This window comes from Helcococcus sp. SA-HE-C1 (assembly GCF_985670335.1).
Genome location: NZ_OZ484652.1, coordinates 402,331 through 460,001, shown reverse-complemented (window position 1 = coordinate 460,001; position 57,671 = coordinate 402,331). Strand labels below are relative to the sequence as shown.

General features: G+C 27.8%; 59 protein-coding genes and 2 pseudogenes (2 of these 61 only partly in view). 16 read left to right on the top strand and 45 right to left on the bottom strand.

Going from position 1 to position 57,671, the window contains the following annotated elements:
* The 13 genes and pseudogenes from AC4KN9_RS02520 to AC4KN9_RS02460 all read right to left on the bottom strand — a co-directional run.
* Nucleotides 1–430 carry the 5' portion of an amidase family protein gene (locus tag AC4KN9_RS02520; RefSeq protein ID WP_491017092.1) on the bottom strand. 965 nt of this gene lie to the left of the window's left edge, so 430 of the gene's 1,395 nt are visible here — the first part of the coding sequence; it begins with the start codon at nucleotides 428–430; the stop codon falls past the left edge of the window.
* 7 nt (nucleotides 431–437) lie between these two features.
* Complete coding sequence (gene gatC, locus AC4KN9_RS02515) at nucleotides 438–719, bottom strand: Asp-tRNA(Asn)/Glu-tRNA(Gln) amidotransferase subunit GatC (protein ID WP_491017091.1); 282 nt, start codon at nucleotides 717–719, stop codon at nucleotides 438–440.
* A gap of 1 nt (nucleotide 720) precedes the next feature.
* The gene (gene ligA / locus AC4KN9_RS02510; protein ID WP_491017090.1) at nucleotides 721–2,718 is read right to left on the bottom strand and encodes an NAD-dependent DNA ligase LigA; all 1,998 of its coding nucleotides are present in this window, start codon (nucleotides 2,716–2,718) and stop codon (nucleotides 721–723) included.
* Between the two features lie 113 nt (nucleotides 2,719–2,831).
* Entirely contained in the window at nucleotides 2,832–5,024 is a 2,193-nt protein-coding gene (locus AC4KN9_RS02505) for an ATP-dependent helicase (RefSeq protein WP_491017089.1), read from the bottom strand.
* Nucleotide 5,025: 1 nt separating this feature from the next.
* Entirely contained in the window at nucleotides 5,026–6,036 is a 1,011-nt protein-coding gene (gene tsaD, locus AC4KN9_RS02500; protein ID WP_491017088.1) for a tRNA (adenosine(37)-N6)-threonylcarbamoyltransferase complex transferase subunit TsaD, read from the bottom strand.
* Between the two features lie 8 nt (nucleotides 6,037–6,044).
* A complete protein-coding gene (locus AC4KN9_RS02495; protein ID WP_491017087.1) occupies nucleotides 6,045–6,473 on the bottom strand; it encodes a GNAT family N-acetyltransferase in 429 nt (142 codons plus the stop codon).
* Complete coding sequence (gene tsaB / locus AC4KN9_RS02490; RefSeq protein WP_491017086.1) at nucleotides 6,470–7,156, bottom strand: tRNA (adenosine(37)-N6)-threonylcarbamoyltransferase complex dimerization subunit type 1 TsaB; 687 nt, start codon at nucleotides 7,154–7,156, stop codon at nucleotides 6,470–6,472. Before tsaB ends, AC4KN9_RS02495 begins: the two co-directional genes overlap by 4 nt.
* A 21-nt stretch (nucleotides 7,157–7,177) precedes the next feature.
* The gene (tsaE, locus tag AC4KN9_RS02485; RefSeq protein WP_491017085.1) at nucleotides 7,178–7,612 is read right to left on the bottom strand and encodes a tRNA (adenosine(37)-N6)-threonylcarbamoyltransferase complex ATPase subunit type 1 TsaE; all 435 of its coding nucleotides are present in this window, start codon (nucleotides 7,610–7,612) and stop codon (nucleotides 7,178–7,180) included.
* Nucleotides 7,613–7,619: 7 nt separating this feature from the next.
* A pseudogene (locus tag AC4KN9_RS02480) lies at nucleotides 7,620–8,126 on the bottom strand (hypothetical protein); the annotation flags it as partial.
* Nucleotides 8,127–8,141: 15 nt separating this feature from the next.
* Nucleotides 8,142–8,612 (bottom strand): aromatic acid exporter family protein, encoded by a 471-nt coding sequence (locus AC4KN9_RS02475; protein WP_491017084.1) that lies wholly within the window; start codon nucleotides 8,610–8,612, stop codon nucleotides 8,142–8,144.
* A 15-nt stretch (nucleotides 8,613–8,627) separates the two neighbouring features.
* Nucleotides 8,628–9,308, bottom strand: a complete 681-nt coding sequence (locus tag AC4KN9_RS02470) for a YczE/YyaS/YitT family protein (RefSeq protein WP_491017083.1) — start codon at nucleotides 9,306–9,308, stop codon at nucleotides 8,628–8,630.
* Nucleotides 9,309–9,418: 110 nt separating this feature from the next.
* Entirely contained in the window at nucleotides 9,419–9,919 is a 501-nt protein-coding gene (tpx, locus tag AC4KN9_RS02465) for a thiol peroxidase (protein ID WP_491017082.1), read from the bottom strand.
* Nucleotides 9,920–10,283: 364 nt separating this feature from the next.
* On the bottom strand, nucleotides 10,284–10,595 hold the full coding sequence (locus tag AC4KN9_RS02460; RefSeq protein ID WP_491017081.1) for an NUDIX hydrolase N-terminal domain-containing protein: 312 nt from the start codon (nucleotides 10,593–10,595) through the stop codon (nucleotides 10,284–10,286).
* Nucleotides 10,596–10,673: 78 nt separating this feature from the next.
* On the opposite strand from AC4KN9_RS02460, the gene AC4KN9_RS02455 reads away from it, so the two are divergent.
* From AC4KN9_RS02455 to AC4KN9_RS02445, 3 genes are read left to right on the top strand one after another with little or no spacing between them, the layout of a single operon-like run.
* A complete protein-coding gene (locus tag AC4KN9_RS02455; protein ID WP_491017080.1) occupies nucleotides 10,674–11,120 on the top strand; it encodes a nucleoside 2-deoxyribosyltransferase in 447 nt (148 codons plus the stop codon).
* Nucleotide 11,121: 1 nt separating this feature from the next.
* Entirely contained in the window at nucleotides 11,122–11,490 is a 369-nt protein-coding gene (locus AC4KN9_RS02450) for a YccF domain-containing protein (RefSeq protein ID WP_491017079.1), read from the top strand.
* A 27-nt stretch (nucleotides 11,491–11,517) separates the two neighbouring features.
* Nucleotides 11,518–11,886 carry a DUF1622 domain-containing protein gene (locus AC4KN9_RS02445; protein WP_491017078.1) on the top strand — a complete coding sequence of 123 codons (369 nt, stop codon included), beginning with the start codon at nucleotides 11,518–11,520 and terminating at the stop codon, nucleotides 11,884–11,886.
* A gap of 54 nt (nucleotides 11,887–11,940) precedes the next feature.
* Here the strand turns inward: AC4KN9_RS02445 and AC4KN9_RS02440 are convergent, their stop codons facing one another.
* Nucleotides 11,941–13,161 (bottom strand): diphosphate--fructose-6-phosphate 1-phosphotransferase, encoded by a 1,221-nt coding sequence (locus AC4KN9_RS02440; protein ID WP_491017077.1) that lies wholly within the window; start codon nucleotides 13,159–13,161, stop codon nucleotides 11,941–11,943.
* Between the two features lie 126 nt (nucleotides 13,162–13,287).
* Between AC4KN9_RS02440 and AC4KN9_RS02435 the strand changes: the two genes are divergently transcribed.
* Nucleotides 13,288–13,611: an FMN-binding protein gene (locus AC4KN9_RS02435; RefSeq protein ID WP_491017076.1), complete on the top strand. Its 324-nt coding sequence runs from the start codon at nucleotides 13,288–13,290 to the stop codon at nucleotides 13,609–13,611.
* 138 nt (nucleotides 13,612–13,749) lie between these two features.
* Here AC4KN9_RS02435 and AC4KN9_RS02430 read toward each other — a convergent pair whose 3' ends face one another.
* The 3 genes from AC4KN9_RS02430 to AC4KN9_RS02420 all read right to left on the bottom strand — a co-directional run bounded on the left by AC4KN9_RS02430 (nucleotide 13,750) and on the right by AC4KN9_RS02420 (nucleotide 16,383).
* Nucleotides 13,750–15,096 (bottom strand): FAD-dependent oxidoreductase, encoded by a 1,347-nt coding sequence (locus tag AC4KN9_RS02430; protein WP_491017075.1) that lies wholly within the window; start codon nucleotides 15,094–15,096, stop codon nucleotides 13,750–13,752.
* Between the two features lie 199 nt (nucleotides 15,097–15,295).
* Complete coding sequence (locus tag AC4KN9_RS02425; RefSeq protein ID WP_491017074.1) at nucleotides 15,296–15,769, bottom strand: S66 peptidase family protein; 474 nt, start codon at nucleotides 15,767–15,769, stop codon at nucleotides 15,296–15,298.
* On the bottom strand, nucleotides 15,763–16,383 hold the full coding sequence (locus tag AC4KN9_RS02420) for an LD-carboxypeptidase (RefSeq protein WP_491017073.1): 621 nt from the start codon (nucleotides 16,381–16,383) through the stop codon (nucleotides 15,763–15,765). The genes AC4KN9_RS02425 and AC4KN9_RS02420 overlap by 7 nt, the downstream gene beginning before the upstream one ends.
* 274 nt (nucleotides 16,384–16,657) lie before the next feature.
* Here AC4KN9_RS02420 and AC4KN9_RS02415 point away from each other — a divergent pair, with 274 nt between their 5' ends.
* The 4 genes from AC4KN9_RS02415 to AC4KN9_RS02400 all read left to right on the top strand — a co-directional run bounded on the left by AC4KN9_RS02415 (nucleotide 16,658) and on the right by AC4KN9_RS02400 (nucleotide 21,149).
* Nucleotides 16,658–17,035: a class Ib ribonucleoside-diphosphate reductase assembly flavoprotein NrdI gene (locus tag AC4KN9_RS02415; protein ID WP_491017072.1), complete on the top strand. Its 378-nt coding sequence runs from the start codon at nucleotides 16,658–16,660 to the stop codon at nucleotides 17,033–17,035.
* Nucleotides 17,028–19,130, top strand: a complete 2,103-nt coding sequence (nrdE, locus tag AC4KN9_RS02410) for a class 1b ribonucleoside-diphosphate reductase subunit alpha (RefSeq protein ID WP_491017071.1) — start codon at nucleotides 17,028–17,030, stop codon at nucleotides 19,128–19,130. Before AC4KN9_RS02415 ends, nrdE begins: the two co-directional genes overlap by 8 nt.
* A 10-nt stretch (nucleotides 19,131–19,140) precedes the next feature.
* Nucleotides 19,141–20,190 carry a class 1b ribonucleoside-diphosphate reductase subunit beta gene (gene nrdF, locus AC4KN9_RS02405; RefSeq protein ID WP_491017070.1) on the top strand — a complete coding sequence of 350 codons (1,050 nt, stop codon included), beginning with the start codon at nucleotides 19,141–19,143 and terminating at the stop codon, nucleotides 20,188–20,190.
* Between the two features lie 104 nt (nucleotides 20,191–20,294).
* Nucleotides 20,295–21,149 carry a DegV family protein gene (locus AC4KN9_RS02400; RefSeq protein WP_491017069.1) on the top strand — a complete coding sequence of 285 codons (855 nt, stop codon included), beginning with the start codon at nucleotides 20,295–20,297 and terminating at the stop codon, nucleotides 21,147–21,149.
* A 90-nt stretch (nucleotides 21,150–21,239) separates the two neighbouring features.
* On the opposite strand, the gene AC4KN9_RS02395 is transcribed toward AC4KN9_RS02400, so the two are convergent.
* Nucleotides 21,240–22,031 (bottom strand): formate/nitrite transporter family protein, encoded by a 792-nt coding sequence (locus tag AC4KN9_RS02395; protein WP_491017068.1) that lies wholly within the window; start codon nucleotides 22,029–22,031, stop codon nucleotides 21,240–21,242.
* 136 nt (nucleotides 22,032–22,167) lie between these two features.
* On the opposite strand from AC4KN9_RS02395, the gene AC4KN9_RS02390 reads away from it, so the two are divergent.
* Both AC4KN9_RS02390 and AC4KN9_RS02385 read left to right on the top strand, forming a co-directional pair.
* Complete coding sequence (locus AC4KN9_RS02390; RefSeq protein WP_491017067.1) at nucleotides 22,168–22,785, top strand: NADPH-dependent FMN reductase; 618 nt, start codon at nucleotides 22,168–22,170, stop codon at nucleotides 22,783–22,785.
* Nucleotides 22,782–23,432: an NADPH-dependent FMN reductase gene (locus tag AC4KN9_RS02385; RefSeq protein ID WP_491017066.1), complete on the top strand. Its 651-nt coding sequence runs from the start codon at nucleotides 22,782–22,784 to the stop codon at nucleotides 23,430–23,432. The genes AC4KN9_RS02390 and AC4KN9_RS02385 overlap by 4 nt, the downstream gene beginning before the upstream one ends.
* Before the next feature lie 75 nt (nucleotides 23,433–23,507).
* Here AC4KN9_RS02385 and AC4KN9_RS02380 read toward each other — a convergent pair whose 3' ends face one another.
* Nucleotides 23,508–24,770 carry a hemolysin family protein gene (locus AC4KN9_RS02380; RefSeq protein WP_491017065.1) on the bottom strand — a complete coding sequence of 421 codons (1,263 nt, stop codon included), beginning with the start codon at nucleotides 24,768–24,770 and terminating at the stop codon, nucleotides 23,508–23,510.
* Nucleotides 24,771–24,879: 109 nt separating this feature from the next.
* Between AC4KN9_RS02380 and AC4KN9_RS02375 the strand changes: the two genes are divergently transcribed.
* A complete protein-coding gene (locus tag AC4KN9_RS02375; protein ID WP_491017064.1) occupies nucleotides 24,880–25,392 on the top strand; it encodes a dihydrofolate reductase in 513 nt (170 codons plus the stop codon).
* Between the two features lie 249 nt (nucleotides 25,393–25,641).
* Here the strand turns inward: AC4KN9_RS02375 and AC4KN9_RS02370 are convergent, their stop codons facing one another.
* The 3 genes from AC4KN9_RS02370 to rlmD form a co-directional block, all read right to left on the bottom strand.
* The gene (locus tag AC4KN9_RS02370; protein ID WP_491017063.1) at nucleotides 25,642–26,631 is read right to left on the bottom strand and encodes an alpha/beta hydrolase; all 990 of its coding nucleotides are present in this window, start codon (nucleotides 26,629–26,631) and stop codon (nucleotides 25,642–25,644) included.
* A gap of 71 nt (nucleotides 26,632–26,702) precedes the next feature.
* Nucleotides 26,703–27,428, bottom strand: coding sequence for a glucosamine-6-phosphate deaminase (gene nagB, locus AC4KN9_RS02365; RefSeq protein WP_491017062.1), 726 nt, complete (start codon nucleotides 27,426–27,428; stop codon nucleotides 26,703–26,705).
* A gap of 64 nt (nucleotides 27,429–27,492) precedes the next feature.
* Entirely contained in the window at nucleotides 27,493–28,779 is a 1,287-nt protein-coding gene (gene rlmD, locus AC4KN9_RS02360) for a 23S rRNA (uracil(1939)-C(5))-methyltransferase RlmD (protein WP_491017061.1), read from the bottom strand.
* A 222-nt stretch (nucleotides 28,780–29,001) separates the two neighbouring features.
* On the opposite strand from rlmD, the gene AC4KN9_RS02355 reads away from it, so the two are divergent.
* From AC4KN9_RS02355 to AC4KN9_RS02335, 5 genes are all read left to right on the top strand, one after another.
* A complete protein-coding gene (locus AC4KN9_RS02355; protein ID WP_491017060.1) occupies nucleotides 29,002–29,361 on the top strand; it encodes a DUF2089 domain-containing protein in 360 nt (119 codons plus the stop codon).
* A gap of 9 nt (nucleotides 29,362–29,370) precedes the next feature.
* Nucleotides 29,371–30,447: a DUF4097 family beta strand repeat-containing protein gene (locus AC4KN9_RS02350; RefSeq protein ID WP_491017059.1), complete on the top strand. Its 1,077-nt coding sequence runs from the start codon at nucleotides 29,371–29,373 to the stop codon at nucleotides 30,445–30,447.
* 137 nt (nucleotides 30,448–30,584) lie between these two features.
* The gene (locus AC4KN9_RS02345) at nucleotides 30,585–31,766 is read left to right on the top strand and encodes a G5 domain-containing protein (protein ID WP_491017058.1); all 1,182 of its coding nucleotides are present in this window, start codon (nucleotides 30,585–30,587) and stop codon (nucleotides 31,764–31,766) included.
* A 150-nt stretch (nucleotides 31,767–31,916) separates the two neighbouring features.
* Nucleotides 31,917–32,357, top strand: coding sequence for a LytTR family DNA-binding domain-containing protein (locus tag AC4KN9_RS02340; RefSeq protein WP_491017057.1), 441 nt, complete (start codon nucleotides 31,917–31,919; stop codon nucleotides 32,355–32,357).
* An 8-nt stretch (nucleotides 32,358–32,365) separates the two neighbouring features.
* A complete protein-coding gene (locus tag AC4KN9_RS02335) occupies nucleotides 32,366–32,797 on the top strand; it encodes a DUF3021 domain-containing protein (protein WP_491017056.1) in 432 nt (143 codons plus the stop codon).
* A 127-nt stretch (nucleotides 32,798–32,924) separates the two neighbouring features.
* On the opposite strand, the gene fni is transcribed toward AC4KN9_RS02335, so the two are convergent.
* From fni to AC4KN9_RS02220, 23 genes and pseudogenes are all read right to left on the bottom strand, one after another.
* On the bottom strand, nucleotides 32,925–33,995 hold the full coding sequence (gene fni / locus AC4KN9_RS02330) for a type 2 isopentenyl-diphosphate Delta-isomerase (RefSeq protein WP_491017055.1): 1,071 nt from the start codon (nucleotides 33,993–33,995) through the stop codon (nucleotides 32,925–32,927).
* Between the two features lies 1 nt (nucleotide 33,996).
* Nucleotides 33,997–35,058, bottom strand: a complete 1,062-nt coding sequence (locus AC4KN9_RS02325) for a phosphomevalonate kinase (RefSeq protein WP_491017054.1) — start codon at nucleotides 35,056–35,058, stop codon at nucleotides 33,997–33,999.
* Nucleotides 35,055–36,023 (bottom strand): diphosphomevalonate decarboxylase, encoded by a 969-nt coding sequence (mvaD, locus tag AC4KN9_RS02320; RefSeq protein WP_491017053.1) that lies wholly within the window; start codon nucleotides 36,021–36,023, stop codon nucleotides 35,055–35,057. The genes AC4KN9_RS02325 and mvaD overlap by 4 nt, the downstream gene beginning before the upstream one ends.
* A complete protein-coding gene (gene mvk / locus AC4KN9_RS02315; RefSeq protein ID WP_491017052.1) occupies nucleotides 36,020–36,949 on the bottom strand; it encodes a mevalonate kinase in 930 nt (309 codons plus the stop codon). The genes mvaD and mvk overlap by 4 nt, the downstream gene beginning before the upstream one ends.
* A 137-nt stretch (nucleotides 36,950–37,086) precedes the next feature.
* Nucleotides 37,087–37,425 carry a zinc ribbon domain-containing protein YjdM gene (locus AC4KN9_RS02310; RefSeq protein ID WP_491017051.1) on the bottom strand — a complete coding sequence of 113 codons (339 nt, stop codon included), beginning with the start codon at nucleotides 37,423–37,425 and terminating at the stop codon, nucleotides 37,087–37,089.
* Between the two features lie 8 nt (nucleotides 37,426–37,433).
* Nucleotides 37,434–38,144: a purine-nucleoside phosphorylase gene (gene deoD, locus AC4KN9_RS02305; protein WP_491017050.1), complete on the bottom strand. Its 711-nt coding sequence runs from the start codon at nucleotides 38,142–38,144 to the stop codon at nucleotides 37,434–37,436.
* Between the two features lie 30 nt (nucleotides 38,145–38,174).
* Nucleotides 38,175–39,515: pseudogene (locus AC4KN9_RS02300) on the bottom strand (M18 family aminopeptidase).
* Between the two features lie 16 nt (nucleotides 39,516–39,531).
* A complete protein-coding gene (locus AC4KN9_RS02295; RefSeq protein WP_491017049.1) occupies nucleotides 39,532–40,860 on the bottom strand; it encodes a CoA-disulfide reductase in 1,329 nt (442 codons plus the stop codon).
* 103 nt (nucleotides 40,861–40,963) lie between these two features.
* Nucleotides 40,964–42,304: a hypothetical protein gene (locus AC4KN9_RS02290; protein ID WP_491017048.1), complete on the bottom strand. Its 1,341-nt coding sequence runs from the start codon at nucleotides 42,302–42,304 to the stop codon at nucleotides 40,964–40,966.
* 106 nt (nucleotides 42,305–42,410) lie between these two features.
* Entirely contained in the window at nucleotides 42,411–43,352 is a 942-nt protein-coding gene (locus AC4KN9_RS02285; RefSeq protein ID WP_491017047.1) for a hypothetical protein, read from the bottom strand.
* Nucleotides 43,353–43,462: 110 nt separating this feature from the next.
* A complete protein-coding gene (locus AC4KN9_RS02280; RefSeq protein ID WP_491017046.1) occupies nucleotides 43,463–44,185 on the bottom strand; it encodes a cytochrome c biogenesis CcdA family protein in 723 nt (240 codons plus the stop codon).
* Complete coding sequence (locus AC4KN9_RS02275) at nucleotides 44,175–44,789, bottom strand: thioredoxin domain-containing protein (protein ID WP_491017045.1); 615 nt, start codon at nucleotides 44,787–44,789, stop codon at nucleotides 44,175–44,177. The genes AC4KN9_RS02280 and AC4KN9_RS02275 overlap by 11 nt, the downstream gene beginning before the upstream one ends.
* A gap of 6 nt (nucleotides 44,790–44,795) precedes the next feature.
* Nucleotides 44,796–46,631: a heavy metal translocating P-type ATPase gene (locus AC4KN9_RS02270; RefSeq protein WP_491017044.1), complete on the bottom strand. Its 1,836-nt coding sequence runs from the start codon at nucleotides 46,629–46,631 to the stop codon at nucleotides 44,796–44,798.
* A 457-nt stretch (nucleotides 46,632–47,088) separates the two neighbouring features.
* Nucleotides 47,089–48,018, bottom strand: a complete 930-nt coding sequence (locus AC4KN9_RS02265) for a DDE-type integrase/transposase/recombinase (RefSeq protein ID WP_491016762.1) — start codon at nucleotides 48,016–48,018, stop codon at nucleotides 47,089–47,091.
* A 461-nt stretch (nucleotides 48,019–48,479) separates the two neighbouring features.
* Nucleotides 48,480–51,860 carry an Eco57I restriction-modification methylase domain-containing protein gene (locus tag AC4KN9_RS02260; RefSeq protein WP_491017043.1) on the bottom strand — a complete coding sequence of 1,127 codons (3,381 nt, stop codon included), beginning with the start codon at nucleotides 51,858–51,860 and terminating at the stop codon, nucleotides 48,480–48,482.
* A gap of 170 nt (nucleotides 51,861–52,030) precedes the next feature.
* Entirely contained in the window at nucleotides 52,031–52,789 is a 759-nt protein-coding gene (locus AC4KN9_RS02255; protein WP_491017042.1) for a DEAD/DEAH box helicase family protein, read from the bottom strand.
* The gene (locus AC4KN9_RS02250; RefSeq protein WP_491017041.1) at nucleotides 52,782–53,507 is read right to left on the bottom strand and encodes a hypothetical protein; all 726 of its coding nucleotides are present in this window, start codon (nucleotides 53,505–53,507) and stop codon (nucleotides 52,782–52,784) included. The genes AC4KN9_RS02255 and AC4KN9_RS02250 overlap by 8 nt, the downstream gene beginning before the upstream one ends.
* A gap of 225 nt (nucleotides 53,508–53,732) precedes the next feature.
* Nucleotides 53,733–54,125: a 30S ribosomal protein S9 gene (rpsI, locus tag AC4KN9_RS02245; protein WP_491017924.1), complete on the bottom strand. Its 393-nt coding sequence runs from the start codon at nucleotides 54,123–54,125 to the stop codon at nucleotides 53,733–53,735.
* A 7-nt stretch (nucleotides 54,126–54,132) separates the two neighbouring features.
* Nucleotides 54,133–54,561 (bottom strand): 50S ribosomal protein L13, encoded by a 429-nt coding sequence (gene rplM / locus AC4KN9_RS02240; protein ID WP_491017040.1) that lies wholly within the window; start codon nucleotides 54,559–54,561, stop codon nucleotides 54,133–54,135.
* A gap of 192 nt (nucleotides 54,562–54,753) precedes the next feature.
* On the bottom strand, nucleotides 54,754–55,494 hold the full coding sequence (truA, locus tag AC4KN9_RS02235) for a tRNA pseudouridine(38-40) synthase TruA (protein ID WP_491017039.1): 741 nt from the start codon (nucleotides 55,492–55,494) through the stop codon (nucleotides 54,754–54,756).
* The gene (locus AC4KN9_RS02230; RefSeq protein ID WP_491017038.1) at nucleotides 55,491–56,285 is read right to left on the bottom strand and encodes an energy-coupling factor transporter transmembrane component T family protein; all 795 of its coding nucleotides are present in this window, start codon (nucleotides 56,283–56,285) and stop codon (nucleotides 55,491–55,493) included. The genes truA and AC4KN9_RS02230 overlap by 4 nt, the downstream gene beginning before the upstream one ends.
* Nucleotides 56,278–57,150, bottom strand: a complete 873-nt coding sequence (locus AC4KN9_RS02225; RefSeq protein WP_491017037.1) for an energy-coupling factor transporter ATPase — start codon at nucleotides 57,148–57,150, stop codon at nucleotides 56,278–56,280. Before AC4KN9_RS02225 ends, AC4KN9_RS02230 begins: the two co-directional genes overlap by 8 nt.
* Nucleotides 57,147–57,671, bottom strand: the 3' portion of a protein-coding gene (locus tag AC4KN9_RS02220; protein ID WP_491017036.1) for an energy-coupling factor transporter ATPase. The gene runs 285 nt beyond the window's last position; 525 of the gene's 810 nt are visible here — the last part of the coding sequence; its start codon lies off the right edge, out of view; the stop codon is at nucleotides 57,147–57,149. Before AC4KN9_RS02220 ends, AC4KN9_RS02225 begins: the two co-directional genes overlap by 4 nt.

The window sequence follows — 57,671 nt, the reverse complement described above, 5'->3', positions numbered from 1 at the left end:
GTGTATATTCTGTGTTAAATGGATTTATTGAAGGTCCAAAAAATGATGTCTCTGATGATGATCCCATTGCAAATTCGTCCATATTAGCTTTACCTATATTTATTGCATTAGATTCATTTATTCTTTTAATAATTATCGCATCAAAAAATGGAACATAATTCGAAAGAGCTTTAGATGCTGCGGTTGTCCTTAAATCCTTAGTAAGTATATTGTCTTTAACCGCAATAGGTACACCAAATAATCCACTAACTTCAACACCATTTGCTATCTTAGCATCCAATTCTTTTGCTTTTTTTAGTGCTTCATCTTTATTTAATGTGATGTATGAATTATAATTATTCTTTTCAATATTTTCATAAATTTTTGTGATATAGTCAAATACAGAAATTTCATGATTTCTATATTTATCTTGAAGTGTTTTTATATTCATATTACCTCTAATCTTCTAAAATATTATCTAATTTAAAGTATCCATATTCTCTATGTTTTGTATTAGCAAAAACTAATTCTCTATCTGTAGATTCTTTAATTTCATCTTGTCTTAATGGTGATTTCATTTCTGATGTTATTTCATAACTTTTCATATCAACCGTATTTACTTCCATCATTAAATCTACCATATCTACTACATTATTAAATTTTTTAATTTGTTCTTCTCTCTCTTTCTTATTCTCAGGAAGTCTAAGAAGAGATTTTTCATAATATCTTTCTACATTCATTTTATAATCCCTCTAAAAAGTTTATTAACTCATCGGCTTGATATATTTTAATCCCATTATCCTGAGCTTTTTTTAACTTTGAACCTGCTTTTTCACCAGCAAGTAAAAGATCTGTACTCTTGGATACTGAGCCTGTTACTTTAGCCCCTTTTAATCTTAGTTTTTCTTCTATTTCTTTTCTATTATACCCCTCAATTGTTCCAGTTACAACAATTGTTACTCCTTCTAGTTCTGACGATGCATTTTCTTGTATCTCTTCAAAATTAATTCCCTTATCTAGAAGTATTTCCAACGAATTAACAATATGCTGTTCATGGAAAAATTCTACAATTGCTTCTGCTGTAATATCACCAACATCTGTTACTCGTATTAAATCTTCAAATTTTGCATTTCTTATATTTTCTAAAGTCTTAAATTCTTGAACTAAATCAAATGAAGTTTTTTTACCTACATTTGGTATTCCCAGTGCATAGATAAACGAATCTAATTTTGTTTTCTTCGAACTTTTTATCGCTGATAATATTTTTTCTGTCTTTTTATCCTTAAATCCTTCCAAACTCATTAAATCATCTTTAGTTATATCATAAATTTGATGAATTTTGGTAATATTTAATTCTTCTACCATTTTTTCTATAGTTTTTTCTGATAATCCTTCAATATTCATAGCTTCTCTTGATGTAAAATGTGTCATCCTTGCAACCATCTGCGGCTTACACCCAATCGAATTTTGACAGTAAATATGAACATTATCATAAAATAGCTCCGAATTACAATAAGGACAATTTGTTGGTTTTGATATTTCTAAAATATCTGTTTTTTCTACATCTACTGCTGTTAATATTTCTGGTATAACATCATTAAATCTTCTTATAAGGACTTTTGAACCAATAGAAACTTTTTTTCTTTTTATATCATCATAATTATTTAATGTGGCTCTAGATACTGTAACTCCATCAATATCTACAGGATCAAGTATAGCTACTGGTGTTACTTTTCCTGTTCTACCAACATTCCAAATAACATTTTTTATGTGAGTTGTATATTGTTCAGCTTCAAATTTATAAGCTATTGCCCATCTAGGAAATTTATTTGTAAAACCTAGTATTTCTCTTGTCCTAAAATCATTTATTTTGATGACAACTCCATCCGTTAGGATATCAATATTTTTTCTAAATTCATCAACCTCATTTATAATTTGAACTATTTCCTCGAAATTTTTAGCCTTTTTAACAAAATTATGAACCTTAAAGCCGTTAAATTTTAAAAATTCAAAGACATCTTCCTGACTACTCAATTCATCAGTGTTCATATATCCAATATTATATAAATAGCAATCTAGATTTCTCTTTCTTGTTACTAATGGATTTAAGTTCCTTAAAGCTCCAGCTGCTGCATTTCTTGCATTCTTCAGCTTATCTTCATTTTCTTGATTATATTTAAATAGTGATGATAAAGGCATTACACCCTCTCCCGTTATTTCAATCACACCATCATAATTAATTTTTCTTGGTATAGAAGTTATTGTTTTAACTTGATTAATTATTTCTTCACCAATTTCTCCAGTTCCTCTAGTTGCTGCGTTTTTTAGATTTCCATTTTCATAGGTTAGATTTATTGTTAGTCCATCAAATTTTAACTCTACAATATACTCTATTTCTGGTAAATTTTCATCTCTTGTTTGATTAAATTGATGAATTATTTTTTTAGATTTATTAATCCAATCTTCAATATCTTCAAATGATTTTGCTTTATCTAAAGAGTACAATCTTCCTAAATGTGTATGCTTTTCAAACTTATCCAATATCTTATCACCAACAATCTGTGTAGGAGAATTTTCGAAAATATAGTTAGTTTCTTTTTCTAATCTAACTAAATCATCATAAAGTACGTCATACTCTTTATCACTTACTAATGGATCATCAAGTGTATAATAATGATAGTTTAATTCATTTAATCTTTCTATTAATTCTTTAATCCGTAAAATTTTATTTTCGATCATATTAGCTCCTTGAACTAAATAGTCATTTTTTTATTATGTTAATTATATCATATTATTTTATACCAATATGTAATACAAAAGATTCCTGTTGAAACAGGAATCTTCTTACATCTTTACATTTTTTTTAACATTGCTATTTTTGAATTTAATTTTTTTATTCCCTTATTTTCAAAGCTTATAGTCAACTCATCTCCATTAATAGATACTATCATTCCATTCCCAAATTTTTTATGTGCAACTTTATCACCAATATTAAAATTCATATTTAAGACATCATTAAATTGCTTTTTATTAGATAAAACTTCTTTTTTTATTCTATCTCTTTTAGCTTCAAGACTTTCAAAACTCTTCATAAATTCTAATATATCGTCTTCATTTTCTTTATATGATATTTCTTCTTCAACAATATGATTTTTTATTTCTTCAATAAATGGAGATTTCATATATCTTTTCTTTGTAGCAAATACCATTCTAGAACTTGTAGAAGATATAAAAAGCATTTTTCTAGCCCTAGTTATAGCAACATAGCAAAGTCTTCTCTCTTCTTCCTCACCCTCTGGTGTGTCTGTCATAGTACTAGGAAAAAGATTTTCATTCATTCCCGTTAAAAATACCACATCAAATTCTAGTCCTTTTGCTGCATGTACAGTCATTAAAGATACACCTTTTTCCACTTCTGTTTTATCAACATCAGAAAGTAGATTTACATTTTGTAAGTAATCTTGAAGTGTTGATCCTTGATTATTTTTATCAAATTCAGAAATAGCAGAAACAAGTTGTGAAATATTGTCAATTCTAGTCTTATCTTCTATTTTTTTTGAATTTTCTAACATTTTTTTATATCCAGACACTTCATACACTTCGTTGACTAAATCTAATACAGTGTAATCATCAACAAAATCTATAAATTTAGTCATTTCATTTATAAATGATTGTACTTTTTTTAGCGTAGATCCAGGAATTACCTCATGGATATTTTCGTCATGCACAGCATCATATATTGATTGATTTGTTTTAATAGCATAATTTTCCAATTTATCTACTGTTGTATCTCCTATGCCCCTCTTAGGCATATTAATAATCCTTTTAAGTGATAAATTATCGTCTGGGTTAGCTATAAACGCAAGATATGTAAGCATATCCTTTACTTCTCGTCTGTCATAAAATTTTAATCCACCTACAACTTGATGTGGTATATCATTTCGCATTAATTGCTCTTCAAATTCTCTTGATTGTGAATTTGTTCTATAAAGAATAGCCATCTCTCGAAAATCAAAACCTTCACCATACATTTGTTCAATTTTTTGAACTACATACCTTGCTTCATCTCGATCGGTTTGTAAATTTATATATTTTATTTCTTCTCCATTATCTTTATTCGACCATAAATTTTTTTCTTTTCTATTAGAATTATTTTTTATCAGAGTATTTGCTGCATCCAATATTTTCGTGGTCGACCTGTAGTTTTGCTCTAAAATAATTACTTTTACATTCTTAAAATCTTTTTCAAAATTTTGTATATTTGAAGTATCTGCACCTCTCCAAGAATATATTGATTGATTTGAATCTCCTACCACACATACATTTAAATTGTTTTTTGACAAAAGTTTTATTAACTCATATTGTGATTTATTTGTATCCTGATATTCATCAACAAATACCTGTTTAAAGATGTCTGCGTAATAATCGCAAACATCTTTATTATTTTTAAGAAGTTTTACAGTTTTCAATATTAAATCATCAAAATCTAGAGCGTTGTTTTTCTTTTTTCTCTTTTCATATTCTTTGTAAATTTCACCAATATTTCTATTATAAGTAGACGTGCTGTTATCTATCATATAGTCTGGTGATTCAAATCTATTTTTTGCATTAGAAATTTCTGAAATAATATCTCCAACCCTAAAAGTTGAAGAATCTATTCTCAAATCTTTTGCTATCACTTTTATTAAAGATTTAGTATCTCCAGTATCATAGATTGAAAAATTTGATTTGTATCCTAATCTTTCTATATTTCGTCTTAAGATTCGTGAACAAATAGAATGAAATGTCCCTACCCACATATGACTTATATCTTTGTTTAATAAATTTCCAATTCTTTCTTTCATTTCATTTGCTGCTTTATTGGTAAATGTAAAAGCTAAAATATTATATTCCTTTATATTCTTTTCTTTTATCAAGTACGCTATTTTTCTAGTTAACACTGATGTTTTACCAGAACCAGCACCAGCTAATATTAAAATTGGACCACCAGTATGTAGTACCGCCTCTTTTTGTCTTTCATTCAAACCATTTATTAAATCTATCATATCAATCCTTTTTAAGTCCTAAATTGGGTATAACATTTACTCTTAAATCATCCGCACCATATTCCAAATAATTATAATATCCTGCTGCAGCAATCATTGCGGCATTGTCTGTACATAGCGATATTGATGGATAATAAAAATCAACACCTAAAGTTTCTAAATCTTTTTCAAATCTTTCTCTAAGGTCTTTATTAGCAGCAACTCCCCCTGATAAAACAAAAGCACTATATCCCTTTTCCTTTATAAGTCTTATAGATTTTTCAACCAAAACATCATTTACTGCTGCTTGAAATGATGCAGCTACATCATGTTTATTTATTTCATTACCAACCATTTTTTCTTGATTGATATAATTTAATACAGCTGTTTTTAATCCACTAAAACTAAAATCATATGTATTTTTATCAAGCATTACTCTAGGAAATTTTATTGCTTCTTTATTGCCTTGTTCACTCGCTTTTTGAATGGCTGGACCACCGGGATAACCAAGTTCTAGAGCTCTTGAAACTTTATCAAAACTTTCTCCTGCTGCATCGTCTCTAGTTTGACCAATTACTTTATAATCAGTATAAGACAATACTTCAACAAGATATGTATGTCCTCCTGAAACTACTAACGACACAAATGGAGGTCTTAACTCATTAAATTCAAGATAATTTGCACAGATATGGCCTTCCATATGATTCACACCAATCAATGGTTTTTTAAGCGCTAAAGCAATTCCTTTTGCATAAGAGACTCCAACTAATAATGCTCCTACTAATCCAGGACCTTTAGTAACGGCTATTAAATCAATATCCTCAAAAGTTTTATTCGCCTCTTCTAATGATTCTTTTACAACATAGTTTATTGCTTGAAGATGCTCTCTTGATGCTATTTCAGGTACCACTCCACCATATAACTTATGTGTATTTATTTGGCTAAAAATTGTATTTGATAATATTTTTCTTCCATCTTCAATTAGTGAAACGCTTGTTTCATCACATGAAGATTCAATTCCCATAATTATCATTACTTCTCCTAATCTATATATTTTTGCATAATATACGCATCTTGTCCTTTACCATAATAGTTTTCTCTAATTCTAATTATTTTTAACCCATATTTTTTATATAAATTTATCGCTTTAATATTTAATGTGTTTACTTCAAGGTAAAGTAATTGATTCCTCATTGTTTCAATTAGTCGGTCAAGTATTTTTGAACCATATCCTTTTTGTGTGTAATTTGGATTTGTAGCAAAATGATTAATATTAACTTCGTCTAAATACTCACTATAAAAAATATATGACATTAAAACACCGTCAATATATAGAGCCAAAGTTTTATTAAACTCTCCTTCAAATTCAATTTCAAAAGATCTTTTAGACCATGGATTTGGAAATTTTTCTTCATATTCTAATAGTATATCTATGTCTTCAATACTCAATTCTTTATATATTTCTTTCATTGTTTACTCTTATTTAAGTTGATTTCAGCTTGAGACTTTCTCAAATAATTCGGTGACAAATCAAAACAACTATCCTCTTCACCATTTTCAAATTTTTCTTTTGCTAAAACACAAAGATTCTTTGCAATACCATTATTTAGGCTTGCGGGTGCAAGTTTTACTTTTTTACTGTTTATTATTTCTTCAGGTATTTTTTTTATCGCCTCTCCAACTATCGTCACTTCATCTAGTTCAGATATAATATCTAATAATTGTTCCTCTTGTATCAGGTCTTCAAATAAAGTTTCAAGTCTATTGTCATTCCATTTAAATAATCCAGCAAAATACCTTTTTCCACGAGCATCGATAAGTGCCAATATATTTTCCCCATTTAAAATAGAAAAAGCCATCGCCTCAAGTGTAGATACACCAATAATCTTTTTATCTAATGCTTGTACTATAGCTTTAATCGAAGTCATCCCGATTCTTAACCCAGTGAATGATCCTGGTCCTTTTGCGACAGTAAACAAATCAATGTCTTTTAATTCTAATTTTAAGCCTTTCAATAAATTTTCTACAAGTGTCATTAACATTTCTGAATGTGTCTGTTCTTGATTTATGCTACAATCTCCAATAATTCTATCATCTTCAAGTATAGCAATTGAAGTCATCATAGTAGAGGTATCTACGGATAAAACTCTCATCTGTTACCTACCTTAAGTCTTTCAACTATTTCTTTTGATTCTTTTTGTTTTTTCTTTTATTTCAATATTTCTTTCATCACCATCAACATTAATCAATATCTCAATCATTTCATCAGGGATATATGTTCCCCCTTTATCTGCCCATTCTATAAAACTTATACCATCTGGATAAAAATATGTTTCGTAATCAAATGATTCTATTTCTGAAGGGTCTTCAAGTCTATACAAATCTAAATGATATATTTTAAACTCTCCAAGATATATATTTACTATTGAAAATGTCGGTGAAGTTATATAATCTTCCACTCCTAAATGTTTTCCTATCATTTGTACAAATGTAGTTTTTCCAGCACCTAAATCCCCCTTCAGGGAAAAAACATCTCCATCTATAAGCGTTTTTGAAAGTGAATACGCAAAATTATTTAATTCTACTAAATTTTTTATTGTAAATTGCATATATCTCCTATTTACTAAATTTATATTTTTCTCTTAAAAATGTTATTAAATCTTCCAATATTATAAATAATATTGCCCTATTTTCAAACTCAATTCTAGTTCTTGGAAGATCTCCTCGCTTGAAAAATATTAATAAATTATTTGCCTTTTCAATTAATTCTATTGCAGTATTTTCTTCATCGTAGTTATCATGTATCTCTTCTATAAAGTTTGATATTTTTTGAGTCTGTAAATATGAACTATCTATTTTCTTACTTTGTTCGTATATTTTGGTTAATATAGAGAATTGTCTTTGTCTTAACTCAAGATATTCTAAATCATAAAAATTATTTCCAAATAAATCATTTTCGATATTTTTTATTAGATCTTTTTCGTATTTTTCTATATATTTCTTAATCTTTGAAATTTCACCATTTATATATAGAAAATAAAGTTCTCTATCATTTTGTGTGTCTTCTATTAAATAATTTTCATTTAATAAATTTGAAAGATACACGAGCATATTCTTTATATGATTATCTAATTTAACTCAATCGATTCTGTCACGATTTTTGAAATATGGAATAATTAGATTAACTAATATAGCTATTAAAAGCCCTATCAAAAAAATATAGATTTCATTTTTTAAAAAAGATATTTCAATTTTATTTTCTAAAAATATATGACTTGCCATAACGACATTTGGAGCTAATCCAATTGAAATTTTAAGTGCAGAGCTAATTATCGCAAAAACTAAAACAAATATACCAAAATTAAATAGTGAAAATCCAAATATGTAAAAGATAAATACTGATAAAAATATAGTTATTATAAATCCAAATAATCTTTTTATAGCAATTAGAATCGTCTGTTTTTTAGTAGTTTGTATTGACAAAAGTGTTACAACTCCAGCTGTTATAGGATTTATAAGCCCTAAAGATTGAGAAATAAATACAGATACAAAAAAGGCTACTGCAATTTGAAAATTCAATAGTAAATCAAATTTTTGAATTTTACTCATTTTGCCTCCTCAAAACTAAATAATATCCATTTGTTCTTGTATTCTATCTTTGTTTACTGGTTGGAGTATTCCTAATTTCTTAAATATTGGTTTTTGATATTCAATAAACCATCCCATTATTGGTGAAAAAATCAATGATGATATAATTGTCCCTTCTCTAATAGCCAAAGGTATATTAAATGAATATGCCAAAGCAAGTGTTAGAAATATTGAAAATATATCAAAAGCCATTCTATATATTATAAAATTACCATTTGTAGCTTCTGCCAATGCATTCAAAAATCCTTCAAGTGGTGTATAAACGATATCGATATTCATTATACCTGCTACTCCAAATGATACAATAAATGTTCCTAACAGGAACAAGGCTATTTTTATAAAGTATGAATTAACATTAAATTTCAATACTTCATAAAAAAAGAAATTAACTATAAAACCAAATATAAATATCACAACAAATTGTAATAATTGTACGGTCTTAAATCTTTTTTTCTTAATTGCAATTTGTCCTAAGATAAATAGAAAATTAAGCATTATAATAACTGTTCCTACTTTTAAACTAGTTATTTTTGAAATTGACTGTGAAACAGCATCATATGGGGCTACTCCAATAGATGCTTTTAATATAAATGCTAAACCTATGCCCAAAATCGATATACATGCTAACATCGAAAAAAATCTTTTTATAAAATTCATAAACTCTCCATATCTATAATACATTGATTATATCAAATTAATTTAATTGTTTAAAACAAAATTAAAATAAAAAATAGAATCGAGTAAAACTCAATTCTACCTTTGCATTATTATAATAATTCTCTAACTTTATTTAGTGCAGCTTCAAAATCTACTGAATCTGAAACTTCTTGTACATATTCAACATATTGAATTATACCATTTCTATCTATAATTATAGTACCTCTTGATAATAGTTTTAATTCATCTATAACAAAACCATATTTCATACCGAAATCTCTATCTCTATAATCAGAAACTATATCTACCCTGTCAATTCCATGACCCTCACAAAATCTCGTTTGTGCAAAAGGCAAATCTACTGATACCGTCAACACCTTAACATCATCATGTAATTTTGTTACTTCTTCATTAAAATGAGTTGTTTGATATTCACAAACTGATGTATCTACTGATGGAACAACAGATATTATTAGTACTTTTCCTAAATCTTCTCTCAAATTATAAATTGATAAATCTTGTTTAATTGCAATAAATTCTGGTGCTTTTTCTCCAACTCTAACTTCATTTCCTACTAAATTTATTATATCTCCCTTAAATGTAAATCCCATAAATCCTCCTTTATAATATACACTATATTTGTACCCATAATAAATAGTTTTAATAATTTTAATCTAAGACAACTTTCCAATCATCTGATTCATTAGCATCAAAACACATTTTAAGCTGTCTCATAGAGACTTTTCCAATATTTATATCTTGTAATTCCTCAAAACTAAAATAATTACTATCAATGGTTTCAATATTTTTCTTAAATTCTCCCCCTAGATAGTTACATTTTAAAAATGCAGTGGTTATTTTTAAGGCATCTATCCTTTTGTCTTTTCCACTATAGGTGATACCAATTATATAATCAACTTCAACATCTATTCCAGCCTCTTCCTTAGCCTCTTTAATAGTATTTTCGACCAGTGATTAATTTACATCACACCATCCTCCTGGCAATGTCCAAATCCCTGTATTTTCTTGTACCATAAGAATTTTATTATCCTTAAAAATTACTGCCTTAGTAGCTAATTTGGGTGTTTGATAACCAGTCTCTGATGAAAATATCTCTTTTATTTTATTTAAAGGAATTTCTGATTTATACTCTATCATTTCATTAGCTATTTCTCTGAGTCTTTCAAATCTCTCTATATCAAAATCTATATTTGAATAGTATAATCCGGCTTGAGCAATAGCTTGTATTTCTACTGCCCATTCTAACCATTTTTCATTAACTTTCATGTATTCTCCTCTCATCACAATATTATTTTATCATTTTTTATCATGATATGGTAAAATAAATATAAATTTGGAGGTTATATGAAATTATATTTAGCTGGATCATTATTTAATGAAGCCGAAGTGGCTCAAAGAAAATTAGAAGGAAAGTTATTAAAAGAAAATTTTTCAACACTTAGCATTTTCAACCCTATAGATCAACCATTTAATGAAAATAAACAAAATATTCCTACACCAATAGATATTTTTGAAGGTGATGCGAATGCCGTAAAAGATTGTGATATTTTTATTGCAAATCTTACAAATGAAGACGCAGGTGTAATGGTCGAATTAGGTATCGCATTATGTACAGATACAAAACTTATAATTGGGATCAATTCTGATATTAGATTGCAATCAGCAAATAAGTATGAAATACCATCATATAGCATGAATCATTTTGTATTGGGTGCAATACAAAAAAATGGTTGTCTTGTAAGAAATTTTGAAGAAGCAATTAATAAAATAAAAGAATTTTTAGGAGAATAAAATGAGTTGTATAGGAAATCTTATTTGGATAATTTTAGGTGGTTTTTGGAATTTTATTTTATGGACTTTTATTGGTATTTTATGGTGTATAACCATTATCGGTATTCCAATCGGATTGCAATGTTTTAAGATGGCAAGGATTACTTTCGCCCCCTTTGGAAAAGAAATTTATCGTGAAAGAGATAGTTTTAAGACCATTATAAATATCATATGGATTGTATTAGGTGGTTTTCAATTAGCTATTATGCATTTAATATCTGCTTTTTTATTAGCCATTACTATAGTAGGCATCCCTTTTGCAATTCAACAACTTAAATTTGCAGAATTAGCATTAATGCCGTTTGGTGCAAGGATTGTAAAAAAATATTAATTTTTAGTACCATTAGAAAGGATAATTATGGAACACTTGCTTGAAAATATTGTTTTTATGTTAGCATCAATAGCCATTCCTACATTGGAAATTATTGGGATTATTATAATTCTTTATGGTTCACTTTCTGCATTAATTAATTTTGGAATGCATAGATTTGATTTAAGAGAAAATAGAACTAAAATTATACTTGGAGAGGCTTTAGCTTTAGCTCTAGAATTTAAGCTTGGTTCAGAGATTATAAAAACTGTAATAGTTAGAAATTTAGAAGAATTATTGATTTTAGGGATAATTGTAGCGTTGAGAGTAGTACTAACATTTGTAATTCATTGGGAAGTAGAAAAAGCAGATTTAGCATCTGAATTTAGAACATCCGATGATTTTTCTGGAAAATAGATATAAAAAGATGAATATTATGTGTAAATTCACTTAATATTCATCTTTTTTATATTATTTAATAAAATCTTCCAACTCAATATATTTATGTATACCATTTTCTGATTCTTGTATAATTTCTCCGCATACAAGTGGTTTTACATACTTACAAATCTTTTCTCTTAAAATATTATCTGTTTTCACCCAATCCTTAGGTAGAAACTTCTCTTTATTTGAAATAGTATCACTCTCAACATATGAATATACTATCTCATATGGTTCATCTGAAACTCTATTTATCACAGGAACTATATTAGTCCTAGTTAAGCTACCTAATAACGCTTTATAACCTAATAAATAGGCTTCGTCTGCATCTATTTTAGATATCATATGATTTGTTCTTTGAGTAATATTAAGTTCTATTGCTTTAGTTTTTAACCCCATTTTATTATATACATATTCTGATAACTTGCATGATATTCCCGATATTATAGGGTGATTAAATCCCTCATCATATGATCTGTATTTTGCATGTTCAAAAAAATTTTCTTCATCCATAAACCCTTCAGAAATAACAACAATTAAATTAGGTTCTTTTTTATGTGCTTCTTTTATATCTTCAAGTATTTGTTCTTTTGATACATTTTTTTCACTTATGTACACTAAATTTACAATATCTTTTTTACTTACTTCATTAAGCAAATATGATGAAGCTGCTATCCATCCAGCATTTCTTCCCATTACTTCAACAAAAGTTACTGTTTTTAAGGGATAAATATCCACATCCGTACGTATGTTTTTTATTGTATTCATAACAAATTTTGCTGCTGATGGAAATCCTGGTGAATAATCCATTCCAAATAAATCATTATCTATAGTTTTGGGACAACCTACAATTTTAATCCAATTTATTTCTTTAATTTTCATATATTTATTTAATTTGTCAACTGTATCCATAGAATCATTACCACCAATATATATAAAATTAGTGATTTCTAACTCTTTAAGTTTCTTAAATATTTTTGGATATATATCATCACTTAAATTGTCTGGGAGCTTATATCTGCAAGATCCAAGTATTGAAGATGGTCTTTTTTTAAGTTTTTTATTAGAATTAGTACTCAAATACTTTTTTCTATCAATTTCTACCAAATCATTCTTTAATAAACCTTCTATGCCATGCAATAATCCATAGACTTTCTTAAAGTTATTATCAAAACTACCCATTATAACACCTGCAAGTGACGAATTAATTACACTTGTTGGTCCACCAGACTGTCCTACTAAACAATTCATATTCACCCCTTTATATTTCTATAGCCTATTTTATCATATATATATTTTTTTTAAAATAAAGTGTTTTGAATTATGTTTTAATATGTGTTATTCTATATTTAAAAGTGTATTAGGAGGAAATTACAGATGAAGAAAAAGATAGTATTAACATTTTCTGCACTAGCTTTAACCTTATCTTTAGTAGCTTGTGGAAATAGCAAGGAAAATGTACTAAAAGGTGAAGCTAAAGGCTACGGTGGGAAAATTGTGGTAAATGTTACAAAAAAAGATAATAAAATTAAAAAGATATCAGTACCTGAAAGTAGCGAAACTTCTGAAATTGGTGGAGAAGCTATTAAAAAATTAACTGTAGATATCGTAAAAAAAGGAACAGTAGAAGGCGTTGACGTCGTTTCTGGAGCAACTGTTACTTCTAACGCTCTTTTCAAAGCAATTAAAGAAGCTAAATAATTATAATATTTTAGTAATTAAATTTATATATATCAGCCTAAATCCTTATTAATGGATAATGGTTGATATTTTTTGTAAAAAAACATAATCACCAGCAAAGCTGGTGATAAAGCAAGTTGAGAAAAATGTTTGTTTTATTTATATATCAAATAAATTATTAAATGCCTCAGCCATTGTTGGGTGTGTATACATAAAATCCCTCAATTCAGTATAATCAATATTATTGTCAATCGCAAGTTTTATAATATTAATTATTTCATAAGATTCTGGACATAATAATGCTGCTCCCAATATTTTATTTGTTTTTTTATCAACTAATACCTTCAAAAATCCATCTGTTTGTTTTAATATTTTTGCTTTTGGAATAGAATTCGTGGATATCTTTGACACTGTATAGTCCAATCCTTTTTCTTTAGCTTCTTTTTCAGTGATTCCAACCCTTGAAAGTGCAGGATTGATAAAAGCAGTATATGCAAATTCACCTCTATTTTCTACTGTTCTTTTATTGTCGTTGTTTATATCTGAGAGTATAATTCTACTATCATCAAGTGATATATATGTGAATTGTAATTCTCCTCTAACATCACCTGCAGCCCATATATTTTCAACATTTGTTCTTAAATGTTTGTCAGTTTTTATTGCTTTTCTTGATGTTATTTCAATACCTGCATTTTCTAAATTTAAGGAGCTAATATTTGCTCTTCTACCTGTTGCTACAAGTATAGCTTCTCCTTCTAAGAACTGCTCTTTTCCATCTTTTTCAAAATAAATATTTCCACCATCAAATTTCTTAGTTTCAGCATTTTTTATTAACCTAATGCCTTTGTTTTCCATTATCTTTAATATTTCATTAGACACATCAACATCTTCTCTAGGTAAAAACTCTTCATCATTTTGTATCATAGTTACTTTTGAGCCAAAGTTCGCAAACATAAAAGCAAATTCAAGACCAATATATCCCGTTCCTATTATGATTAATTTTTCTGGCAATTCTTCTAAATTCATTATAGTTTCTGATGTAAATACTTTAGGATTACCTTTTAGATTTTCAATTTCAGGTAAAAATGGATAAGCCCCAGTATTTATTATAATTTTTTCACCTTTTATTTCAGATAAATTTTTATTTTTATCTTTAATTTGAATAGTATTATTATTTATAAATGAACCTTCACCGTCTATAACTTCTACTCCTGCATTTATCAACATATCATAGTTTGCTTTATTAAGTTTTTTTATAAAATCTTTTTTTTCGACTACTGTTTTCTTAAAATACTCTTTTTTAGAATCAAAATTTCTAACTGGTGAATTTTCAGCTTCATTAATTAGCCTTTTACTAGGTATACAACCTACGTTAATACATGTTCCACCATACATCATTGGATTTTTTTCAATTAGAGCTACTCTTTCTCCATTTTTAGATAATTTCGCTGCAAGAGTTTTTCCCGCTTTGCCAAATCCTATAACTATTGTGTCAAATGTTTTCATAATATCTTACTTATTTCCTTTTCTTTATTTTTGGTTATTTTCTTACATATTAATATATACTCTTATTTTACAATTTTAAACTTATAAAATAAATAAAAGTTGTAAATGAACTCTAAGAAAATTCATCTACAACTTTTTATAAATCTAATTATAAATGTTTGTGATTACACTTTTTATTTTACGATTATAGTTATAATTACTAATCTGCAAATATTTTTTCAACTATTTTGAAGGTTTTATTTTCTAAATCTATTTCCGCCTCAATTCCATATGGCATTATACATCTTGGATATGCGTGTCCAAAGTTTACGTTATATAAAAGTGGAGTATCTAAATCATTAAGTGCGTTTTTATACACCTCTTTATATTCTTCATAATATATTTCATCAGCTGGTTTTCCAACAACTATACCTTGAACATATTCTAATGCTTTCCTATCTTTTAATTCACTTAATATTTCTTCTAACTTTTTAGGATGCATGCATTCCCCACTAGTTTCTAAAAATAGAATTTTTTCTTTCCACTCATCTCCTGTTGGTAAAACTTCATATTTATTTACAATATTCTTAACCGCTCTTTCTCCTCTATCTGCAAAATCAATAAGTGCATCTCCAAGAGTATCTAAACAACCACCGTATAATTTTCCTCTTACTTTTCCTGATCCATTTAACACTTCGAAACCATGTTCCTCTTTTTTCTTTCTCTTTTAACACCTAGTTGTTGCTTATCATAATTTTCTCTATCCATATACCATGTATCTGCAATTTCAATATTTATTTCTTCTTCATTATTAAAATATTTCTCAAAATATTTTTTTGTATATGGTAACATTTCATCTTCTAATTCTGCGATATCAACTAAAAAAGCTGGTCCATAAATCGTATTTAATCCTAATTTTTGAAACATAATATGATTCATTGTTGTATCTGAAAATCCTGTAAATAGCTTAGGCTTTTCTTTTACTAATTGCTTAAACTCCTCATTTTCAAATAAGTATTCATAGGTTCTATATGTATCAAGCCCACCTATAGCACACATAATAGCGTCCACTGAATCATCTTTAAAAGCAGTAATCAAATCTTCTGCACGTGCCTCTGGATGCTCATCTAAATATTTAATACCCTTCATTGCATTTGGCATATATACAACTTCTAATCCGAACTCTTCAGTCAATCTTTTTTCAGCTAATTTTCTTTGATGTTCTGTAAATTCTTCACCTAATATCCCTAAAGATAAACTAACTATGGCTATTTTATCACCTTTTTTGAGTTGTTTTGGTTTAATCACTATTCCTCCTAATCGTTTCAGTAAATGTATTTTTCTATATTGATTATGTTAACATATAAATTTGTAAAAATAAATACTATTGTTAAAAGTTAAATTATTACATCAATGTAATCAATTTATAATTCCATAAAAAAATTTTTTGTTTATTATTTGAGCAATAAACACAATTTATCGTATATATTAAATTAAAACACTCTATATGTAGTGTTTCTCAGCTTGAATTATATAAATATATACTATATTATATAAGAGTTATATAAAAAAGGAGAAAATAATGTATATAGTAGTAGACTCATTAACAGGCACATCTTTAAGATTTGCATCTAAATTAGGTCATCCAGTTATAAAAATTAAAGATAGAAAAAATCTCAAAGAAAATGACAAGTTTTTTTTGATTACAAGATGTCAAAATTTTGGAGAGATACCTACAAATACACAGTTACTGCTTGATAAACATGCCGACAAATGTATTGGTGTTGCCGTTTCTGGTAATAAAAATTGGGGTAAACATTATGGGGTTTCTGGTGATGTAATCAACGAAATATATGATATTGAACTAGTACTAAAATTTGAGGGAACTGGGTATCCTCACGAAGTTGAAATAGTAAAAGAATATATAAAAAATTATGAAAGGGAGCATAAAAATGACTGAATCAAATCACATTGCACCTTGGATTTTACTCAATAATCAGATTGTAGATGAAGAAGGTAAAATTAAGGACTTAGACAAAGATATACAAGCTGCACATTCTTATTTTATAAATGATATAAATAAGAGAACTCGATTTTATCACTCACTAAAGGAAAAATTAGAATATTTAACAGAAAATGAATTTATCGAAAAAGAATTTCTAGAAAAATACACACATGACGAAATTAAAAAGGTTTTTGAATATGCCTATGATCAAAAATTTAGATTTCCTACATATATGGGAGCTTTTAAATTTTATAATGATTATGCACTAAAATCTTCCGATCACACTGAAATTTTAGAGCGATATGAGGATAGACTTTCTTTTATTGCCTTATATCATGCAAATGGCGATATTGATAAAGCTATGGAGTTAATTAAAAGATTGATTTCTCAAGACTTCACTCCAGCTACACCAACACTTTTAAATACTGCAAAAGCTAAACGTGGTGAATTTGTTTCATGCTTCTTAATTGAGGTGAACGATTCATTAAATGATATAGCCAGAGCAAGTGAGTTTGCAATGCAATTATCCAAAATTGGTGGTGGAGTTTCACTACACTTATCCAATTTAAGAGCTAAAGGTGAATCTATCAAAGGTCATCCAAATGCAGCCAAAGGTGTTGTCGGTGTAGCAAAGCTGTTAGATAACGCATTTAGATATGCTGATCAAATGGGACAAAGACAAGGAGCTGGTGCTGCATACTTAAACATTTTCCATGCTGATATTGAAGATTTTATTTATACAAAAAAATTAAATGCTGATGATGATATTAGATTAAAAACACTTTCTCTTGGTGTAGTTATACCAGATAAATTTTTACAACTTGCCAAGGATGATAAAGATATGTATCTATTTTATCCAAAAACTGTTTCTGATGTTTATCATAAACCTTTTGGAGATATTGCTATCCACATCGATAAATACTATGACGAAATGATTGAAAATCCAAAAATTAGAAAGAAAAAAATCAATCCTAGAAAACTGCTTGAAATGATTGCACAAGTACAAGGTGAATCTGGATATCCATATATAATGTATTCTGATAATGTAAATAATCATAATCCATTAAATAGAGATATTAAGTTTTCAAATCTATGTACTGAAATTTTACAACCTTCAGTAGTTTCAAATTATGCAGACTATGATAAGAGAGAACAGGACGAAGTTGGAATGGATATCTCTTGTAATCTAGCCAGTGGACACATGACAAATATGATGAATAATAAAACTATTAAAGAAACAGTATTTGCAGCTATGGATATTATGAATTCTGTAAGCGAAAACACAGATTTAACTTATGTACCGGGTGTGGCTAGAGCAAATAAACTTATGAGATCTGTTGGTTTTGGTATAATGGGACATCATGGCTATATTGCTGAAAAGTTTATTTCATATGGTTCAAAAGAAGATATTGAATTAATTGATATATTCTTTAATATTGTTAACTATTGGTCATTAGTTCATTCTATGAATAAGGCAAAAGAAACAGGACAAAAATTCTACGGTTTTGAGCATAGTGACTATGCAGATGGTAAATATTTTGAAGGTAGAGGAGAAATCAAGCCTACTCTAGAAAAAGTGATACCACTTTTTGAAGGCATCTATATTCCCACTGATGAAGATTGGGAACAGTTAAAATCTGATGTGATTGAGTTTGGATTATATAACTCAAATAGACTTGCAGTTGCTCCAAATGGGTCTAGTGGATATGTTATGAGTGCAACACCTTCTATAACACCTGTAAAACAATTAATAGAAGAAAGAACTTATGGTAATTCTAAGTCTTACTTCCCTGCTCCAGCATTAGATAAGGCAGACTTTATGTACACAACTGCATATGAGATGAATAAATATAAAATTATCGATGTTATTGCTACAGCTCAAAAACATGTTGATCAAGGAATTTCATTTGAACTATGTGTCACATCTGATTTAACAACTAGAGATTTACAAAAATTCTACTTATATGCTCATCATCAAGGAATTAAAACACTTTATTACACTAGAACTCAAAAGCTAAAGATTACTGAATGTGAATCTTGTGCAATTTAAGGAGAATAAAATGGCTAAAAATAAACATGTATATACCGGTGCTAACTGGAATAATAACGACGACGAATATACCCAATTATTCTATCAGCAAAATTTATCTCAATTTTGGAGACCTGAAGATATATCCATGCAAGGTGACTTAAATGTATGGAGTTCTTTGCCAGAAAATATTAAAACTGCATATGTTAGAAATCTTCAAGTTTTAACTTTTTTAGATACTTATCAAGGTGATATCGGAATGCCTGTTGTTGCAAAATCTTTGGACGAGGATCAACATCAAAGAAAAGCAATATTAAATTTTGTTGCTGCAATGGAAAATGCAGTTCATGCAAAATCATATTCAAATATTTTTATGACATATTTGAATGGTTCAGAAATTGATGATTTGTTTAAGTGGGGCGAAGAAAATAAAGAACTTCAATCTTTATTAGATTTAGTAGTTGGAGAATACAAAAGACTTGATAAATTAACATATGAAAAAAATTACGGACTTAAAAAAGTTGATGAACAAGCATTTAGGATTGCTCAATATAAGGCTTGTGTAGCAAGTGTATTTTTAGAAACTTACCTTTTCTATTCAGGTTTTTACTATCCTCTATATTTCTATGGACAAGGTAAATTAATGCAAGCTGGTGAAATTATAAATCTAATTTTAAGAGATGAATCTATCCATGGTGTATATATAGGTAAAATTGCAATCGAATTATATGATTCATTTGATACAAAATTACAGGAAAAATTAAAATCTTGGGTAAAAGACTTTTTATCAAAACTTTATGGCCATCAATTAACATTAATAGAAAATATTTATGACGAAGTAGATTTATCACATGATGTTAAAGTATTTGTAAGATACAACGCTAATAAAGCACTTATGAATATAGGTTTTGATCCACATTTTGAATATGAAGAAGTAAATCCAGTTGTATTAAATGGCTTAAATACTGAAACAAAAACAATGGATAATTTTTCAATGAAGGGTAATGGTTATCAAAAAATGGTTACTGAAGCACTTAAAAATGAAGACTTTATATTTACTCAAAATAAAATAAATGGATAATATCCTTAAGGTTGGAAGAAAAAATTCCAACCTTTTTGTTTACATTAGTTTTAGTTTAAAAAAATACTAATATATTGTAAAATATTATCTATAATGGAGGAAAAATGAAAAAAATAATATTAAGTGCAGATACTACTTGTGATTTGCCTAAAGACTTAATCGAAAAATACAATATTCAGATAATTCCTTTATACATACATCTGGATGATAAGGAATACAGAGATAGTATAGATATTAATCCAGATTTTATTTATAATTATTATGAAGAAAATAAAATTTTACCTACTACATCAGCTCCAAATATAGCTGATTATTTAACACATTTTAAGAAATGGGATCCTACAAAATACGATATAATCCATATTACCTTGGGTTCAGGTATATCTTCAACCTATCAAAATGCATTTGTTGCCTCTGAAGAATTTGAAAATGTATATGTTATTGATTCTAAATCATTATCTGCTGCTTCTTCATTACTAATATTAGAAGCTGTAGATATGATTAATGATAAAAAGACTACTGATGAAATTGTGAACAAATTAAAAGATCTTAGAGAAAATATAGAAGTTTCTTTTGTTTTAGATTCTCTAACATATCTTAGAGAGGGTGGTAGATTGAATGCATTACAAGCTTTTGGTTCGAACTTATTAAATATAAAACCTTGTATAGAAGTAAAGCATGAAAAAAATGGACAAATGGAAGTTGGAAATAAATACAGAGGTAAACTATCTAAAGTAATAAAAAAATATCTTTCAGATAGATTAGAAAATCGTGATGATATTGATACTAAACGGATATTTATATTAAATTCCGGAACATCGGAAGAAATAATTGAAACTACAATAAATGGAGTTAAAGAATATCAAAATTTTGATGAAATGATTGTATCTCGTGCTGGTTGCACTATATCTTCTCACTGTGGATATAATAGTGTGGGTGTAATATTTATAAACAAATAGAATTAATATAAAAACAAAAAGGAATGTAGTTTGTAAAATACATATTACATTCCTTTTTAAATAGTATAAAAATTATTTATTTTTTATAAATTAGTCCTTATAATTGATTTTTGTGTTATTCAGCCACGCATATATCAATCCTAAAAGTCCTCCACCAATTATATTTCCAAGAGTAACCAATCCCCACGCTCTAATTATATTCATAAAACTTAATCCTTCTAATGAGCCCGCATATTTTGAAAACATTACAAGTGAAAAAGATCCAAAATTAGCTACTAAATGTTCTAATCCAAGCAATACAAACATAGATATTGCTGATATTATGATAAAAAATTTACTTGGTACATCTTTAATAACTATAAATGAAATAGCTGCTATATTTACGAAAATATTACCTAGTATTCCACCAAATAATGTATCTGTATTCGTCTGTGCTAACTTTGTCCCTACAACCTTAAAAAGATGGCTATCATTTTTCATATGTATCATAGCTACAGTTTGATTCATTAAAATTCCTATAATTAATCCACCTACCAGATTTAATAAAATACAAACCGTTAATATTTTTATAGCCTTTGACCATTTAATTTCTTTAAGATAAATCCCAGCTCCAAAAAACATCATATTGGAAGTAGCTAGTTCTGCACCTAAAAATAATATGTAAAGTAGCCCAAATGAGAATACAAATGAAAAGGCTGCCCTTCCATACATTCCCAAAGCGTTTAATCCATCTGCCATATAAGCACCAGCAATAGTTGATAACGCCAGATAGACACCACCTAAAATCGATCTAACACAATATCTAGGCATATCATTATCAAATAACTCAATTTTTTTATGTACACTTTTATTTAATCCTTTTATAAATTCTGATTCTGCCATAAATTCTCCTTATATTTTAATTATAATAATATTATATCAATATGATAAATTTTATCAAAATAATTTTCATCTTTGACTATATACCTTAATATTTGATATAATTTACGTAATATAACAAGTTTTGAAAGGACATAATATGAAGAAAATAGTAGGTATAGTGGGTACTAATTCACTAGTTTCAACTAATAGAAAATTACTAGAATATATACAAGCTCAATTTTTTTATAAAGTCGATGTTGACATTATTGAAATTAAAGGTGTACCTCTAATGGATTATAGAGAAAATGACGAATTTCCAGAAATTATTACTGATATCACAAAAAGAATTGAAGATGCTGATGCAGTAATAATCGCAACTCCTGAGTATGATCACGCTCCTACTGCTTCTTTACTCAATTTATTAGCTTGGCTGTCATATAAAGTGCATCCTTTTGTGCATAAACCAGTAATGATAGTTAGTGCTTCACATGGACAATTAGGTGCCTCTAGAGCTCAAAACATTCTTCGACAAATAATGATCTGTCCGGAAATAAATGCAAGAGTATTTAGTAAACAATATTTATTACCTTATTCTCGTAACGCTTTTGATGAAATTGGAGATTTAAGAGGTCGAGATAAAATTCAAGAGATGGAAAGATATTTTAATGAATTTTTAGAGTTTGTAAATTTAGTAAACGAATCTCAAACTGGACTTTCCGATATACATGAATTTGATGATTTCAAGTGGGATGCAATAAAAGGAGAAGAAAAATGAAGTTTGTAGCAATGGTTGGATCTATTTACGAAAATTCTGTAAATAAGAAATTAATATCGTATATAAAAAGAAAATTTAATGATTTGGCAGAAATTGAAATTTTAGATATCAGAGATGTGCCTATGTTTAATCAAGATGAAGATGTAGATGAATTTCCAAAGATAAAAGAATTAAACGATAAAATAATCGAATCGGATGGTGTTATCATAGTAACACCTGAGCATAACCATACAATTCCTGCAATACTAAAATCTGTAATAGAGTGGTTGTCTTATGACTATCATCCATTTATTGATAAACCCGTGATGATACTTGGTGCTTCTTTTACTGAACAAGGTTCTTCTAGAGCACAATTACATCTAAGAAACATTTTGGATTCTCCAGGTCTTGATGCCTTAGTTATGCCGGGAAGTGAATTTTTACTTTCAAATGCACTTGAAAAATTTGATGAAAATGGCGATATCAATGATGAAAGAACTATTGATTATATTGAACATTGTCTTATTAGATTTGTTAATTATTCAAAAATAATTCAAAAATTAAAATTTGAATCTATTGAAAGTAACTACTCCAGAAAAAAAAGAGAAGGACTCTATGCTAGCTCTGATCCTTACGCTGATGCAACAACAGGTGCTAGTGAATATTAAATAAAATAAAAAAATAGTGATGGGTACATTGAGTTTCCATCACTATTCTATTATCTCTATTCCCTTACCCTTAAATTATTCCATTATACTTATTATTATCTCATCAACTCTATTTCCTTCGATTGATTTTACAATAAATTTATAACCGTTAAAAATAAATTTGTCATTTCTTTCTGGCATTTTACCTAAGTTTTCTGATATGAATCCACCAAGTGTATTTGAATAATAATTTTCTACATCTTCTTTTATCTTTAATATTTCAAAAGCCTTATCTAACGCACATCTTCCCGATGCTATAAAAGTTTTTCCCTTTACAACAGTATGAATATCTAATTCCACGCTATCTGTCTCGTCCCAAATCTCACCTACCAGCTCTTCAAGCAAATCTTCCATGGTAACTATACCTTCCATACCTCCATGTTCGTCAATTATTACAGCCATATGTTTTTTTTCTCTTTGCATCATATTTAATAGTGCTGAAAGTTTCATTGCTCCTGGTATATATAATACTTCTGAAATTATACTTTCAATACTTAAATCTTCTTCATATCGTATTTTTTTTCTCATATACCTATAAAAATCTTTTTGATGAATGATACCTAATACCTTATCAACAGTATCCTCATATACGATAAGCCTTGAAAATGAATATTCATCAAATACTCCTTCAATCTCTTCATCTGTATCTTCAATATCTACCGCTACAACGTCCACTCTTGGTATTAAAACACTATCTACACTTACATCATCAAATTCTATAGCAGCTTTAATTAATCTATGTTCATCATATTCGATACTTCCCTCTATTTTTGCATCATCCACATAAGAAAGTAGCTCATCCTCACTTATTGAAGATTCATCATCTTCAGGTATTAATTTCATAATTAATTTTTGCCATAAATTTGTTAAAAATACTAATGGTCTAAAAAGAACAATCAGAAATCTTAGTGGTGTATTAAATGTAATTGCAACTTTTTCAGGCATCATTTTAGCGACTAACTTTGGTGCTATTTCTGAAAGTAGAAGCAGTAAAATTGTTGTTGTTATAGTTGAAATTAAGGCTCCGTAATTTGGATATAATTTCATGAAAAATATGGTTGAAATAGCTGATGATGCTATATTTACAAGATTATTTCCAATAAGTATTGTAGCTAATAATTCATCGTACTTAGAATGTAATTTTAATGCATGTTCAGCATTTTTATTGCCGTCCTTCACCTTTGTCTTTAATCTGTTCTTTTTCAATGATGTATATGCTGTTTCAGACGATGAAAAAAAAGCTGAACAAACTACACATAAAAAAAATAATAATATACTATATATATCGCTCGAATCCATTGATTCAATAACCTCCCTAACCTTAATGTACTTTAGGTTTCTTTATTATTCATAGTATATCATAAATTTACCATAGTATGATATACTAGTTTTATATTTAGGAGGTTTTATGATTGAAAATATTTATATGATTGCCGCAGTCACAAAGGATTCGTATGCAATTGGAAAAGACGGTGATATGATTTACCATTTAAAAGATGATTTGAAATATTTTAAGGAAACTACACTATATCATACTATAGTTTGTGGTCGAACAACCTATTTTAGTTTCCCTAAAAGACCTCTCCCTCATCGAAAAAATATTATATTAACCAGATCAAGTGATAATTATAAAGGAGCATACACACTTCATTCAAAAAATGAAGTTATTGAATATGCTAAAAATAACCCAAATGAAAAAATATTTATTGTTGGTGGCGACAGTATCTATCATCAATTTTTAGACGTTTCATCAAAGTTATATATCACTGAAATTGATGAAACTTTTGGAGATAAGGCTCATAATGCTGATTCTTTTTTTCCTAAATTTAATAAGGATAATTGGAAAGTAGAATCAACTTCAGACTATGTATGCTCAGATAACGCACCAAAGTACAGATATATAGTTTACAAAAGAAAATAGAAACTTTCTCCTGATTAGTTTTTTCTTTGACTTAATCAGGAGATTTAATTTATGAGATTTTTAAATTCTAGATAATCTTATCCGATTTTTTTATATATTAATTGTCTGCGATACCACGTTTTTCTAGTATTAAATAAATAAAAATTTTCCTTTTAATATTTTTCTTGAAAATTTACATAATACATAACAACATATTAGAAAAATAAAAGTAAATAATTCCTTATAAAAATATCTAATTACGTACATATTTTACGCTTCTAACCATCTTAAATATTCATCTATAAATAGTGATTCATCAAATCCGTGATCTTCATTTGCAATGAAAATTCTATTTATATTCCCACCTTTCGACTTTAATTTTTTAACATATTCTTCTGTTCCCCTATAATCAACAGTTTTATCTTCATTTGAGTATGTCACAAATTGCTTTATATCTACAGAATTTATTTTATTCGAAAGATTTAGTTCATCTAGTAATTTTTTTCTTTTCTTTTCATTTTTGACACTTTTCTCATCTGCTACTGCAAATAACATTGGTACATTGTAATTAAAAGTTAAACAAGGATATACAAATGCTACTGATTTAACTTCATCTGATATAATATCTATTTCATCTTTTTTATAGGAACTGTCAAATTCTTCAAAAAAATCATATCCCATATATTTATTAATAAAACTACCTGCAATATATCCACCTGCTGAATAACCTAAAATGGATATTTCATTTTTATCTATATCAAAATTTGACGCATTATATTTTATATATCTTACAGCTCTCTGAAGATCTAACATGGCTGCTGGAAACTTATAAGGAGCAATTCTATAGTCAAGTAAAAAAACATTTATATCATGTTTATTAAGTATATCTGCAACTTTTTTACCACCATTTATTCCCCCATGGAAAGTCTTGTAACAAAATCCTCCCCCAGATAAAAGTATTATTGATTTTCTTCCCTTATTTACAAGATATGGAATAATATATGGTACATCGTCGTACTTTTCACTTTCATATCCTGTTTCAATTTCATATAGATACGTAAATGTATCTGCCAATTCCTTTATATCTTCATATTCTTTATTAGCTATTTTTTTAGAGTATCTTATAGTTGTATCTAGGCGATTTGCGTCATAGTCTATTTCCATTTTCTCTAATTTACTTTTATTTTTATGATATGGTGGATTTTCCCATATTTCTACCTTTTTTTCAATGTCTTTGATTTTTGGTGCATTCACGCTCATTGTTTTTCTCCATATAATATTAAATTAAAAAGAAGTCGTTGGTGATTTTACACACAAAGACTTCTTGATTTTTATAATTTACTTCCAGCTTTTTCATCCACAATTATTGTAATATCGGGATGTAACTTTAATAATGTTGAAGGGTTTTGTGTAGTAATTTTACCATCTCCTAAGGCTGCGATAGCGTCCGCTTTAGATTCACCGAATGCAATCAAAATAATTTTTTTCGCCTTAAATATTGATCCTATCCCCATAGATATTGCTTCTTTTGGCACATCATTTATAGAATCAAAAAATCTCTTATTTGCTTCAATCGTAGATTCTGTTAGACTTTCGATATGAGTATTCATTTCTAACTCTTCATTTGGCTCATTAAAACCAATATGCCCATTCCTACCAATACCAAGAATTTGTATATCTTGTCCACCTAAATTATCAATTAATTTTTCATACTCTTTTGCTGTTTCTTCAAAATTTTTTGAAACCCCATTTGGTACATAAGTATTCTCTTTGTCTATATCAATATGATTAAAAAGTTTTTCATTCATAAAATGTCTATAACTTTGTGTGTGATTTCCATCAAGTCCAATGTACTCGTCAAGATTTATTGTTTTGATTTTCTTAAATGAGATTTTACCATTTTTATTCATCTCTATTAAATTTTCGTATATTTTAATCGGTGATGAACCTGTTGCCAATCCAAGTACAGCCTCTTCATTATTGGAAATAACATCTTTTATTATTTGAGCAGCTTTTTCACTTACTTCTTTTTCATCTTTTAGTACAATTATATTCATTTTATCCCCTTTCAATTGATTTCTTATTAATATATTAACACAAAACAATAATTTGGGTAAAATATTATCTAACTAAAATTGATAAAGTTTCCACTTCTATAGTATTTACAAATTGATCAAATCCAGTAACTTCTTTCAATTTAAATCCATAGTCCTTAAATCTTTTGATATCTCTTGACATAGTCGCAGGATTGCAAGAAATATAAATCAAAGTATTAATATTAGATTTACCAATTTCATTTATTATATTTTCGTCCAATCCCCTTCTTGGTGGATCTACCAGTGTAACTGTATTATCATCTTCTAAGTTTATTTTTTTAATAGCAACTTCAGCTGCTTCATTTATCCATTCAATATTTTCTATACCATTTAATAACGCATTTTCCTTAGCATCTTTCACTGCATCTTCACTTATTTCAATAGAAATTATCTTTTTAGTAGTATCTGAGAGTATAATTGAAGATGTTGAAATCCCGCTATATAAATCAATTATTTTTTCTGAATTTAATTTTTTAATGTATTCTTTAACACTTAAATATATTTGATATGAAATGTCTTTGTTTACCTGAAAAAATGCTTTTGGAGAAATATTAAAATAGAAATCCCCCATTTTTTCTTTAATTTTCATTTTCCCAAATACATGGGTTAGTTCAAGTATTTTATAGTTTCTTCTTTTAGGATTATAACTAACATAGAAACTGTCGAATATATTTGATTTTTCTAAATCCTTAAAAAATTCCTTAAAATTATATTCTCTATTAAATACAAGTACTGCTTGTACTTCTCCTATACTTGTTGATCTTATTATAATATTTTTTACTAGTCCATTCCCTTTTCTTGTATCGTACCCCTCTATTTTATGATAACTTAATATTTCTTGTAATTTTGGTAGAATATCATTTATTTCTTTAGTAATCATTATACATCTATTGATTGGTATACTATCTTGAGAATTTCGTGAAAAATATGATAATTTACCTTTTTTATCAAGTTTTAACTCTATCTTATTTCTATATCCATAAATTTCATTCGCCTTTACAAAATTAATGTTTAATATATTTTCTCCAGCAATTCTATTTAAATTATTTATTATTAAATTCTTTTTAAATTTAACTTGTTTTTCATATTTTATGTCATAAATATCGTATATTCCACACAAATCACTCTTTTCAATTTTCTTATCAGTCAAATACTTAGATTTTTCAATTGTTTTGATTTTTTTACATATACAAAAACTTTTTTTCTTTTTAGTTACTTGTGCCAAAACTATTTCTCCTAGTTTAGCATCTTTTACAAAAAAAATTAATCCATCTTTTTTTGATATACCATTTGCTTTATCATCAAGAATCAATTATCTCCAATTCTAATTTATCATTTATTTCTGTTTCTTTTTTTTCTATCATCTTTATTCTCCTCGTTATATTATAATATCATATATAAAAATTTATATTTTTATAATTTTAAAATTCAAAATTAAATATTTTAATAAAATAGTTTTCTTTTATAAATATATTTGACATTAATATTAAATTATTGTATTCTTGATTTATAAATATTAATATTGGGAGAGTGTATGAAAAATAGTTTAAATAAATGTCCTGTGTGCGATAACACTTTAACTATCACAAAATATACATGTGATGATTGTCACACAGAGATAACTGGAAGATTTTATAATAGTGGTTTTTCTAAATTAAATGAAGAACAACTAGATTTCATAGAAATTTTTGTACTAAAAAGGGGAAATATTAAGGAAATAGAGAAAGAACTAGGGATTTCATATCCAACTGTTAGAAATAAGCTAGATAATATTATTTCAACCTTGGGCCACAAAGTTGAAACTTCATCCTCTAAAATTGAAATTTTATCAATGCTTGATAATAATGAAATATCACCAAGTGATGCTACTAGATTACTAAAAGAATTAGAATAGGAGATTTATATGAGTGAAGAGAAAAAACTAATCATAAAAATGCTAAAAGAAGGAAAAATAAATGAAGAAGAGGCTCTAAAATTGCTCGATGCAATAAAAGAAGATAAATATGACTCAAAAAATGAAAAAGAAAAAACAGAAAATAAATTTGAATCCTCTATTAATTCATTTTTTTCAAATTTATTTAATACCGTAGAAAAGAGCATAAAGAAAGCTGAAGAAAAAATTAATTTGAGCAATATTGATTTTGATGAAATTAACTTTAATTTTGGCTTTTCAGGAAAAACTACTAATGAGTTTATAATCGATGAAATTACTGAAGATATTGACTTATTAGTAGATTATATTAATGGTAAAGTATTTATCTCATCCTGGGATAACGACTATATAAAATGTTCAAGTAAGATTTCATTTGATGAAAATATGTATTCTGAAGATTATACTTTTATTACAAAATCTCACAATGGTAAAGATATTCATATTTCAACAGATGAAAACTCTAATATAGATAAATTTAACTCTACTATATATATTTATCTTCCTAAAAAATATACTAATAACATTAAATGCAGAAATATAACCGGAAAAATTATTATTAATAATGTGACATCCAATTCTATAGATTTAGACAATACTAATTCAAAAATAATTATTGAACATGTTGTCGCTTCTAAAGATATAAAAATAAATGGTATAAATGGTAAGTTTTCAGTGGAAAATATTTCTACTCCTAACTTAAAAATGAAGAATTTGAATGGAAAAATTAGTGTGCGAGGAATTGACTGTGAACATATTTTTGCTGAAAATATGAATGGGTTTATTTTACTATCTAATATTTCAAAAATTACAAATTCAATAAATTTACATTCCTTTAATGGCGGAGTTTATGTAGAAAATATCAATTATAATAAACCCACACGTGCAAAATTAACTGGTAGATTTGATGAGAAATTAGATTCAATTTTTACTACAATTGTGCGAAATGATATGACCACTGTTGCTCACACGTCAGATTATATTGAAGATTTAGATGATAAATTAGAAATTAACATAAACACTAAAAATGGTAAAATCACGCTTGTATAACGCATAATATAGGGATTTCTTCTACAAGCATAATTAATTTATTAACTTTAAGTAACAAAAAGTTACTATTTGGTTACAATGTATTGACAAAAAGTTACAAAAAGGTTAATATAAGTTATGTGAGATTGGAGAAAACAATGAATTTTATGAAAAAACACAAAAAAATGTTGACAGCAACACTCGCTGCGGCAGTAATAAGCTTTAGTGGATACATAGTAATAGCTAACACTCCTTTCGAAGTAACTTTAACTATTGACGGAGTAACTGAAACTATAAAAACTAACGAGACTACATTAAATCAAATACTATTAAATAAAGGGTATAAAGTATACGATTTGAAGTCTGATGTATCACTAGACACACTGTTAGAAAAAAATCAAAAAATTATAATTAACACAAAAAAAGATGTAACTTTTAATAATAAAGGTAAGACACTAACCGTTTCAACTTATAGCACAACAGTTAGCGATTTCTTAAAAGAATATGGAATCAAACCCGATACAGAAGATTTCATAAGTCCTTCTTTGGACGCAAATATAAAAAATGGTGATATTATATCATATGATGATATTAACATTGAAAATTATACAAAAAATATAGAATTAGAATACAAAACAATAGATGAAAATTCTTTTAATGTTAAATTTGGGGAAACAGAAATAAAAACTTCTGGTGAAAATGGAACAAAAGTAGAGCAATACACAAAGATTACAAAAAATGGAGTTGTTGTTTCTGATAGATTAACAAATTCAAAAGTAATCAAAGAACCTATTGATGAGATTAAATTGGTAGGAACTAAAGAGATTGTAGAAGAAAATATAAAAAAAGAAACAATCGAAAGAAAAAATTCATCTCTATATAAAGGTGAAACTAAAACTATTCAAGAAGGTAAAAATGGTTTAATTGAATACGTTTATGAAAATGATGGAAATGAAAGAAAATTAGTCAATAAAGAAGTTAAAACAGAGGCTGTAACTAAAATTATTGAATACGGTACAAAACCAAGACCTGCATCAACAGGTGGATTAACAGTAAGTAAGTATTCACTAAGTAACTTAAGATATAATGGTATAATCCATTGGAACGGACTAAAGTTTACATACTATTCACAAAGTGTTTTACCTGGTAGAGGGCTAAGGATACCCGGCCGACATGTAAATGGTGGTGGTTTTGTAGCAGATGAAAATGGATATATTGTAGTGTCTCACAGGTCAGCATCTAAAGGAACTGTAATAAATACTCCATTCGGGTATAAAGCCAAAGTATATGATAGATGCGGAAACTGTGCATCAAATCATTATGATGTATATACGAAATAATTAAAAGCTGTTTAGCAGCTTTTTTTTATTTTAAATTTTCGCTCATCAGTGATTATATACCTTTTATCCAAATATTATAGAAATAGAAAAAAAATTATTTTATAATGATATCAAGATATATCTTATATAAATACTTGTAAGGAGGTTGAATTGAAAGTCAAAATAGTTATAGATGATAAAATGGATGAAAATTTAATAAAAATATATACAAAGACTTACAATAAAGATATAGAAAACTTGCAAAACTTCTTAGAAAATAGCAATAAAAATATAATTGTTGGTTTTCAAAATGAACAAGTATATATACTTAACTATAACGATATCATTCGTTTCTATACCGAAGATAAAAAAATCTATATAGAAACTAAAACTGACACTTTTATATCACGATTAAGATTATATGAAATTGAGGAAAGAGTATATGATAAGAATTTTATAAAAATATCGAGATATGAAATCATAAATATTAATTATGTGAAAAAATTAGATTTGTCTTTTAAAGGAACTATCGCCGTAAAAATGGATAATAATAAAGTATCCTATGTTTCTAGGAGATCCTTAAAAGATTTTAAAAATATTTTAGGACTTTAGGAGGTTATATGAAAAAAGTTAATAATTACTTTAAAAATTTTTTAATCGGAATAGCTATTGGTAATTTAGTAGAGTTATTTATATCAATTATGATAGGTAAACTTACAATAGGAGCTCCAAGTTTTGTAAATAACCAAAGTTCTCCACTTGTTGCCAAAATAATTCAAACTGTTTTATATGGTGGTTTTGGTATAATTGGGCTTATGGGAAAAAATATGAAAAGTGAAAATATCTTAAAAAGCACTTTAGCACACATCACGGTATTTACAATATATTTTTTAATAGTTGGTTATTACTTGAAATGGTATCAAAGTTTAACAACTCTTCTAATTGCATTATTTATATGGTTGGCAATATACTTGATCATATGGTTGGCTTTTTACTTACAAGCTAAAAAGGAAGTTGATAAAATAAATCGTGAGTTAAACAAAAAGAAATAAATTAACGGATTGTACGTTTTGTGCAATCCGTATTTTTATGCCTAGCATATTATTTACCACTTTAATTAATTTTTCATATATAATTATATTTTTTAAACAAAAAATTGTAGAATAGTATATAATTTCCTCAAAATTTATTAAATCTATTTCCAAATTTCTTAAAATCAATGCCCCTTATTTCACACCAATCTTTTACTTGATTTCTAATAATTAAGTCTGTTTCAGTTAAATTAGAAAGTTTTGAAGCACCCAATAATGTCATTATTGACTTTATTTCATATTTCCAATTATTAACTATTTCTATCGTTTCTTCAAGCGGAGTATCATTTACTAAATATATAAATCTCCCCGCCATAGCTACCGACTTAGCTCCAAGCGAGAGTGATTTTACTATATCCATTGAATTTCTTATCCCTCCAGAAGCTAGAATATCATAGTCATGTATAAAATCTTGTGCTTCCAACATAGAATTAATTGTTGAATTTCCAAAATTTTCTAAAAAATTATATTCATTATTTTTTCTTCTACTATTTTCTATTTTAGCAAAATTTGTGCCACCTTTTCCTGATATATCAATTGTTTTTGCACCAATATTTATTAAATGTTGTATTGAATTTTTCGACATACCATTTCCTACTTCTTTTATCAAAACAGGCAAACCTAGATTATCGATAATGTTTGAAATATTTTCAGTCCACTTAGTAAAATCCCTTTCCCCTTCTGGCATTACAATTTCTTGACACGCATTTATATGTATTTGAATACCATCTGCATCTATTATTTCACAAGCTCTTTTAGCATCTTCTAAACTTTTATCTGCACCTAAATTCGCAAAAATTATCCCATTAGGATTTTCTTTTCTTGCAACTTTATATGAAGCATGAGTACTCTTATCTCTTAAGGCTACAGATAGTGAGCCAACCGCCATAAATATATCCGTTTCTCTTGCAATTATCGCTAATTTTCTATTGAACACTTTTGTAAAATCTGACCCACCAGTCATTCCATTAATATGAAATGGATTACTAAAATTAAACCCTGCAAATGACGTTGAAATATCGACATCTTCAAAATTTACTTCTGGTAAAACATGATGAATAAAATCAACACTATCAAAATCAGAAATTTCATTTTCTTTATAATATTCCAAGGCCCTATTTACATGATCATCTTTTCTACTTTTATCTAGTTCACTCATATTAATCCTCATAAATTCTTAAATCCAAATTTAATATACAATTCTCTTTCCATTTTTTTACAGTTTCTAAAGCATCCATATCAGAAGTATATAATGCAATCCCACAATCTCCACCACCAGCTCCTGAAGTTTTTGAAGCCATTCCATCTTTTAACGCTATTTCTATCAGATTATTTAGTTCTTTAGTTTCTATTGTAATTGAAAAATATTTTGCATAATCTCTTAAAAGTTCTCTGTTTTTTCTAAATGCCGTCTTAATCTTCTTAAAATTTCTATTTTTATATCCCTCTACAAATTCATCGACAATATTATCACTTTTAATAGGGAATGATTCATAGAAATCGAGTTTTTTATTGATATTTTTTTTTGAATTTTCAACTAAAATATTTGATGATGCTGGTGTTTTTGTCCATCCAATTAAGAAATTAAAATCTTGATTTATATTTATATTAGTAATATCTAAATCTTCCCATTCACTTTGAATAATTTGCGAAATAGATTCATTTTTATATCGATTATGTATTTTGTCTCTGTCAAATGAAGTATATCTTATAATTCCTGTAAAAGCAGATGATGCAATATCCCCGCATGAACTATTCGTATTAATTAAAATACTAGCAAGTGCTGAAAGCTTAAATAATTCAAACTTAGTATAAATAATGTTATAATATCTTAATAAAGCTTTAATTATAGACACCACAACTGCAGCGGAAGATCCTAGTCCATATTTAATTCCATCTGTAGATTCTAATTCGCTCATGACTTCAATATCATAAAAATCTAATTTTATATTTTTCTCTGTTAAATATTCTTCTGTGATTTGTATAGCCTTAACTATATATAAAAATCTATCATCTTCTTTCTCTATAACTATTTTATTATCTTGTCTAGACCATACCATATGTACATTTGAATATGATTTTATAGACCCTTTCTTAGTTGACTTTTTTATATTAACGGTAATAAATCTATTTACAGACATTAAAACTGCACTATGCCCCGGTTGTACTACAGCATATTCTCCTGCAATATATAGTTTTCCAGGAGTTTTTACAGTAATCATTTTATCTCCTTAATCTCAGCATCTTTTCCAACTTCTGAAAAAATTATATTATCAAAATCATTTTTCATTTGATTAATTATATCTTTTGCTTCACTTTTCTTACAAATAATTTTGACATTTGGACCTGCATCCATAGTATAAAAAATATCAAAACCATTTTCTCTTAGTTCTTTAATTTTATTTATAGCTCTTATACTTTTTTCTTCAAAATACATTATAGGTGGATTAGATGAAAGCATCGTAGCATGCATCCTCATAGCATTATGTTCAGCTATTTTTCCTACTTCTATAAAATCTCTATTTTTAATAGCTTTTTTTATCTTTCTAATATCTACATGTGTAGCTTCTACATGTGCATCATACAATGGTGATGTGTCAATCGTTTTTTTCATCGCCTCTCTTGAAGATATTGATTTCTTACCTTCATTTAACACTAAGATAATCATGGCAATATCCCAATCTGCGTCATCTATTTTGACAGCAAAGGATGTTTCATGATTATTTCCTCTCTCCCATTCTACAAAACCACCATATATACTTCTAGCTGCAAATCCTGAGCCTCTCCTAGCTAATTTTGAAATTTCTTTTTTATCAAAATTTAATCCAAATAAACTATTTAATGCCATTGAAAGTGCTGCATAACCTGATGCCGATGAAGCCAACCCTGCAGCAGTTGGTACATGATTATATGATTTTATAAGAACTTTAGAATTATTTCCACTAATTTCTCTAAAAATATCTATAAATAAACTTATTTTTTTATGCTCTTTTTCCCCTTGTAATTCGTCATTTAAATAAAAAATATCATTATTTTTATCGGTAAAACTGACTTCTGTTTCCGTATATAATGAATCTAAAGTTAAAGAAATTGAATTGTTTTTTGGAATAATTAACTCTTCATCTTCTTTACCCCAGTATTTTATTAATGCAATATTTGAATGTGCTTTCGCCCTAAATTTTTTCATACTATCTCACTTTTTAAATTAAATAACCAAACGTTAGTCGCTTTATTTTTTAATGAATCTGCAATTTTTTTTGCTGAATTAAAATCTCTAGCTAAAGAAATCATGCAACCACCTTTGCCACCGCCAGTAAGTTTAGAACCTAATGCTCCATTTTCATTCGAAATTTTTATTAATTCTTCTAATTTTTCATCTGTTACATTTAAAATTCTTAATTTACTTTGAAATGAATTGAATATTTTACCAAGAAGAATTATATCATTATTTAAAATAGAATTTTTGGCTTTTTCAGCTAATTCTCCCATTTCATCAATAGATTTTATTATATTTGGGTCATTGTTTTTGAGCATTTTTTTTATACCATTAACAGCCTCTTTTGTACGTCCCTTTTTGCCCGTATCAGCTATAACAAGGTATCCATCCATATTTATAGGAAAAATTTCTATATCTTTATTTTTTTGAAAATATACGCTTTTTTCATTAAGTACAACGCTTAAATCGATACCACTTGGATCCCCATGTATTATTTTTTCTGATATTTCAGCCCATTTTTTAATATCATCATCATTGTGTTTTATTTGAAAAAAATTATACAACGCCCTAATAACTCCAACTGATGAAGCCGCACTAGAACCCATCCCTCGTTCATTTGGAATAGTTGACCTTATAGTTATTTTAATTTTTTCATTTATTTTATACTCATATAAAAAACTCTTTATTATATATCTTAAACCAGCTAAATCCTCTGATGCTTGATCTAAATTCCCGTAATAAAAGCTGCATTCTAATTCATTTTCTTTATTTTTTTCAATATACACTCTTAAATCTGTAGCTAGAAATGGAACAGCAATTGCCGGTTTATTATAAACAACCGAATGCTCTCCTATTAAAATGATTTTTCCATGTGTTATAGACATTGGTTCTTTCATATTTTCCCTCTTTTTTTATAACATTATGATTTTAGCATATAATTTATTGTAAAACAATAAATGTATATTAATTCATAAATAAAAAAAGTACCAAAATATATATTTTTTAATAAACTATATATTTTGGTATTTTTTAATCACGCTAATCTAACTACACTTCCTTTTAGGTAAATCTGTCCATTCCCATCTATCTTAGCCAGTATTTCATGTCCATTATGTGGCACATCAAGTAAAGTAATATTTTTTACTTTTGTACCTTGTTTTAAGGTATCAGAGCCTAATTTTAAGTTTTCATTAATTATTAAGTCGCATCCATCAACAATTACTTTGCCATATGCATCCTTAACAGCATTTTCCTGTTCTTTGATCTCATCTGTGAGCTTTGTCCATTCATGCGTACACATCGGGCAAATCAAGAGATTCCCTTGTGCATAAGTATATTCTGAATTACATTTAGGACAATTTGGATATTCCATTTTCACTCCTATTCTGGGGCGATTTCTAACGCCATTTCCATCATTTCTGTATAAGCTTGTTCTCTTACTTCTGCTGAATCTTCACCTTCACTATTATCTGAAACTGTACAAATACATAATGCTTGTTTTCCATTCTCTAGGGCAGGCATATAAAGTCCGGCTGCTTCCATTTCAATTGCTAATGTTCCATATTTTTTGAGATTTTCCATAATTGCAGGATCCCATTTTCTATAGAACTCGTCACTTGATAATACTGTTCCAAAATAAGTATTTAAGCCTCTTTCATTAGCATATTTTTTTGCATCCAATAAAAGATCAAATGTCGCTGTTGGTGAAAATCTAATTTCTCCAAATTTTCCATTTACACATGAGGATGGTGTATTTGCTGCCGTAGCCACTACGATATCTCTAACTTTAAGATTTGGTTGTAATCCTCCAGCTGTACCAACCCTAATAATTGTTTGTACATCATAAAATGCAAAAAGTTCATGATAATATATCATCGCTGATGGAATCCCCATACCTGAACCCATTACAGAAACTCTTTTTCCTTTATAATCTCCAGTAAAACCAAGCATCCCTCTTACATCATTAAATTGTTCAACATTTTCTAAGAATTTATCAGCTATAAATTTTGCTCTTTTAGGATCTCCTGGCATTAGTACTGTATTTGCAATTTGGTCTTTATTTGTTGCTCCTATATGTGGTGTTGGAATCATCTAAATCTCCTTTTATATTTTAAATTTTTTCTATTCTGATTCATAAAATCCAAGCATTAAATCTAGCATAAATTTCTGATCTTTTACACCTGCCATTTCTCTTGCAGAGTGCATAGCAAGCATTGCATTTCCTATATCTATATTTCTGATACCAGTATTAGTTTCTATTATTGCTCCAATAGTACTTCCACCTCTTACATCTGATCTATTGTGATAAAACTGAAGTGGTACATCATTTTTTTGGGCTATATCAATCAATACCGCTCTACCAAATCCATCTGTAGCATAAGATTTTCTAGCAGAATCTTTTATTACTGGTCCTTCATTAATTTTAGGTTTATTGGTAATATCATTTTTTTCCTTATAGTTTGGATGTAAGGCATGTGCCTAATCTGCAGAAATCATATATGAATCATATATTTGATTCAAGAATTCTGTTTCACTATTTCCAAGTGTCAATGATATTTTTCTTAAAACATCTCTAAACATTGCACTAGCTGCACCTTGCTGAGTTGATGAACCTATTTCTTCATTGTCAAAGGCAACAAAAACTTGGGTGTTTTTAGCCTCTTTAGAATTAATTAAAGCATTTAATCCTGAATGCACCATCCCTAAATTGTCTATTTTTCCAGATTGAAAAAACTCTGCATTTGCTCCAAAAATATTTGCTCTTTCTCTATTATAAAGGAATAAATCATGTGCTAAAATTTCATCTACATTTACATCCAACTCATCTGCTATAAATTGATCTAAGTCAAAATCTTCTCCCATACCTAAAATTGGCAATGTATGAATTTGAGGATTTAGTTTTTTATCACTATCATCTCCTCTTTTCATATGAATTGCAAGTGAAGGTATAGTTAGAAAATCATAATCAAAATCAAATAACTCAATCCTAGGTTCGTGTGATTTTTCTCCTTTTAAGAAAATTCTTCCAGCTATTGAAAGAGGCCTATCAAGCCATGTTTCAAGTAATGGCCCACCATATACTTCTGTATTTAACTTTAAGTATCCTTCATCTTTAACGATAGGGTTGGTCTTTATCTTAAATCCTGGTGAGTCTGTATGTGCTCCAATAATTCTAAATCCTGATTTTACATTACTTCCTATGACGAAAGCTAAAACCGTTGAATTATTTATTACGATAAAATATTTCCCACCATTTTTTATTTCCCAATTTTGTTTTAAGTCTAGTTGCTTAAATCCAGCTTCTTCTAGTCTAACCACTGATTCTTCTACTGCATGATACATAGATACAGATGCATCTAAAAAGTCTAGTAAGTCATTTATTATAAAATAATCTTCTCTAATATCATCTAAAATTTCTTCTTCTATGTTATCTATTTCTTCTATTTTGTAATCCTCTTTCATTTTACTATGTCCTTTTTTAGTTCGATGCATTTCCTGCTACATTTAATCCATCCCATGTAGGTGCATAAGGTGGTGAATATGAAAAATCAATAAACCCTAATTCATCAACTGTTAGGCCTGAATATACTGCAACAGATATTGCAGTCAATCTTTCTACAGCACCTTTTTTACCAAATACTTGTCCACCCAAGATTTTTTTCGTATCTCTTTCATAAACTAATTTGATGTATAAATCTTCTTGTCCTTTTACATAAGAAGTTTGATTTTTAGTTTTAATTAATTTTGATTTGACATCTATACCTAATTCTTTAGCTCTGCTTTCAGTTAACCCTGTTGCACCAACACCATATTCGCCAACTTGTAGGGATGATGATCCATACGCTCCTAGATATTCTTTTTGTTTATCTGAAACAATATTTTCACCAACTATACGCCCCATTTTATTTGCATATGTAGCCAATGCTGCATAAAAATCTTTTTGTTGAGGATTATAAACTGTTGCACAGTCTCCTGCTGCATAGACATCTTTTATACTTGTTTTACCAGATTTATCTATTACAATGGCTCCATTTTTTAATTTATTAAGTCTTTCATCTGTAAATATTTCCGTATTTGGCTTGAATCCTACTGCCATAATAGCTAAATCACATTCGTACTCACCTTTGTCTGTAATAACTTTTTTAGCTCTATTATTTTCAACTTCAAATTTTTCATAACTATGTTCTTCAAGAAATTCTACGCCATGTTCTACTAGTGCTTCTTTAATTAATTCTGAAATATCTGTATCAAAAACATTATCCATTAAATATTTCGCTCTTTGAACAACTTTAACATTCTTACCTAATGACTTTATTTGCTCCGCTACTTCTAGTCCAATAAATCCACTACCAACAACTACTACATCTTTTGCATTTTTTAGTTCTTCTTTAATTTGATCTGCTTCTCTCAGCTTGGTTACAGTAATTACATTTTCAGCATCTGAACCTTCTCCAAACACTAAGGGTATCGCTCCAGTTGCGATTGCTAATTTATCATATTTTTTTACTAATTCTTCATTATTTTCTAAATTTTTGATTGTAACTTCTTTTTTATCAAAATCTACCGATAATGCTTCATGCTTAACTAAAACTTCTACTCCGGTTTCTCTTGTTTTTTCAACAAATCTCGCAAACATTCTTTCGCTATTGTCAAATTGTCCACCTATATAGTATGGAAGTCCACAAGCTCCAAATGATACATAGTCTTCTTTTTCAATTATTGTCACATTTGCATCTGGATTTGTTCTTTTTGCTTTTGCTGCTATAGATGCTCCTGCAGCAATTCCTCCAACTATTAGTATTTCCATAGTTCCTCCTATATTTTAATTTTTCCATTATTATTTTTATATACCCCTTTAATAAAAAAATAACCAATAAATTTTACTAAATTTATTGATTACTTTGTTTATTTTATCTATTTAATTTTATCCATACTCCAGATTTATCTTTATCATTAGAAATATTTACGAATTTATTTTCTATCTTGTATATATAATACTCTCCTGCTTTTACTTCCTCAAATTGACTGTTTTCTTCAACAGCATCTGTGAATCTATTGTATCCCTTTGTAGGTTCTGATACATTTAGTTTTGAACCAACTTCTAATAGCTCTTCTTTGGTTTCTTCTTTAGTTTCTTCTTTAGTTTCTTCTTTTGTTTCTTCTTTTGTTTCTTCTTTTGTAAAATCTTCTTTTTCAGTTTCGACTTCTTCTTTTATGGATTCTTTTGTGGTTTCTGGTACCTTAACAAATGATTTTGAAATTATATAATCATCTTTATTTTCCATTGTTTCTGTATATGTCTCTTCAACGATTTTTACATCTTTAGTATCAGCATCGTCTTTAACGTCTAATACAGTAATATTAGAGTTTGGGTTTTGTATGAAAAATGATTTTTCTGTCGTAATTTCTTTTTTATCTTTAGAATTAGAAGTCTTTTTCTCTTCTTCTTCTTTTTTTTCTGTTTCTTTTTCTAGTTCTTTTTCTACAGAATTTGGATTAATCCATACACCGGCAGAATCCCTATCTTTAGTAATATTTATCATACCATTTGCTTTAGTATAAATTAAATATTCCCCTCTTTTAACTTCTGTAACAACATTGATATCATTTACTGCATTTCCAGAATTATAATATCCTTTTGTATCTGCTTTTAATACAAATTTTTCAAATTTTTTTTCTTCATTTTCATTTTCATTTTCTTTTTTTACCTCGGAAGTATGATTAATATTTTTGTTTGGATTTATCCATGCTCCTGCAACACCCTTAATTTTAGTAATATTAATCATTCCATCATGCTCATAATATATATAATACTTTCCAGCTTTAACTTCTGTAACAGCATTTTTGTTATTTTTTGCAGAATTTGCATCCATATAACCGTTTAAAGGTCTCAAAACTTCATAACTATCGTTAACTCTATTGTTTCCAACAGAATTCTTTTTTTGTAATGATTTTTTTTCTGATTCTAGGTCTAAATTATCATTAACATTTATCCATTTTCCAGGTTCGCCCTTTATTTTAGAAATATTTATTAAATTGCCCTTTTTGTTGTAAATATAATATTTTCCTTTATCTAATGTAGTATAACTTTTTTTTCTTTTTGATGCATTTTCTTCACTATCATAAGTTTGCACACTATTATTTAATTTAAACTCTCCATTTTCAGCAAAAACATATGATGCAGGAGAGAATAAGATAGCTGTTGATAAAGTAACTAAGCTACCCCTTTTTATAAAATCTTTAACTTTCATATACTTCTCCTATCTGTATATAACTATTCAAATTTAGTATATTATAAAATGTAAATATTTGCAAAATATATTTACAAAAAAAGACTTACTTTCGTAAGTCTTAATACTAGTCTATATAAACATCATATTGATTTAGAGCACAGCCCGAACATCTGTCATAAACTTTAGCTTTATATCCAAATGGTGTATCTATAACTGAACCTTTTGGAGCATTTTTATGAGCTACTACAATATATCCATCTTTATCTGAAACATATCCATCATCATTAACATGTCTTCCTGGTATTTTTAATCCATATCCTGGTAGTACTTTTTGTGAATAATATGAAAATTTATATCCTTCCCACTTAATAATTCCATAGTATCTGAAATATTGTAATGAATATAATTTTTCGGTAGTTATATTTTTTTCTTCAGTCTCTTCTTGTTGATTTTTTACCTTATTTTCTTCTTTTACATTTTTTTCAACTTCTCGTGAAGTTATTTTTTCATCTTCTTTTGTTTCTCTTTCTACATTTACATCAGGATTAATCCATGCCCCTGGTTCTCCTTCTGTCTTTGTAATATTTATCATTCCATCGTATTCTTTATATATGAAATATTTTCCTGCTACATATGTTGCTCTTGCATCTTTTTCATTTCTTGCATCTTTTGCATTGATATAAACTTTTGTATTATATTTTAGTTCAAATTCATTTGTTTTAACATTTTCTTTTACTTTTACAGTTTTATTTTTCTTTTCAATTTTATTTTCTGTAGTTTTCTCAACTGAGGCTATTTCACTCAAATATTTTTCTGATATCCATGCTCCTGGCTGCCCCTCTGTCTTTGTAATATTTACCATTCCATTATATCTTTTGTATACATAGTATTCACCAGCTAAATATACTTTTACTGCATTAGTTTCTTTTTTAGCATCAATCGAATTCATATATACACTAGATTGGTTATTAAGGATTAGTTTTTCCGCAAAAGCAAATGAAATACCGCCTAAAATTAATGAACTTGTTATCGTTAGTAAAGAACCTACTTTTAATATTCTTTTCATATCTCCTCCATTGGTGAGATAATTGTATAATATATTATTTTAAAAAACAACAAAAGTGTAACAAAATCGTTACACTTTTTGAGAAAAAGTTACATTTTCGTAACTATATCTTATACATATAATCCTTCAAATCCAATGTACAAGAAATAAATACCTAATGCGAATATTAACAAACCTAATACAAATGTTGAAATTTTAGTAAACCATTTATATGAGGTTTTACCATTTAATTGTCCAACAAAACCTAATAATGTCCCTGCTAATATTACTATTAAGCTATGACCTATTGCAAATAACAGGAATAGCAATAACCCCCATAATGCATTTACATTTTCTGATCCACCTGTTCCTGAAATCATTGACATAAGAGCAATCATAACTGGTGTTGCACATGGAGATGAAAATAGTCCTCCTAAAAGTCCAGATATTAATGCTCCAATATATCCTTTTTTCTTACTCTTATTTACAAAATTTGTAGGATGAATAAAGTAGTGAATCCCCCAAAATTGTATCGCCATTAAAATCATTAAAATCCCTATAAAGAAATACCACCAAACACCAACTGTGCTTACTACTCTTTGTAAATATGCTGAAGCTATACCAATTGCTGAAAATGTTATTGTCATACCAATAGCAAATGTTAATGAAAGAAAAAATAATCTCTTTGTATCCTTAGCTCCTGTACCACCAACATATCCTATTATTAAAGGTACAGAACTCATTGAACATGGAGTAAGACTTGTGATTATACCTGCAAATAACGCTAAAATTGGAGCGAGTACACTGCCTTGTCTAAGTGTCCATGATATTTCAGTTAAAAAATTATTGAACATTTACCATTTCCTCCGCAATACCAGTTAATATATCTTCTTTAAGTAAACCAAATGACATAACCAACGCTATTTGATCCTTGTTCTTTTCCTTATATGAATAAAATCCATATTTAGCAAATTTTTCACTAGGTGTATAAGGTTTTTTGCCAGGTAAATAATACATGAATCCTGGTGTTCCCTGTATTGGATATTGCTTTCCTATTTCAGGATTATCTTGAATATCTACATACTTAATGTTTATATCTTTTCTTTCTTCTGACATTTTCTTTACATATGGTCTCATTATATTACAATAATGACATACTTTCGTACCAAACATTACAATACTCGGTTTATCACCAGATATTAAACTTTGTAATTTATCATCTGATCTAATGTAAAAATCGTCATTTAAATTCTCAGTTTTATTTCCTGATGCTGAGGATGAAGATTTTTCCATAGTTGTTTCTTTATCTAATCTTGACATTCCTTGCTCAGTTTTAGTTTCCATTTTTGTTTCGGTGATTTTATTTTTCACCTTATTTTTATTTGATAAGTAAAATATACCAAAAGCAATTAAAATTGCGCCTAATATTAATAGTACAAGTTTCGCTGTTTTATTCATATTATTCTATTTCTCTCCCTTAAAATATAGTAATCTTAATCCATTTAATATTACTAGAATGGTTGATCCTTCGTGGAATATTACCCCCTTTGGTAGATCCAAATATCCTAATATATTAAATACAATAAGTATCATTATAACACAAATAGAGAAAATTATATTTTGACGTATTATTTTTTTTAATTTTTTACTTAAAATGTATGAATGGTATAACTTATTTAAATCGTTTTTAACAATTACCATATCTGATGATTCCATGGCTATAGATGAACCACTTCCCATTCCTATACCTATATTTGCATAAGCTAAAGCAGGCGCATCATTGATACCGTCTCCAATCATGGCGATAGTTTCATTTTTTTGTTTCTTATCTTTTACAAATTTTACTTTATCTTCTGGAAAACAATTTGCTGTATAATTAGATAATCCCAATTCTTTAGCAACTCTTTTTGCCGTATTTTGATTATCACCTGTGAGCATCTCAACTTTAATATTTTTTGAATTAAATCTAGATATTGCTTTTTTTACATTTTCTCTAATGCTATCTGAAAGCATAATATATCCTACAATTTTATCTTCTTTAGAAATGAGCGAAATTGTATTGTACTCTTTTTCTTTTGAAAAGTACCCTATTTCATCAATAAAATGCTTAAAAACTGAAGGTTTTCCTATTATAATATCTCCTTTTTTTAGCCCAGAACCTGCAATTTCTTCTATCTTTTCGTTTTTAACCTCACTAACATCTAAATTCTTAAATCTTTTAACAATACTTTTTGCAATTGGATGATTTGAATTTTGTTCTATGTACACTACTTCCTTAAGTATTTCGTCTGAACATTTATAATCTACTACCTCAAATTCACCATATGTTAAAGTTCCCGTTTTATCTGTAGCAATATAAGTTAAATCATTTAATATTTCTAGTGCTTTTGCTTCCTTAAATAAAACACCATTTTTAGCTGCATTGCTTATAGCACTAAGAGTGGCTGGTGTCGCTGATGCTACCAGTGCACAAGGGCTCGAAACTGTAAGCAATACCATACCTCTATAAAACGCTTCATTGAATGTATAATTTAAGAAATAGTATAAAGTAAATATAAATAGTGGCACTACAAGTAAGACTACTATTACAAACTTAGATTCTATTTTATCGATATATTTTTCACGATTAGAAGGATTTTCCTTTGCATGTTTCACCATTCTTATAATATTAGAAAATACTGTATCCTCCTTTAATTTACTTACCGTCAAATTAAAAGAATTTCCTTCATTTATAGTTCCTGCAAAAACTTCATCCCCTTTCTTTTTGTGAATAGGTATTGATTCCCCTGTCAATGATGATTCATTAACTAAAATTTCTCTATCTGTTATTCCATCTATTGGTAATTGATCACCTTTTGAAACTATAATTATGTCATTTATTTTTAGATTTTCTGTATCTACCTCTATAATGGAACCATCTTTTTTTATCAACTTTGCTTTATCTGGTACTTGATTCATAAGTTCTGAAATAGCACTACTAGATTTCTTTGAAACATATTCTTCCAAATACTCTGCTCCCGCAAAAATCAGCAGCAATATTGCACCTTCTGATTCATAATCTATCAAGATTGCCCCCAGTGCAGCTAGTATCATAAGTAAATCTACATTTGGTCTTTTATTCTTAAAAGTATCTATCATTGCTTCCTTAGTACAAAAATATCCTAAAAAATATATCGCTATATAAAAAGCATATCTACTAATATATAAATCTAAATATGTCGTTATATATCCTGTAACAATAAAAACTATTCCGATGAATAAATAAATTCCCTTTTTGCTTGTTAATAAGTTTTTAATCATAATTTCTCCCCCCAGTAGTTTGATTAATAAATTATATTTTTTATATCTAAAAAACTTTGATTAAGCTAATTGTATTTCTTCTATATCATTTATATAATTTAAAAATATATATATTAAATTAGTATAAAAAAACGCACTGAAAGACAACTAATGCTGTCTCACAGTGCGCTTAAAATCACAATCTGCTGCTACGCTATTGTAGCCCGGTAATAAATCTATAATCTATTACTTGAATATTAATATTATATTATGTCTTAATTATAACAGTTAAAATAAAAATTGTAAAGATATAATTCTTTTTTGTTCATTTATTATTCTAGAGTTGTCAAACATATGTGACAAGAAAACCATCTAATAATATTTTTAAAGGGCATATAAATTCTACACAAATAATGCATAGTTCTGTCAAGGGGAAAAGCGAAGCGAATATTGACAGGGATATGCATTATTTGTAGGCTTATGAAGCCCTCTTGAAATAGCTTTCAACCATCTCATTTGGAGTCTTAAAAGCTAATACCTTTCTTGCTATATTATTTGTTCTTACGCTATATCTTTGAAACGATTTATACATTTCTTCTTCACTCTTAAATCTTCTTTTGCTGTAAAATAGATCATTGTCTATCTTATGGCTTCTTTCTACTACTCCATTTTGCCACGGTGAATATGGTCTTGTTCGTATATATTCTATACCTAAATACTCTAGAACCTTTTCGAATGCTGATTGCTTTTGTTCTCTATCATTACAGAATTCTTTACCATTATCTGTCTGTACTGTGTTTATCTTAAATCCAAAGTCTTGTTCTATTGTCTTTAGCATTTTTGAGGTTTCATAAGTGCTATTTTCATTTACTAATTTAAGGATTCTTTTTCTACTATATAGGTCTATTGCTGTTATTTGATAGTATCTTTCGTGATTGCTTTTAAAACCTATGCATTCAATCGGAACATATTTTACATCTATTTCTACAAACTCTCCTGGATATTTTCCTTTCAACGGTTTATATTTGCTTTTTGGATAACTTATTTTCTTAGGTTTTTCATAGTTTTTAAGTTTTTTTATTTGTTTGCACATTGAGCCATAGCTTCTTTTATATCCTGCGTCAAGGCATTTTCTATATACTTGAGCTAATCCTTCATGTTTGTGATATTGATATTTTTTCTTAAGTAATTCTATTTCATCTTGTGTATGTTTATTGGGATGGCTATGTGGACGTCTTGATTTATTTGCTAAGGATTCTACGTTTCCATCATATTTTTTTAGCCATCTTTGCACTTGTTGTCTGCTAGTTTTGTATCTTCTTGCAGCCTCTGCATTGTTTTTGTGTTTTTTCGCATATTCTACAACTTTTTGACGAAATCTCATTTCTTCTGTTATACTAATTTTCATAGGAAGCCTCTCTTTCTGATAATTTGTTTGTAGTTAAACTTATATTACCAGATGGCTTCCTATTTTTTTATTTTTTTGTCACATATCTATTATCACCTAACATAATTCTTTTTTGTTCATTTATTATTTTTTCGTATGATATAAATTTTTTTATACATTCGCTATCTACTTATTCTTTTAATATAGCTATCAATTCATCTAATTTATCGAATTTATATTAAATTTATATATACTGCATACACATTAACTACCTTAAATTTTTTCCAATGCTTATATTTCATTAACTTTCTTCTTACTATCTTACTGAAGCATTACTCTATAACAATTTATATATTAATATGTATAAGATACTTTACGATTAATATAATTAAAAATACTATTTAAAATTAATTAAAAAAATAGTTGTATCGGGATACCTCCCTATACAACTATTTTTTTACCTTGGTTTATTTTTGATTCTATCATTCCATTGGTGCTACTTTTTCTTCAATAAATTCAATGACATTATTATTAAGATTAAATTTTTTGTAAAGTTGTTGATCAATTTCAGAAATAGATAAACTCCAGTTGATATCTGAATTATTTGAAAAATCAAGTAAAGGAACATATTTCCAGACTTCTTTATTTTTATTATCTTGTGTGATTTTTTTTATTCCTAATGTTGCTCTCATAAATTTCGTTTTAATATACTTTAATAAATTTTCAGCTTCTTCTCTATTACTGAAACATCCAAATGATATAAATGTATCAGTGTGCCCGATTAGGGGCTCCCCGATTAGGGGAGTAGATAGTCTTTCACCAATAGCACCACTTCCATTTGCTTTAGGTAAAAAAACTTTCCAAGAATTTAAATTACCATTATCTTCTATATACTTTTTATTTATATAATATAATGTTCTTTTATTATTTTTTCGCCCATAAATTCCAATTCTATTTTTATCATATTCACTGTGAAATATTCTCATAAATTTTTGAAATGTTGCTGTAGTTAATCTTCTCTCTTTACCTTTTGATGTTAAATCATAAAATTCTGGATATTCTTCTAATAATAATTTTATATTAAATTTATTTTGAAGATGAATTAACTGTCCCAAATTATTATTCTTAAAATTTTTTACTGATTTTAGAAGATAATTTAATTCTTCAAAATGAGTAAATACTTCAATTTCATCAAATATCATATTTTTATTCCAATATCCAATGCATACACCACCTTTAATATCTGCTCCATCAAAAACCTTATTTGAGTTTTGTTCGTAATATACAACTTTATAATGTATATCGTTCAACATTTTTTTATTCCAATCTTTTGGTGTTGCCCCCGCATTAAATAAAAATCTCGCTGGTGTAATATAACTCACAACATTGGCTAATTTAAATGACTCTTCATAAAAATAATTATAGATTGGTGTAGCCCATGAATCATTATCTCCTTCAGAAGGCTTCTGATAAGGAGGATTACCAATTATAATATCAAACTTCATTCCTTTACCCCATATTTTTTCTACTTCTTCTTTCAATGTTCCTTCTTGGCTAAAATATGCCATATCAACTTTTACTATATTTTTACAATCTATATATTCAAAATCACTCATGATATAGTTTTTAACTATATTACAAATAATATTTGTAGGCGCACATGCGTATATTTGATTTTCTATTATCCACTTTATTCTATCTTTTTCATTTGGTATTTTATCTTCAATACCTTTATTTAATCTTTTTATTATTTCTACTAAGTATATTCCACTTTTTGCATATAAGTCTGCAAATTTTGTATGTTTTGATTTAAATACGTCAGGTATTTCTTTTTCTAATAAATTTAGCATCAAAGTTACTACTTTTTTAGGTGTGAAAATTTGATTTGTTCTTTGAGGAGGTATATAGTCAAATATATCTTTACTTTGACTTTTCGAATAATAGTTTGACAATTCTTCTTTAACATCAAAAAACTTCTGTATACTTTCATTAAATACAATTTCATTAAATAGACCTTTTACATTTTTTTCTCTTCCACTATCTAAAATAATTGTAAAACCATCCCTCAATTTAATAAATTCTTTTATAGTGATACCTGTCAAATCAAAGAAGCTTTCATTATCTACTACTTTATCAAAGTTTGAAAGATTTGTTTCTCTATTACCATACGCCATTAAAAATGATGGAATTGTTCTCGCAAAACCTCTTAAATAATCTCTAACTTCATTTTCAGTAGATTCTTTTTTTCTAGTTTCTTTTATGTATTCCAACTCTTCAATTGATTCTTTAACTGTTTCTTCAAACTGTTTAGGTATTTCTTCCTTAAATTTTTCTTCAATATTTTTCTTTTTAATATTTAATTTTTGATATAATTTTTCTTTTTCCTCATTTTTTATATTACTTTTATTAATATTTTTAATTTGTCTTTCTATTACACTAATATCAAAGTTGAACGATTTTACTTCTTTAGAAATTTTATTTTCAATATTTTTATTTAAAAATTTATTAAATCTTTCTTCCTCTTTTTTAGTGTTAAAATTATCGTTTAATACATCTAAGTTAAGTTTAGATACTGCGTTAGTAATAAAGTTTTTTATGGATAAATCCGTATTATCATTTAATTGTATTTCTTTGTATTGTTTTTTAGCCAAAACTTTATTTGTATTATTTATCACTATTTCTTTATCAATTTTAATATTACCATCATCGTCAAAATTTATATCATTTACTGTAATATCTTCAGTATTTTTTAGTTTTTTATCTTTAACTGGTGTGATTTTGTTTAATATATCACGCATAGCTTCAGGTGCACTAAATATTCCATTAATATTATCAAATAATAAATTACTCATAAATCCACGTTTCACAACCTCTAAAGATTTTATTTTATTAGGTATAGTTAGTACTTCTTTAGCATCTAACTCTTTCATATACCCATTTTCATCTTCAGCTATTACTGGAAAGAAATTTAGCAATTCTTTTATATTCTCTTCTCTATCTTTTGAAGAGTTGATATTGTCTGATTTTAAGTTGTTAGCAAAATTATCAAATTGTATCAAGGTTCTTTCTGGAGCAAAGTCGAATATGTATGCATTTTCTTTTACATATAAATCTCCTTTTTCATCTACAAATTCATATGGATTTTGTGCTCTAAAAGCTGCTTGAAAATATAGGGATGGTGATTTAATATTTGATAACATCATCACTCCTGTCCATTCTGGTATTGTAACTCCTGTAGTTAATTGTCCAACTGAAAGTGTAATGGTTTTATTATATTTTTTTATTGCATTTCTCACTTTTGTTAAACTCTGTTCATTTAAGTTTTGGTCAGTAGCTTCATTATTAAATTCTTTTTTATTGAGTTCTGATATCTTATTATTACCTGCGGCAATTATTATTTCATAATCCTTAAACACTTCATGTTTATTTAATAATTTTGCTAGAGCTTCTACGGATGAAACTCTATTTAAGAGCCATAATGTGTGATCTAACTTATGCTTATATTTATCTCTTGCAAATGGAAATTTTCCTTGACATATATTATCTAAAAATATTTTTACACTTGATTCATATTCAAATTTTCCATTTTCTTTTGTCTTAAAAAATTCATTTAAGTCAAATGCATAATCAAGATTATTTTCATCTTCTATATTATAATCGCTCATTGAATCTTGAATAATGTTACTCATCTGATATGTAAATAAACTTAAAGTTGGTAAATTTTCATATGGATTGGAATCTTGTGTTGGATTCCAACTTTGCTTAGCCTCTTGCTCATCAGCATAAGACCAATTATAAATTTGTTCGTTACTAAATTTATTGTTATTTAGTGCCTTAAAAGGCGTACCGGATAGATGAAGCATAAATTTAGTTTCAAGTCTTTCAAATAATTTGTCTGTTTTTAGTGTATCTACCCCCTCATGAGCTTCATCAATTACAATAATATCCCATTTAATGTTTTTTATATCTTGATGTTTGTCAAAACTACCTCCAGCCCAGTCAGCCCCCTTTAAGTCTTGTAGAGAATAAAAATTTATAGAACCGAATGGTCTTTTATTTTATCAGAAACAAGAAGAGAATCTAGATACTCTTGTCTAGATATTGCTCCATTATTAGTTATAGATTCTGATTCTGATACAAACGAATATCGAGGTTTTTTATGAGAAATAAATTTCACAAAATCATCGTACCATGAATTAGCTATTGCAGGTCTATTTGTTACTATTAAAATATTTCTTAACTTCATTCTTAGAATTAAATCATATGTTGTCAACGTTTTTCCAAACCTTGGTTTAGCATTCCAAAGAAATTCTTTTCTTTTATCGTCTGAATTTTCAACATATCTAAGAGTTTTTTCAATCGCCTCATTTTGTTCTTTTCTTAGCGTATATGATAACTTCTCATCCAAAATTTGAACATCTGAATAATCATTATTTATAAACTTATCCGTTAGTATTTCAGCTTTTTCAGGACTGCCATTAAAATAAAACCATTCATTAGCAATTCCATTAAAATCGACTCTCTCAACTCCATTTTTCTCTAAAAAATTATGTAAATCATAATCTCTAAAATATGTACCATCTATTTTTTTGGCAACTCTTTCAAATCTTACGTCCTCTGTTAATCCTGATGTTCCTATTTGCTTTCTTATTCTAAGATTTACTGGATATTTTGTTGTATCACCAATTTTAAGATATTTTTCTCTATCTTTAACTTCTGGTAATGTATATGCATAAATCCATCTTTCTTGTTTAATATTTGGAATTATTTTAGTCTTATCGCTGTTAAACATCTAATATCTCCTCAATCTCTTCCTTGTATACATTTTCTATAAATACTGGGACATATCTTCTTATTGTATTTATTGTAGCATCTTCTTTATCATCAAAAAAACTCAATTGATTATTTATTACAATTTTTTTCTGTAAAATTCCATTATCATTTTTATTGTTTGTTCTAATATCATCTAGTGTATATTCTGTTCTTTGAATTTTAATTTTATTAGATTTACTTTTTATTTCTTTCCATTCACTAAAAACAAGCGTGTTTCCATAAGAGTCTATCTCTTTTAAGAAATCTCCTTGTACTATATTTGATGCGATTATTGTTTTGGCACTATTTTTAATTTTATCTCTCATATTTTTATTATATTTATTTGAAGCTATTATATAATATTCTAAAAAAACTTCATAAATATTTGTAACACATTTTTGTGCATTATCTTCTAAAAGTTCAATTCCGTACAGTGAGGAAATCGCTATTAAAGATTCATTTTCATATTCTATAATGTCATATGTATTTGCTAAAATATAATCCAATCTCTTTTTCAAAATTTCACACAAAAATACTCCCTCTCCAACAGAAGGCTCAAGTATAGTTTTTCTTATATCTGTTAAAGACTCTTTAATACCTTCTTGATTTATCATTTTATGAACAATCCTCTTGGGAGTAAATACTTCACCATGATTTTTAACTCTATTTTTACTTTTTATAAGTTTTTCACCTTTCACACTAATCTCCAAATATAAATAATTAACTTTAATACACAATACAATTATAATCTATTATCCTTCATTATATCATGAATCATATCTATATGTAGGTAATTATAATTTTAAGTAAATCTATTGCTTAAATAAAACAATTCTTCAACTTGAATTTCTAATCTAATTTTAAATCACATATAAAAAAACGCTGGAATATAGCCATTCCAACGTTTTGTAATTTGTATAATATTATCTCTTTGAAAATTGTGATGATTTTCTCGCTTTTTTCAAACCTGGTTTCTTTCTTTCTTTCTTTCTTGAATCTCTTGTTAAGAAACCTTCTCTTTTTAATACAGGCTTTAATTTTTCATCAACTTCTAATAAAGCTCTTGAAACACCATGTCTAATAGCCCCAGCTTGACCTGTAAATCCTCCACCTTTAACGTTAACTTTAACGTCAAATTGTCCTAACTTTTCTGTTAAAACTAATGGTGATTTTGCTAATTCTTTTAATGTTTCATAACCAAAGTATTTTTCAATATCTTTACCATTTATAGTGAATGAACCTGTACCAGGTAAAAGTCTAACTCTAGCTACGGCTGATTTTCTTCTTCCTGTACCGTAAAATTGATTACTCATGATACCTCCCTTATATCTCTAACACTTCAGGTTTTTGACCTGCGTGTTTGTGTTCTGGACCAGCGTATACGTTTAATTTCTTAAACATTTTTCTACCTAATGAATTTTTAGGTAACATACCTTTAATTGCATGTTCTAAAATTCTTTCAGGATTTTTTGCTAGTACTTCTTTATAAGGAAGTTCTCTTAAACCACCAGTATAACCTGTGTAGTGTTTATAAACTTTTTGATTTGCCTTATCGCCTGTTACTTTAATCTTCTCTGCATTGATTATAACTACATAATCACCTGTATCGACATGTGGTGTGTAGATTGGTTTGTGCTTACCTCTTAAAATAGAAGCTACTTTAGTTGCAACGTCACCTAAAACTTTATCTGTTGCATCAATCACATACCATTTACGCTCAACGTTTTCGTGTTTTGCTAAAAATGTACTCATTTTTTCCTCCTAATTCTTCTTCAATATCTTCGCCCCATTCTATTTAGACCCCGCCAAATGAGGTGGCGGATTTTGTATCTTCGACGATTTTTTAATCGCACATCGACGCTGCGATCTATGATCGTAGATATTTAAAAAGAAATAAGATTCCTTTTAAATACCTATTAATTATATAGATAATGCTATTTAAAGTCAAATTTTTTTATAATTAATACTTAGTAAATACAATCCCTCTGCACCATATGTTTTAGCTGCTCTGTCTACTTTTCCCGAAAACACATCATGTATATATTCAATTTCTCTAAAACCTCTGCCTATATCGATAAGAAGACCGACCATATTTCTTACTTGATTGTATAAAAAGCTTTTAGCTTCAAACTCAATTATAATATCCTTATCATTACGGTAAACCAACACATCATCTATGGACCTTATCGGATCCTTAAAATCATCATCTAACTTCATAAATGCAGTAAAATCATGAGCTCCTAACAAAAGCTTAGAAGCTTCTACCATTTTATCTACATCTAAATCATACTTAACATGAGTTTTGTATTTTTTCATAAAAGGATAGATTTCTTTATCATTATATATTATATATCTATATCTTTTACTCTTCGCCTTGAATCTAGCATGAAAATTTTCTGTAACTTCTTCAGAAGAAAGTATGGAAATATCTTCAGGTAAATGTTTTAATAATTTATGTTTGTATGCTATACCTACCAATTCATAATCTATCTTAAAATTTGCAACTTGAATAAACGCATGTACGCCTCTGTCTGTTCGACCTGCAAATTTCATGTTGACATCTTTACCTGTTACTTTTTTTATAGCTTTTTCTATTTCACCTTGTACTGTTCTTAATTCTTTTTGTCTTTGAGAACCAAAAAAATTAGAACCGTCATAAGAAAATTCTAATTTTATATTTTTCATATATATTTCACCAAAATAATAAATCCAAAAAATATTAAATTACTTATAAGCATGATATAATCTATCTTATTAAATTTTAATGGATTTAATCTTGTTCTATTTTCTGACCCTCTATATCCCCTGGACTCCATAGCAACAGCTAATTCTCCAGCTCTTCTAAATGCATTTATAAAAAGTGGTACTAAAAGAGGCACCATACTTTTTGCTTTTTTTATTATATTCCCAGAATCGAATTCAGCTCCTCTCGCTAGCTGAGCTTTTCTAATTTTATTTGCTTCATCAAATAATGTAGGAATAAATCTCAATGCTATAGACATCATCATTGCTAACTCATGTGCTGGAAATTTTATTACTTTAAGAGGACTTAAAAGTGATTCTATCCCATCGGTAAGTTTTGTCGTGCTTGTTGTAAGAGTTAAATAAGATGTTCCTATAACCAATAGTGTTAGTCTAACACCTATAAATATTGCATTGAGTATACCTTCTTGCGTAATATTTAATCCCCAAAATGATACTAACACTTGGCCCGGAGTACTAAATATATGGATTATTGTCGTAAATGCTAATATAAATATAATTGATTTTAAGGATTTTAGTATCTTAAAAAAACTTAAACTTGCCATTTTAATAATTAAAAATATATAGATAAACATTAAAAGAAAGTAAAAAATATTTTCTACAAAAAATAAAGTAATCATGTATATAAATACCAATACTATTTTTACTCTCGGATCCATTTTATGAATTATTGAATTTCTAGGAACATATTGTCCTAAAACCATATTATTCATTTAACTCTCCTTTATTCATCTGCTCTATAATAGCTTTAAATGCTTCTTCTACAGTAATTATAGTTTCTGAAAATGTATAACCTTTTTTTTCTAAAGCTTTTGTAGCTTTAGTAATTTGTGGAATATCTAGACCTAGTTTTTTAAGTTCATCTTCCATGCTAAAAACATTTCTAGGTACATCATCAGTAAAAATTTTTCCATTTTCCATTACTATTACTCTATCAACTAGATTTGCTATATCCTCCATGGAGTGTGATACAATTATCACTGTTAGTTCTTCATTCTCATTAAAAATATTTTTAATTTCGTTTAATATTTCATCTCTCCCTCTTGGATTTAGCCCAGCTGTTGGTTCATCTAGGACTAAATATTTGGGCTTCATTGCAAGTATTGACGCAATTGCTACCCTTCTTTTTTGTCCTCCTGATAATTCAAATGGTGATTCATCCTTAAATTCTTCATAGTCAAGTCCAACAAGTTTCATCGCCTCTTTGACTCTTATTTCAATTTCATCATCGTCTAAACCTAAATTTTTAGGTCCAAAAGCTATATCTAACGCTATAGTTTCTTCAAATAATTGATAGTCAGGATATTGAAATACTAATCCAACTTTTTGTCTTATTGATTTTAACTCTTCTTTGGTTTCTTCTGATACTAACTGTCCATCAACTTCTACAATTCCAGAGTTACAATAAAGTAAACCATTAAACATTTGAACAAGAGTTGATTTTCCTGAACCTGTATGCCCTATGATGCCTATAAATTCATTTTTTTTAATTTCTAAGTTTACATTATTAAGAGCTAGCGAATTTTTTGATTCATCTAGCTCATAACTAAAGTTTACATCGGTTAATTTTATACTCATAACACCTTTACCAAATCTTCTATCGTTAACACATCTTTTTCTATTTTAATTCCTGATTTTTTTAATAAATAGGCTAACTCAGTAACTTGTGGAACATCAAGCCCGTATGTTTTTACTTTATCAACCTGTGAAAATACATGCTGAGGAGTACCATCCATTACAATTTTTCCTTTATCTAATATAATCACTCTATCTGATAATACTGCTTCATCCATATAATGGGTTATATTAATTATCGTCTTTTTTTGCTCTTTATTTAAATTTATTGCATGTCGTATAACTTCATCTCTACCATTTGGATTGAGCATTGCTGTTGGTTCATCGAACACGATAATATCTGGATCCATCGCCAATACTCCTGCGATAGCGACTCTTTGCTTTTGCCCTCCTGAAAGTGTGTGAGGTGCACTTTTTGCGTGTTCGGTCATTTCAACTACCTTAAGTGCGTTATCTACTCTATTTCGTAATTCAGGATTTGGAATTCCTAAGTTTTCAGGACCAAAAGCAACATCTTCCTCTAC

Excerpts from the sequence above, each read along its gene's own strand:
- AC4KN9_RS02255 (WP_491017042.1), bottom strand. The coding sequence starts at position 52,789 with ATGTTTAACAGCGATAAGACTAAAATAATTCCAAATATTAAACAAGAA.
- AC4KN9_RS02370 (WP_491017063.1), bottom strand. The coding sequence starts at position 26,631 with ATGAGCGTGAATGCACCAAAAATCAAAGACATTGAAAAAAAGGTAGAA.
- AC4KN9_RS02450 (WP_491017079.1), top strand. The coding sequence starts at position 11,122 with ATGAGTTGTATAGGAAATCTTATTTGGATAATTTTAGGTGGTTTTTGG.
- AC4KN9_RS02430 (WP_491017075.1), bottom strand. The coding sequence starts at position 15,096 with ATGAAAACATTTGACACAATAGTTATAGGATTTGGCAAAGCGGGAAAA.
- AC4KN9_RS02290 (WP_491017048.1), bottom strand. The coding sequence starts at position 42,304 with ATGAAAGTTAAAGATTTTATAAAAAGGGGTAGCTTAGTTACTTTATCA.
- AC4KN9_RS02275 (WP_491017045.1), bottom strand. The coding sequence starts at position 44,789 with ATGAATAAAACAGCGAAACTTGTACTATTAATATTAGGCGCAATTTTA.
- AC4KN9_RS02270 (WP_491017044.1), bottom strand. The coding sequence starts at position 46,631 with ATGATTAAAAACTTATTAACAAGCAAAAAGGGAATTTATTTATTCATC.
- gatC (WP_491017091.1), bottom strand. The coding sequence starts at position 719 with ATGAATGTAGAAAGATATTATGAAAAATCTCTTCTTAGACTTCCTGAG.
- truA (WP_491017039.1), bottom strand. The coding sequence starts at position 55,494 with ATGAAAAATATAAAATTAGAATTTTCTTATGACGGTTCTAATTTTTTT.
- AC4KN9_RS02415 (WP_491017072.1), top strand. The coding sequence starts at position 16,658 with ATGTATATAGTAGTAGACTCATTAACAGGCACATCTTTAAGATTTGCA.
- AC4KN9_RS02335 (WP_491017056.1), top strand. The coding sequence starts at position 32,366 with ATGAAAAAAGTTAATAATTACTTTAAAAATTTTTTAATCGGAATAGCT.
- tpx (WP_491017082.1), bottom strand. The coding sequence starts at position 9,919 with ATGGGATTTACATTTAAGGGAGATATAATAAATTTAGTAGGAAATGAA.
- AC4KN9_RS02505 (WP_491017089.1), bottom strand. The coding sequence starts at position 5,024 with ATGATAGATTTAATAAATGGTTTGAATGAAAGACAAAAAGAGGCGGTA.
- AC4KN9_RS02400 (WP_491017069.1), top strand. The coding sequence starts at position 20,295 with ATGAAAAAAATAATATTAAGTGCAGATACTACTTGTGATTTGCCTAAA.
- AC4KN9_RS02440 (WP_491017077.1), bottom strand. The coding sequence starts at position 13,161 with ATGAATTGTTTAGTAGGACAGTCTGGTGGACCAACAAGTGTAATTAAT.
- AC4KN9_RS02260 (WP_491017043.1), bottom strand. The coding sequence starts at position 51,860 with ATGCTTCATCTATCCGGTACGCCTTTTAAGGCACTAAATAACAATAAA.
- mvaD (WP_491017053.1), bottom strand. The coding sequence starts at position 36,023 with ATGAAAAAATTTAGGGCGAAAGCACATTCAAATATTGCATTAATAAAA.
- AC4KN9_RS02345 (WP_491017058.1), top strand. The coding sequence starts at position 30,585 with ATGAATTTTATGAAAAAACACAAAAAAATGTTGACAGCAACACTCGCT.
- AC4KN9_RS02295 (WP_491017049.1), bottom strand. The coding sequence starts at position 40,860 with ATGGAAATACTAATAGTTGGAGGAATTGCTGCAGGAGCATCTATAGCA.
- tsaB (WP_491017086.1), bottom strand. The coding sequence starts at position 7,156 with ATGAGAGTTTTATCCGTAGATACCTCTACTATGATGACTTCAATTGCT.
- nagB (WP_491017062.1), bottom strand. The coding sequence starts at position 27,428 with ATGAATATAATTGTACTAAAAGATGAAAAAGAAGTAAGTGAAAAAGCT.
- ligA (WP_491017090.1), bottom strand. The coding sequence starts at position 2,718 with ATGATCGAAAATAAAATTTTACGGATTAAAGAATTAATAGAAAGATTA.
- deoD (WP_491017050.1), bottom strand. The coding sequence starts at position 38,144 with ATGATTCCAACACCACATATAGGAGCAACAAATAAAGACCAAATTGCA.
- nrdE (WP_491017071.1), top strand. The coding sequence starts at position 17,028 with ATGACTGAATCAAATCACATTGCACCTTGGATTTTACTCAATAATCAG.
- AC4KN9_RS02460 (WP_491017081.1), bottom strand. The coding sequence starts at position 10,595 with ATGAAAGTTAATGAAAAATGGTTAGAATGGGCAGTAGAAATACAAGCT.
- AC4KN9_RS02265 (WP_491016762.1), bottom strand. The coding sequence starts at position 48,018 with ATGAAAATTAGTATAACAGAAGAAATGAGATTTCGTCAAAAAGTTGTA.
- AC4KN9_RS02385 (WP_491017066.1), top strand. The coding sequence starts at position 22,782 with ATGAAGTTTGTAGCAATGGTTGGATCTATTTACGAAAATTCTGTAAAT.
- AC4KN9_RS02390 (WP_491017067.1), top strand. The coding sequence starts at position 22,168 with ATGAAGAAAATAGTAGGTATAGTGGGTACTAATTCACTAGTTTCAACT.
- AC4KN9_RS02495 (WP_491017087.1), bottom strand. The coding sequence starts at position 6,473 with ATGAAAGAAATATATAAAGAATTGAGTATTGAAGACATAGATATACTA.
- AC4KN9_RS02470 (WP_491017083.1), bottom strand. The coding sequence starts at position 9,308 with ATGAATTTTATAAAAAGATTTTTTTCGATGTTAGCATGTATATCGATT.
- AC4KN9_RS02350 (WP_491017059.1), top strand. The coding sequence starts at position 29,371 with ATGAGTGAAGAGAAAAAACTAATCATAAAAATGCTAAAAGAAGGAAAA.
- tsaE (WP_491017085.1), bottom strand. The coding sequence starts at position 7,612 with ATGCAATTTACAATAAAAAATTTAGTAGAATTAAATAATTTTGCGTAT.
- AC4KN9_RS02225 (WP_491017037.1), bottom strand. The coding sequence starts at position 57,150 with ATGAGTATAAAATTAACCGATGTAAACTTTAGTTATGAGCTAGATGAA.
- AC4KN9_RS02280 (WP_491017046.1), bottom strand. The coding sequence starts at position 44,185 with ATGTTCAATAATTTTTTAACTGAAATATCATGGACACTTAGACAAGGC.
- AC4KN9_RS02325 (WP_491017054.1), bottom strand. The coding sequence starts at position 35,058 with ATGATTACTGTAAAAACTCCTGGAAAACTATATATTGCAGGAGAATAT.
- AC4KN9_RS02310 (WP_491017051.1), bottom strand. The coding sequence starts at position 37,425 with ATGGAATATCCAAATTGTCCTAAATGTAATTCAGAATATACTTATGCA.
- AC4KN9_RS02285 (WP_491017047.1), bottom strand. The coding sequence starts at position 43,352 with ATGAAAAGAATATTAAAAGTAGGTTCTTTACTAACGATAACAAGTTCA.
- AC4KN9_RS02445 (WP_491017078.1), top strand. The coding sequence starts at position 11,518 with ATGGAACACTTGCTTGAAAATATTGTTTTTATGTTAGCATCAATAGCC.
- fni (WP_491017055.1), bottom strand. The coding sequence starts at position 33,995 with ATGAGTGAACTAGATAAAAGTAGAAAAGATGATCATGTAAATAGGGCC.
- tsaD (WP_491017088.1), bottom strand. The coding sequence starts at position 6,036 with ATGATAATTATGGGAATTGAATCTTCATGTGATGAAACAAGCGTTTCA.
- AC4KN9_RS02230 (WP_491017038.1), bottom strand. The coding sequence starts at position 56,285 with ATGAATAATATGGTTTTAGGACAATATGTTCCTAGAAATTCAATAATT.
- AC4KN9_RS02455 (WP_491017080.1), top strand. The coding sequence starts at position 10,674 with ATGAAATTATATTTAGCTGGATCATTATTTAATGAAGCCGAAGTGGCT.
- AC4KN9_RS02435 (WP_491017076.1), top strand. The coding sequence starts at position 13,288 with ATGAAGAAAAAGATAGTATTAACATTTTCTGCACTAGCTTTAACCTTA.
- mvk (WP_491017052.1), bottom strand. The coding sequence starts at position 36,949 with ATGAAAGAACCAATGTCTATAACACATGGAAAAATCATTTTAATAGGA.
- rplM (WP_491017040.1), bottom strand. The coding sequence starts at position 54,561 with ATGAGTACATTTTTAGCAAAACACGAAAACGTTGAGCGTAAATGGTAT.
- AC4KN9_RS02355 (WP_491017060.1), top strand. The coding sequence starts at position 29,002 with ATGAAAAATAGTTTAAATAAATGTCCTGTGTGCGATAACACTTTAACT.
- AC4KN9_RS02475 (WP_491017084.1), bottom strand. The coding sequence starts at position 8,612 with ATGAGTAAAATTCAAAAATTTGATTTACTATTGAATTTTCAAATTGCA.
- nrdF (WP_491017070.1), top strand. The coding sequence starts at position 19,141 with ATGGCTAAAAATAAACATGTATATACCGGTGCTAACTGGAATAATAAC.
- AC4KN9_RS02375 (WP_491017064.1), top strand. The coding sequence starts at position 24,880 with ATGATTGAAAATATTTATATGATTGCCGCAGTCACAAAGGATTCGTAT.
- AC4KN9_RS02395 (WP_491017068.1), bottom strand. The coding sequence starts at position 22,031 with ATGGCAGAATCAGAATTTATAAAAGGATTAAATAAAAGTGTACATAAA.
- AC4KN9_RS02380 (WP_491017065.1), bottom strand. The coding sequence starts at position 24,770 with ATGGATTCGAGCGATATATATAGTATATTATTATTTTTTTTATGTGTA.